This window comes from Streptomyces sp. NPDC037013 (genome assembly GCF_055607265.1).
This window is the reverse complement of sequence record NZ_JBVJRV010000011.1, coordinates 55,558-111,198: the sequence shown is the minus strand read 5'-3', so window position 1 is coordinate 111,198 and position 55,641 is coordinate 55,558. Positions and strand designations below refer to the sequence as shown.

At 70.7% G+C, this 55,641-nt stretch carries 56 protein-coding genes and 2 pseudogenes (2 of these 58 cut by a window edge); 26 read left to right on the top strand and 32 right to left on the bottom strand.

Features of this window, described 5'->3' with window-relative positions:
- Positions 1-176, top strand: the final stretch of a protein-coding gene (locus ACZ7DY_RS34800) for an NUDIX hydrolase (protein WP_471142998.1). The gene continues 364 nt to the left of window position 1, outside the view; only the last 176 of its 540 coding nucleotides appear in the window; its start codon lies beyond the left edge, outside the window; its stop codon occupies positions 174-176.
- 496 nt (positions 177-672) lie between these two features.
- On the opposite strand, the gene ACZ7DY_RS34795 is transcribed toward ACZ7DY_RS34800, so the two are convergent.
- Both ACZ7DY_RS34795 and ACZ7DY_RS34790 read right to left on the bottom strand, forming a co-directional pair.
- Complete coding sequence (locus ACZ7DY_RS34795) at positions 673-1,782, bottom strand: hypothetical protein (protein WP_471142791.1); 1,110 nt, start codon at positions 1,780-1,782, stop codon at positions 673-675.
- Between the two features lie 2 nt (positions 1,783-1,784).
- Complete coding sequence (locus ACZ7DY_RS34790; RefSeq protein ID WP_471142789.1) at positions 1,785-2,861, bottom strand: hypothetical protein; 1,077 nt, start codon at positions 2,859-2,861, stop codon at positions 1,785-1,787.
- Between the two features lie 268 nt (positions 2,862-3,129).
- On the opposite strand from ACZ7DY_RS34790, the gene ACZ7DY_RS34785 reads away from it, so the two are divergent.
- Positions 3,130-3,705: a dihydrofolate reductase family protein gene (locus ACZ7DY_RS34785; protein WP_471142787.1), complete on the top strand. Its 576-nt coding sequence runs from the start codon at positions 3,130-3,132 to the stop codon at positions 3,703-3,705.
- 165 nt (positions 3,706-3,870) lie between these two features.
- Positions 3,871-6,507 carry a rifamycin-inactivating phosphotransferase gene (rph, locus tag ACZ7DY_RS34780; protein ID WP_471142785.1) on the top strand — a complete coding sequence of 879 codons (2,637 nt, stop codon included), beginning with the start codon at positions 3,871-3,873 and terminating at the stop codon, positions 6,505-6,507.
- A 72-nt stretch (positions 6,508-6,579) separates the two neighbouring features.
- Here the strand turns inward: rph and ACZ7DY_RS34775 are convergent, their stop codons facing one another.
- The 4 genes from ACZ7DY_RS34775 to ACZ7DY_RS34760 form a co-directional block, all read right to left on the bottom strand.
- The gene (locus tag ACZ7DY_RS34775) at positions 6,580-7,503 is read right to left on the bottom strand and encodes an alpha/beta fold hydrolase (RefSeq protein ID WP_471142783.1); all 924 of its coding nucleotides are present in this window, start codon (positions 7,501-7,503) and stop codon (positions 6,580-6,582) included.
- A 161-nt stretch (positions 7,504-7,664) separates the two neighbouring features.
- A complete protein-coding gene (locus ACZ7DY_RS34770; RefSeq protein ID WP_471142781.1) occupies positions 7,665-8,084 on the bottom strand; it encodes a TOBE domain-containing protein in 420 nt (139 codons plus the stop codon).
- Positions 8,085-8,259: 175 nt separating this feature from the next.
- Positions 8,260-8,460: a hypothetical protein gene (locus ACZ7DY_RS34765; RefSeq protein ID WP_471142994.1), complete on the bottom strand. Its 201-nt coding sequence runs from the start codon at positions 8,458-8,460 to the stop codon at positions 8,260-8,262.
- A gap of 7 nt (positions 8,461-8,467) precedes the next feature.
- Entirely contained in the window at positions 8,468-8,698 is a 231-nt protein-coding gene (locus ACZ7DY_RS34760) for a hypothetical protein (RefSeq protein WP_471142778.1), read from the bottom strand.
- Positions 8,699-8,727: 29 nt separating this feature from the next.
- Between ACZ7DY_RS34760 and ACZ7DY_RS34755 the strand changes: the two genes are divergently transcribed.
- Together ACZ7DY_RS34755 and ACZ7DY_RS34750 are read left to right on the top strand one after the other, a co-directional pair.
- Positions 8,728-9,624 carry a sigma-70 family RNA polymerase sigma factor gene (locus ACZ7DY_RS34755; RefSeq protein WP_471142775.1) on the top strand — a complete coding sequence of 299 codons (897 nt, stop codon included), beginning with the start codon at positions 8,728-8,730 and terminating at the stop codon, positions 9,622-9,624.
- A gap of 232 nt (positions 9,625-9,856) precedes the next feature.
- Entirely contained in the window at positions 9,857-10,462 is a 606-nt protein-coding gene (locus ACZ7DY_RS34750) for a peptidase inhibitor family I36 protein (RefSeq protein WP_471142773.1), read from the top strand.
- Positions 10,463-10,663: 201 nt separating this feature from the next.
- Here ACZ7DY_RS34750 and ACZ7DY_RS34745 read toward each other — a convergent pair whose 3' ends face one another.
- Positions 10,664-11,356, bottom strand: a complete 693-nt coding sequence (locus ACZ7DY_RS34745) for a response regulator (protein WP_471142772.1) — start codon at positions 11,354-11,356, stop codon at positions 10,664-10,666.
- A pseudogene (locus ACZ7DY_RS34740) lies at positions 11,353-12,572 on the bottom strand (sensor histidine kinase). Before ACZ7DY_RS34740 ends, ACZ7DY_RS34745 begins: the two are co-directional and overlap by 4 nt.
- Positions 12,573-12,714: 142 nt before the next feature.
- Between ACZ7DY_RS34740 and ACZ7DY_RS34735 the strand changes: the two are divergent.
- Entirely contained in the window at positions 12,715-13,950 is a 1,236-nt protein-coding gene (locus ACZ7DY_RS34735; RefSeq protein ID WP_471142769.1) for a glycosyltransferase 87 family protein, read from the top strand.
- Positions 13,947-15,182 (top strand): glycosyltransferase family 4 protein, encoded by a 1,236-nt coding sequence (locus ACZ7DY_RS34730; RefSeq protein ID WP_471142767.1) that lies wholly within the window; start codon positions 13,947-13,949, stop codon positions 15,180-15,182. The genes ACZ7DY_RS34735 and ACZ7DY_RS34730 overlap by 4 nt, the downstream gene beginning before the upstream one ends.
- 219 nt (positions 15,183-15,401) lie before the next feature.
- Here ACZ7DY_RS34730 and ACZ7DY_RS34725 read toward each other — a convergent pair whose 3' ends face one another.
- Positions 15,402-16,361, bottom strand: coding sequence for an SDR family NAD(P)-dependent oxidoreductase (locus ACZ7DY_RS34725; protein WP_471142766.1), 960 nt, complete (start codon positions 16,359-16,361; stop codon positions 15,402-15,404).
- Between the two features lie 350 nt (positions 16,362-16,711).
- On the opposite strand from ACZ7DY_RS34725, the gene ACZ7DY_RS34720 reads away from it, so the two are divergent.
- From ACZ7DY_RS34720 to ACZ7DY_RS34710, 3 genes are all read left to right on the top strand, one after another.
- Positions 16,712-18,109: a Mucin-2 gene (locus ACZ7DY_RS34720; RefSeq protein ID WP_471142765.1), complete on the top strand. Its 1,398-nt coding sequence runs from the start codon at positions 16,712-16,714 to the stop codon at positions 18,107-18,109.
- A 187-nt stretch (positions 18,110-18,296) separates the two neighbouring features.
- Entirely contained in the window at positions 18,297-18,977 is a 681-nt protein-coding gene (locus tag ACZ7DY_RS34715; protein ID WP_471142763.1) for an ANTAR domain-containing protein, read from the top strand.
- A gap of 66 nt (positions 18,978-19,043) precedes the next feature.
- The gene (locus ACZ7DY_RS34710; RefSeq protein ID WP_471142761.1) at positions 19,044-19,802 is read left to right on the top strand and encodes an ANTAR domain-containing protein; all 759 of its coding nucleotides are present in this window, start codon (positions 19,044-19,046) and stop codon (positions 19,800-19,802) included.
- 408 nt (positions 19,803-20,210) lie between these two features.
- Here ACZ7DY_RS34710 and ACZ7DY_RS34705 read toward each other — a convergent pair.
- The 8 genes and pseudogenes from ACZ7DY_RS34705 to ACZ7DY_RS34670 all read right to left on the bottom strand — a co-directional run.
- Positions 20,211-20,487, bottom strand: a pseudogene (locus ACZ7DY_RS34705) (CNNM domain-containing protein); the annotation flags it as partial.
- 164 nt (positions 20,488-20,651) lie between these two features.
- Positions 20,652-21,011 (bottom strand): GNAT family N-acetyltransferase, encoded by a 360-nt coding sequence (locus tag ACZ7DY_RS34700; protein ID WP_471142759.1) that lies wholly within the window; start codon positions 21,009-21,011, stop codon positions 20,652-20,654.
- Complete coding sequence (locus ACZ7DY_RS34695; RefSeq protein ID WP_471142757.1) at positions 21,008-22,213, bottom strand: acyltransferase family protein; 1,206 nt, start codon at positions 22,211-22,213, stop codon at positions 21,008-21,010. The genes ACZ7DY_RS34700 and ACZ7DY_RS34695 overlap by 4 nt, the downstream gene beginning before the upstream one ends.
- A gap of 557 nt (positions 22,214-22,770) precedes the next feature.
- Positions 22,771-24,225 (bottom strand): argininosuccinate synthase, encoded by a 1,455-nt coding sequence (gene argG, locus ACZ7DY_RS34690; protein ID WP_471142754.1) that lies wholly within the window; start codon positions 24,223-24,225, stop codon positions 22,771-22,773.
- A gap of 391 nt (positions 24,226-24,616) precedes the next feature.
- Positions 24,617-25,381, bottom strand: a complete 765-nt coding sequence (locus tag ACZ7DY_RS34685) for a hypothetical protein (protein ID WP_471142752.1) — start codon at positions 25,379-25,381, stop codon at positions 24,617-24,619.
- 242 nt (positions 25,382-25,623) lie between these two features.
- Positions 25,624-25,983, bottom strand: a complete 360-nt coding sequence (locus ACZ7DY_RS34680; RefSeq protein WP_471142751.1) for a hypothetical protein — start codon at positions 25,981-25,983, stop codon at positions 25,624-25,626.
- 286 nt (positions 25,984-26,269) lie between these two features.
- Positions 26,270-26,869: a hypothetical protein gene (locus tag ACZ7DY_RS34675; protein ID WP_471142749.1), complete on the bottom strand. Its 600-nt coding sequence runs from the start codon at positions 26,867-26,869 to the stop codon at positions 26,270-26,272.
- A gap of 223 nt (positions 26,870-27,092) precedes the next feature.
- A complete protein-coding gene (locus ACZ7DY_RS34670) occupies positions 27,093-27,650 on the bottom strand; it encodes a DUF3291 domain-containing protein (RefSeq protein ID WP_471142746.1) in 558 nt (185 codons plus the stop codon).
- Positions 27,651-28,009: 359 nt separating this feature from the next.
- Between ACZ7DY_RS34670 and ACZ7DY_RS34665 the strand changes: the two genes are divergently transcribed.
- The 10 genes from ACZ7DY_RS34665 (at position 28,010) to ACZ7DY_RS34620 (ending at position 40,155) form a co-directional block, all read left to right on the top strand.
- Complete coding sequence (locus tag ACZ7DY_RS34665; protein WP_471142743.1) at positions 28,010-30,043, top strand: hypothetical protein; 2,034 nt, start codon at positions 28,010-28,012, stop codon at positions 30,041-30,043.
- A gap of 407 nt (positions 30,044-30,450) precedes the next feature.
- Positions 30,451-31,542 carry a cytochrome P450 gene (locus ACZ7DY_RS34660; RefSeq protein WP_471142740.1) on the top strand — a complete coding sequence of 364 codons (1,092 nt, stop codon included), beginning with the start codon at positions 30,451-30,453 and terminating at the stop codon, positions 31,540-31,542.
- Positions 31,543-31,655: 113 nt separating this feature from the next.
- A complete protein-coding gene (locus tag ACZ7DY_RS34655) occupies positions 31,656-31,964 on the top strand; it encodes an acyl carrier protein (RefSeq protein ID WP_471142738.1) in 309 nt (102 codons plus the stop codon).
- A gap of 58 nt (positions 31,965-32,022) precedes the next feature.
- The gene (locus tag ACZ7DY_RS34650; RefSeq protein ID WP_471142735.1) at positions 32,023-33,420 is read left to right on the top strand and encodes a wax ester/triacylglycerol synthase domain-containing protein; all 1,398 of its coding nucleotides are present in this window, start codon (positions 32,023-32,025) and stop codon (positions 33,418-33,420) included.
- Positions 33,421-33,517: 97 nt separating this feature from the next.
- Positions 33,518-34,798: a condensation domain-containing protein gene (locus ACZ7DY_RS34645; RefSeq protein WP_471142732.1), complete on the top strand. Its 1,281-nt coding sequence runs from the start codon at positions 33,518-33,520 to the stop codon at positions 34,796-34,798.
- 28 nt (positions 34,799-34,826) lie between these two features.
- On the top strand, positions 34,827-35,102 hold the full coding sequence (locus ACZ7DY_RS34640) for an acyl carrier protein (protein WP_471142730.1): 276 nt from the start codon (positions 34,827-34,829) through the stop codon (positions 35,100-35,102).
- On the top strand, positions 35,099-36,307 hold the full coding sequence (locus tag ACZ7DY_RS34635) for a beta-ketoacyl-[acyl-carrier-protein] synthase family protein (RefSeq protein ID WP_471142727.1): 1,209 nt from the start codon (positions 35,099-35,101) through the stop codon (positions 36,305-36,307). The genes ACZ7DY_RS34640 and ACZ7DY_RS34635 overlap by 4 nt, the downstream gene beginning before the upstream one ends.
- A 111-nt stretch (positions 36,308-36,418) precedes the next feature.
- Complete coding sequence (locus ACZ7DY_RS34630; RefSeq protein ID WP_471142725.1) at positions 36,419-37,618, top strand: wax ester/triacylglycerol synthase domain-containing protein; 1,200 nt, start codon at positions 36,419-36,421, stop codon at positions 37,616-37,618.
- A 155-nt stretch (positions 37,619-37,773) separates the two neighbouring features.
- Positions 37,774-39,153: a rhodanese-like domain-containing protein gene (locus ACZ7DY_RS34625; RefSeq protein WP_471142723.1), complete on the top strand. Its 1,380-nt coding sequence runs from the start codon at positions 37,774-37,776 to the stop codon at positions 39,151-39,153.
- A 246-nt stretch (positions 39,154-39,399) separates the two neighbouring features.
- Positions 39,400-40,155 carry a sulfite exporter TauE/SafE family protein gene (locus tag ACZ7DY_RS34620; protein WP_471142722.1) on the top strand — a complete coding sequence of 252 codons (756 nt, stop codon included), beginning with the start codon at positions 39,400-39,402 and terminating at the stop codon, positions 40,153-40,155.
- A 38-nt stretch (positions 40,156-40,193) separates the two neighbouring features.
- On the opposite strand, the gene ACZ7DY_RS34615 is transcribed toward ACZ7DY_RS34620, so the two are convergent.
- The gene (locus tag ACZ7DY_RS34615) at positions 40,194-40,475 is read right to left on the bottom strand and encodes a metal-sensitive transcriptional regulator (RefSeq protein ID WP_471142720.1); all 282 of its coding nucleotides are present in this window, start codon (positions 40,473-40,475) and stop codon (positions 40,194-40,196) included.
- A 77-nt stretch (positions 40,476-40,552) separates the two neighbouring features.
- On the opposite strand from ACZ7DY_RS34615, the gene ACZ7DY_RS34610 reads away from it, so the two are divergent.
- A complete protein-coding gene (locus ACZ7DY_RS34610; RefSeq protein ID WP_471142718.1) occupies positions 40,553-41,116 on the top strand; it encodes a rhodanese-like domain-containing protein in 564 nt (187 codons plus the stop codon).
- 94 nt (positions 41,117-41,210) lie between these two features.
- Here the strand turns inward: ACZ7DY_RS34610 and ACZ7DY_RS34605 are convergent, their stop codons facing one another.
- The 11 genes from ACZ7DY_RS34605 to ACZ7DY_RS34555 all read right to left on the bottom strand — a co-directional run bounded on the left by ACZ7DY_RS34605 (position 41,211) and on the right by ACZ7DY_RS34555 (position 49,660).
- A complete protein-coding gene (locus ACZ7DY_RS34605; RefSeq protein ID WP_471142716.1) occupies positions 41,211-42,266 on the bottom strand; it encodes a hypothetical protein in 1,056 nt (351 codons plus the stop codon).
- A 36-nt stretch (positions 42,267-42,302) separates the two neighbouring features.
- Positions 42,303-43,406: a hypothetical protein gene (locus tag ACZ7DY_RS34600; protein WP_471142713.1), complete on the bottom strand. Its 1,104-nt coding sequence runs from the start codon at positions 43,404-43,406 to the stop codon at positions 42,303-42,305.
- Between the two features lie 9 nt (positions 43,407-43,415).
- Complete coding sequence (locus ACZ7DY_RS34595) at positions 43,416-43,583, bottom strand: hypothetical protein (RefSeq protein ID WP_471142712.1); 168 nt, start codon at positions 43,581-43,583, stop codon at positions 43,416-43,418.
- Between the two features lie 102 nt (positions 43,584-43,685).
- Positions 43,686-43,961 carry a hypothetical protein gene (locus tag ACZ7DY_RS34590; protein ID WP_471142709.1) on the bottom strand — a complete coding sequence of 92 codons (276 nt, stop codon included), beginning with the start codon at positions 43,959-43,961 and terminating at the stop codon, positions 43,686-43,688.
- Between the two features lie 115 nt (positions 43,962-44,076).
- A complete protein-coding gene (locus tag ACZ7DY_RS34585; protein ID WP_471142706.1) occupies positions 44,077-45,039 on the bottom strand; it encodes a phosphotransferase family protein in 963 nt (320 codons plus the stop codon).
- A gap of 72 nt (positions 45,040-45,111) precedes the next feature.
- A complete protein-coding gene (locus tag ACZ7DY_RS34580; protein ID WP_471142703.1) occupies positions 45,112-45,579 on the bottom strand; it encodes a MarR family transcriptional regulator in 468 nt (155 codons plus the stop codon).
- Positions 45,580-45,700: 121 nt separating this feature from the next.
- A complete protein-coding gene (locus ACZ7DY_RS34575; protein ID WP_471142701.1) occupies positions 45,701-47,059 on the bottom strand; it encodes an MFS transporter in 1,359 nt (452 codons plus the stop codon).
- A 158-nt stretch (positions 47,060-47,217) separates the two neighbouring features.
- On the bottom strand, positions 47,218-47,577 hold the full coding sequence (locus ACZ7DY_RS34570) for an ArsR/SmtB family transcription factor (protein WP_471142699.1): 360 nt from the start codon (positions 47,575-47,577) through the stop codon (positions 47,218-47,220).
- 266 nt (positions 47,578-47,843) lie between these two features.
- The gene (locus ACZ7DY_RS34565) at positions 47,844-48,266 is read right to left on the bottom strand and encodes a diadenosine tetraphosphate hydrolase (RefSeq protein ID WP_471142697.1); all 423 of its coding nucleotides are present in this window, start codon (positions 48,264-48,266) and stop codon (positions 47,844-47,846) included.
- 205 nt (positions 48,267-48,471) lie between these two features.
- Positions 48,472-49,056: a TetR/AcrR family transcriptional regulator gene (locus ACZ7DY_RS34560; protein WP_471142696.1), complete on the bottom strand. Its 585-nt coding sequence runs from the start codon at positions 49,054-49,056 to the stop codon at positions 48,472-48,474.
- Between the two features lie 355 nt (positions 49,057-49,411).
- Complete coding sequence (locus tag ACZ7DY_RS34555) at positions 49,412-49,660, bottom strand: hypothetical protein (RefSeq protein ID WP_471142693.1); 249 nt, start codon at positions 49,658-49,660, stop codon at positions 49,412-49,414.
- A 108-nt stretch (positions 49,661-49,768) separates the two neighbouring features.
- Here ACZ7DY_RS34555 and ACZ7DY_RS34550 point away from each other — a divergent pair, with 108 nt between their 5' ends.
- The 3 genes from ACZ7DY_RS34550 to ACZ7DY_RS34540 all read left to right on the top strand — a co-directional run bounded on the left by ACZ7DY_RS34550 (position 49,769) and on the right by ACZ7DY_RS34540 (position 51,836).
- Positions 49,769-50,437 (top strand): SMI1/KNR4 family protein, encoded by a 669-nt coding sequence (locus tag ACZ7DY_RS34550; RefSeq protein ID WP_471142691.1) that lies wholly within the window; start codon positions 49,769-49,771, stop codon positions 50,435-50,437.
- Between the two features lie 102 nt (positions 50,438-50,539).
- A complete protein-coding gene (locus ACZ7DY_RS34545) occupies positions 50,540-51,241 on the top strand; it encodes a 2-phosphosulfolactate phosphatase (RefSeq protein ID WP_471142990.1) in 702 nt (233 codons plus the stop codon).
- Positions 51,242-51,338: 97 nt separating this feature from the next.
- The gene (locus tag ACZ7DY_RS34540) at positions 51,339-51,836 is read left to right on the top strand and encodes a hypothetical protein (protein ID WP_471142690.1); all 498 of its coding nucleotides are present in this window, start codon (positions 51,339-51,341) and stop codon (positions 51,834-51,836) included.
- Between the two features lie 62 nt (positions 51,837-51,898).
- Here the strand turns inward: ACZ7DY_RS34540 and ACZ7DY_RS34535 are convergent, their stop codons facing one another.
- The 3 genes from ACZ7DY_RS34535 to ACZ7DY_RS34525 all read right to left on the bottom strand — a co-directional run bounded on the left by ACZ7DY_RS34535 (position 51,899) and on the right by ACZ7DY_RS34525 (position 54,127).
- Positions 51,899-52,501, bottom strand: coding sequence for an SRPBCC family protein (locus ACZ7DY_RS34535; RefSeq protein ID WP_471142687.1), 603 nt, complete (start codon positions 52,499-52,501; stop codon positions 51,899-51,901).
- Between the two features lie 118 nt (positions 52,502-52,619).
- Entirely contained in the window at positions 52,620-53,678 is a 1,059-nt protein-coding gene (locus ACZ7DY_RS34530) for a YncE family protein (protein ID WP_471142684.1), read from the bottom strand.
- A gap of 89 nt (positions 53,679-53,767) precedes the next feature.
- On the bottom strand, positions 53,768-54,127 hold the full coding sequence (locus tag ACZ7DY_RS34525) for an excisionase (RefSeq protein WP_471142682.1): 360 nt from the start codon (positions 54,125-54,127) through the stop codon (positions 53,768-53,770).
- A gap of 68 nt (positions 54,128-54,195) precedes the next feature.
- Here ACZ7DY_RS34525 and ACZ7DY_RS34520 point away from each other — a divergent pair, with 68 nt between their 5' ends.
- A complete protein-coding gene (locus ACZ7DY_RS34520) occupies positions 54,196-55,239 on the top strand; it encodes a Clp protease N-terminal domain-containing protein (protein WP_471142680.1) in 1,044 nt (347 codons plus the stop codon).
- A 25-nt stretch (positions 55,240-55,264) separates the two neighbouring features.
- On the top strand, positions 55,265-55,641 hold the beginning of the coding sequence (locus tag ACZ7DY_RS34515; RefSeq protein WP_469255742.1) for an FAD-dependent oxidoreductase. The gene runs 739 nt beyond the window's last position; the window shows 377 of its 1,116 coding nt (coding positions 1-377); the start codon lies at positions 55,265-55,267; the stop codon falls past the right edge of the window.

Genomic DNA, 55,641 nt, shown 5'->3' with positions numbered 1-55,641 from the left:
CCGCAGACAAGATCCTGTGGTGGCGATGGTGGTCGCCAGCTGATCTGTCGGGTGACGGTGAGCCGTTGTGGCCGCCGCAGCTGCCCGAACTGCTCGCCGATGTGCGGAAAGCCGGTGCACCGGCGACTCCCGTCGACCTTGGTTTCGTCCGGAACGGGTTCGTCGGCGGGAGCTGATCCGGGAAACGGGTCTCAGGAGCTGTCCGGCGGCTGACCTCGGCTGTGTAGGCGCCCCAGTCTCCGGCGGCGGCTCGCTGCCATGTGACGGCGACGGTGATGTCGATGCCGAGGGGGCGGGCGAGGACCGCGGCAGGCAGTTCGGTGGCGAGCTGGAACAGGGCGGTTGAGCGGGTCTCGGCGAGCCGGAGCCGAGTTTGCGGAGTCGCTCGCCCATGGCCCAGACGTTGATCGGGCGGCCGGGCTGGCCGCCGGGGAAGAGCCAGGGTGAGGCTGTCCGGGCGAGGGCGGCATGGCTCCGGCGAACCCCAGGGGCCCGGGCAAGCACGACACCGCGCTGCCTGCCCCGCCCGAACCAGGCACCGCCGTCAGCTCGGACAAGCCGGTCGAGCCAGCCGGCCTCTTCGCCACCGGACGCCCCCGAGGCCCACGCAGGCAAGAGCCGTCTGGCCCACGAGAAGCGCTCGGAGTCCGGTCCAGGGCTTCGGGGCCCGACTCAGCCGTACCGCAGGATGCGTGGGGCGAACGTGCCCCCGGGGCCGTCCGCGCGGCCCACCGACCACACCGTCTCCGAGCCCGGTACCGGCGCGAGCCGCAGTACCGCGGAGTCGCCTTCCCCGGCCACCGCCGGCTCGCTGTACTCGGTGAACGACTGGCCGTTCCAGGAAAGGAAGTCCGGGCCGGGCACGAGGGGCGGATAGCTGCCAGGCGGGCCCCACTTCTGCGAGCGGGCCACCGAGACCCAGGCGAGTCCTCCCGTCGGGCCGGGCGTCAGCGAGGTGACGGAGCCGAAGTCGGTGGGCACGGTCACCTTGCTCCACGTCTCTCCGTCCCAGCGGACCAGGAGCGGCGGAATCGGCTTGCCCACCGGCCCGCCGACGAAGCCCGCCGTGCCGCCCGCCCACACCTCCGTCGGCGAGACGGCCAGCACACTGCCCACGGCCGACCGCGGGAAGCCGTCCACGATCGTCTGCGTCCACTCCTTGCCGTTCCAATGCGACACGACCGCACCGGAGTTGGTGTCACCCGCGGCCCAGACGTCGTCGGCCGCCTTGATGTGCAGGCCGTACACCGATCCCGGCGGCACCGGTACGTCCTCCCAGCCGCGGCCGTCCCTGCGCAGCAGCACCTGCGCGCCGTCCCGTGAACCGATCAGCCACGCCTCACCGGCGCCCGCGACGACTTTGGTCAGCAGGACACCGCGCGGCGACCGGCTCTCGGACCAGGCGCTGCCGTCGTGGCGCAGCAGGTGGGCGCCGCCCGCCGAGTCGCGGCCGACGGCCCAGACCGCGGTGGGCGAGGTCGCGGCGACGGACAGCAGGTCTCCCTGCCAGCGGATGCCCGGCAGACCCTGGCGCTGCCATGCGGTCCCGTCCCAGCGCAGCACCAGCGGGAAGCCCGGCGCCTCGCGGCCGACGGCGTCGCTGCCCACGGCCCAGGCCAGGTCCGGCCCGAAGGCCACGGCCTCGTTCAGACCGGCCTGGGGGCGCACCTCGGAGGGAACCGGCACGTGCTGCCAGGACCCGGCTTCGGCCGCCGCGGAGGTGACGACGGCCATGAGGGTCAGGGCGACGGCGAGGGCCGCGGCGAAAAGTCTGCGTGCCATGGTCAGCCTCCCAGCCGCTCGCTCATGAGGTTCGGTTTCGAGCCGTAGATCTCGACGGTCCCGAAGGACAGCAGTGAGGAGCCGGTCCTGGCCAGCGCACGCGGTTTGACGTCGATCGCGTTCGTGCGCTCCGGACCGTACGAGAAGGTGGTGCGTTTGCCGTCCACGCGCGCGTACTTCGACTGGAACGCGTGGTCGCTGCGCATCGGGAGCCACAGCGCGCCGTCGGGGCCGCGCACCATGCCCTCGGTGTAGGTGTCGCCCAGGGGCGGGTAAGTGGTGTGCCAGGTCTGTCCGTTCCAGGTCATGAGGTAGGTGCGGGCGGCGCCATTGGTGTACTGGCTGCCGCCGATGGTGGCCCGGCCGGACGGTTCGAGCAGGATCGTGTGCACGTTGCTGTTCGGCGGCAGCGGCACCTTCGCATCCCGCCACGCCGTGCCGTCCCAACGCAGGATGGCGGCACCGGTGTTGGTGTCCGCCCAGGCCCAGGCGTCGTCGGCGGAGCGCGCCGTGATCCCCATCAGATACAGCACGCCCTCCGGGGTGGTCTGCGCGGTCCAACGGGAACCGTCGTAGTGCAGCACCTTCAGCCCGGTGTCGTCCTCCCCGACCACCCAGGCGGCACCCGGTACGGCGGTGAAGTCCTGGTACGTCCACAGCGTCCGCGGCAGTGGAACGGTGCTCCAGCCGCCTGCCGACCGGCGCAGGATCTCCCCCTCCCCCGCGCGGTTGTGGAAGATCCACACTTCGTTGCCGACGAACTGCACCTTGCCGAGCCAGCCCGGTTCACCCGCGCCGGGGAACGTCGTGTCCCGGCTCCATGCCGTGCCGTCCCACCGGTACAGGATCGGCCGCATGGTGTCGACGGCGTTCTCGTAACCGGTGGCCCAGGCCTCGCCCGGACCGCGCGCCGCGAGATCGTGGACGGTCACCGGCGAGGCCGCGGCCGGCACCGGCAGCGCGGACCACTTCGGCGTCACGGCCACGGTCGTCCCGGCTGCGTTCGCGGCCGCCGTCGGTGACACCACCGCGACGCACGCGATCAGAAAGCAGATGATGGTCGCACGGAGACCGTTCACAGGACCTCCCCAGAATGCGAAGGCCGCTCAGCCTATTGCGTACACCCACCCATGAATAGACGTGAACAGACATGAACAGCCGACACTCGGCCGATCAAGTGTCCCTCCCTGATGTCTGACCGCCGGGCGATGAGTTTCGGATGCGTACCGGGTCTATGAATGTGCCAGGTCCGTGAATGTGCCTGGTCCGGGAATGTGCCGGGCCTTCGAATGCGAGGGCCCCAGTTCCGCATACGCCGTTCGATCAACCGCACTCAAGGAGAGCGACATGACCGCCACCTATACGTTCGACATTTTTTCCAGTCTTGACGGCTATGGCGCCGCGAGCGGGGGTTGGACCGGCTATTGGGGGAAGCAGGGCCCCGAGCTGCTCGACCATCGCCTCTCCTTGTACAGGGCGGATCAGCGCATGGTCTTCGGCGCCAACACGTACCGGCTGTTCGCACAGATGCTGGCCGAGAGCACCGAGGAGTCCGACGTGCGCGATCCCTGGGTCACGCGGATGAGGAACCTGCCCGCGACCGTGGTGTCGACGACGCTGGAGGGCCCGCTCGACTGGCCGGACGCGACCGTCGTCAGCGGAGACGCCGTCGATGTCGTCGCCAGGCTCAAGGAGGAGTCCGATGTGCCGTTGCGCTCGCACGGCAGCCTGGCGATGAACCGCGCGCTGATGGCCGCCGGCCTGGTCGACCGTTTGCAGGTGACGCTCTTCCCCGTCGTCACCGGTCAGACGGGCCTGGACCCCGTCTTCCGGGGCGCCGCCGACTTCGACCTGGAACTGCTCGAGCAGCGCACGCTCGACGGTCACATCCAGGAGCTCATCTACCGGCCCCGCCTCCACTGACCCGCGGAGACGCGGGCACGCCGACACAGCCTCCGGGGGTGGGCAAAAAACAAAGGCAAGGAGATTCGCTCTCCTTGCCACTCTCAAGTTATAGCGCGATGGGGGGCTTGCCGCAAGGCCCCGGTCACGGCGCACAATCATCGGCCGAAGCCACAACCTGCGGAAATGGAGCGCTACGTGCGGGTGAGCGAGCAGTACGTGTTGGACCTCCGGGACATCGACGAGACCCGGCTCCCGGTCGTGGGCGGTAAGGGTGCGCACCTGGGCAAGCTGTCCCGGATCGAAGGCGTCCGGGTGCCGGAGGGCTTCTGCGTGACCACGGACGCCTTCCGGCGGGTCATGGCGGAGGGGCCGGCGATCGACGGCCGGCTGGACGAGCGGCTCGACGAGCTGTCGCGCCTGAGCCCGGAGGACGCGGAGGGCCGGGAGGCGATCCGTACGCTCAGCGCGGAGATCCGCCGGACCATCGAAGAGATCCCCGTCCCGGACGACCTCGCGGCGGCGATCACCCACGCGCTCGCCCCGCTGGGCGAGCGGACCCCCTGCGCCGTCCGTTCCAGCGCGACGGCCGAGGACCTGCCGACAGCCTCCTTCGCCGGCCAGCAGGACACGTACCTGAACGTCATCGGGCCCGCGGCGATCCTCCGGCACATCAGCCGGTGCTGGGCCTCGCTGTTCACCGAGCGGGCCGTGACCTACCGGCAGCGGAACGGCATCGACCACCGGACGGTCCACATGGCCGTGGTCGTGCAGCGGATGGTGTTCTCCGACGCCGCCGGCATCCTGTTCACCGCCGACCCCGTCTCGGGCAACCGGCACGTCGCCACCGTGGACGCCGGCTTCGGTCTCGGCGAGGCTCTGGTCTCCGGCCTCGTGAACCCGGACGTCTTCAAGGTGCGGGACGGCGCGGTCGTCGCCAGGACCATCTCCGCGAAACAGCGTGCCGTGCGCGCCCTGCCGGACGGCGGCACGCGGGAGGTGACGATCGACCCGCGGCAGCAGGAGCAGCCGGCGCTGACCGACGCGCAGGTCCTGGAGCTCGTACGGCTCGGGCGTCGGATCGAGGCTCACTTCGGCCGCCCGCAGGACATCGAGTGGTGCCTGGCCGAGGACGGCTTCCAGATCGTCCAGAGCCGGCCGATCACCACGCTTTTCCCCGTACCCGACGCCGATGACCAGGAGAATCACGTCTACGTCTCCGTCGGCCACCAGCAGATGATGACCGACCCCATGAAGCCCCTGGGGCTCTCCATGTGGCAGCTGACGGCCATGGTCCCGATGCACGAGGCCGGCGGGAGGCTGTTCGTCGACGTCACCCGGCGTCTGGCCTCACCCACGAGCCGCGCGGGCCTCCTGGACGTCATCGGCAGAGGAGATCCGCTGACGGGTGACGCGCTGGAGACCGTCCTCGAACGCGGCGACTTCGTCCCCTCGCTCCCGGACGAGGCTCCCGCCGGACCACCGCCGGGTGGCGCGCCCGCCGCAACCGACGCGGACCCGGCCATCGTCGCCGAACTGATCGAGCGCAGCCGGGCGTCCGTCGCCGCACTGGAGCGTGACGTCCGGACCAAGACGGGACCGGCGCTCTTCGACTTCTTGCTGGAGGCCTTCGAGGAGCACAAGAGGGTCCTGTCCGACCCGGTGAACTTCCGGGCGATCATGGCGGGGATGGAGGCCACGTGGTGGCTCAACGACAAGCTGCAGGAGTGGCTGGGCGAGAAGAACGCCGCTGACACGCTCACACTGTCCGCCCCCGACAACATCACCTCCGAGATGGGCTTGGCGCTGCTCGACGTCGCCGACGTGATCCGCCCGTATCCGGAGGTCGTGGCGTTCCTCCAGGGCGTCCAAGACGATGGTTTTCTGGACGAGTTGGCGAAGTTCACGGGTGGAGGCGAGGCGCGTGACGCCATCGAGGCCTACCTCGACCGGTACGGCATGCGCTGCGCCGGCGAGATCGACATCACCAGGCCACGCTGGCGCGAGCGCCCCTCGACGCTCGTGCCCGCCATCCTCGACAACGTCAGGAACTTCGGCCCCGGCGCCGCGAAGCGCCGTTTCGAAGAGGGGCGACAGAAGGCCCTGGAGAAGGAGCGGGACGTGCTGTCCCGCTTGCGGGCCCTGCCGGACGGGGACCGGCGAGCCGACGAGACGAAGCAGATGATCGACCAGGTCAGAGCCTTCATCGGATACCGGGAGTACCCGAAGTACGGCATCATCAGTCGCTACTTCGTCTACAAGCAGGCCCTCATGGGAGAGGCCGCGCGTCTCGTGCAGGCCGGTGTGCTGTCGGACGCGGAGGACATCTTCTACCTGACCTTCCAGGAACTGCACGACGTCGTCCGCTCGCACCAGCTGGACAGCGGGCTGATCCGGCGGCGCGAGGAGGCGTTCCGGTCGTACCGAGCGCTCACACCGCCCCGGGTGCTCACCTCGGAGGGCGAGGCCATCACCGGGTCGTACCGGCGGGACGACGTCCCCGCCGGCGCGCTGACCGGCCTGCCGGTTTCCGCCGGGACCATCGAGGGGAGGGCCCGCGTGATCCTGGACATGGCGGACGCGGATCTCGAGGCGGGCGACATCCTGGTCACGACCTTCACGGACCCCAGCTGGTCGCCGCTGTTCGTGGGGATCGCGGGCCTGGTGACGGAGGTGGGCGGCCTGATGACCCATGGCGCGGTGATCGCCCGGGAGTACGGTTTGCCGGCCGTCGTGGGAGTCGAGCAGGCCACACGACTGATCAGGGACGGCCAACGCATCCGCGTGCACGGAACCGACGGGTACGTCGAGATCCTGTCCTGACCTCCCGTGCCCGTGTCCGTGCCCGTATCTGCCAGGTGGCCACGGCCGGGCGGCTTCCGTTGCCGTGAGGGGTCAGTCGGCCAGCCCGGTCATCCGCCCCGCGGGCGCCGTCCGTGCCGGGCGCTCCGCTGCGGTCCGCCAGAACTCGCGGAGCGCGGCGACGAGTTGCTCGGGGGCCTCTTCGGCGATGTGGTGGCCGGAGTCGATCGGGCCGCCGCTCAGTCCATCGCCCGCCCAGGGGCGCCACACCTCCAGGACATCGTCGTAGAGGTCGACCATGTCGTCACGGGTGGCCCACAAGACGTGCAGCGGGCACCGGATGCGCCGGCCGGATCGCCGGTCGGCGTCATCGTGCTCCCGGTCGATGCCGAGCCCGGCCCGGTAGTCCTCGCACATGGCGTGCACGGTGGCCGGGTCGTGGATGGCGCGCCGGTAGTCCTCGTACGCCTCTGCGCCCATCTGCTCGAGAGTGGCCTTGTACCAGGCATCCGGGTCGGCGCTGATGATGCGCTCGGCGGGTTTGTCGGTCTGACCGAGAAAGAACCAGTGCCACCAACTCGCTGCGAACCCCGCGTCGCACCGCCGCAGCGCCTCGCCGATGGGAACGGCGTCCAGCACGGCGAGGGACGAGACCGCCTCCGGGTGGTCCAGGGTGAGCCGGGTCGCCACGTAGGCCCCGCGGTCGTGGCCGACGACGGCGAACCTCTCGTGCCCCAGACGCCGCATCACGGCGAGGCAGTCCGCCGCCATGGCACGTTTGGAGTACGGGCGGTGCTCGCCGTCGGTCGGCGGCTTGGAGGACTGCCCGTAGCCCCGCAGGTCGGGGCAGACGACGGTGTGACCGGCGGCAACGAGGTGGGGCGCGACGCGGTGCCACGTGGCATGCGTGCGGGGGTGCCCGTGCAGGAGCAGCACCGCAGGGCCGCTGCCGCCGTGACGTACGCGGAGCCGGGCGCCGTCACCGTCGTATTCCTGCAGCTCAAAACCGTCGAACACGTGATCGCTCCCGTCGAGACTCCGCCGCACAGCCGTTCCCGTCGAACGTTCCCGATCACTTGCCCCGGACGGCCGACACCATCCGGTCTCCGGGACGGATACGGAGAGGGGTCAGGTGGGAGTGGGGGTCAGGCAGGAGAAGGGTCAGGTGGAGCCGGGCGTCAGTTGGTGGCGAGGCTGACCTCAGTCGACTTGATCAGCGCGACGACGGAGGAGCCGACGGCCAGATCCAGGTCGACGACGGCGTCCTTGGTGACGACCGACGTGAGGGCTCTGCCCTGTACGTCGATCGTGACGGAGGCCATGGCGCCGCCGACGGCGATGCCGGTGATCGTGCCCGCGAGCTGGTTGCGGATGGAGACGCCCTGGACGGGCCCGGTGGCGAGGGAGACCTCGGTGGACTTCACGAGGATCTTCACCTCGGAGCCGTCGGCGATGCCGAGTTCCTTGACGGACTCGGCGGTGATCGCGGCCGTGAGGTCCTGGCCGCCCGCGAGGCGGACCTTGACGGTCGCCATGGCCTCGCCGGTGGCGACGGACGTGACGGTGCCGGGGATCTGGTTGCGGATGCTCAGGCTCATGGGTGCTGCCTCACGGAGTCGGGGAAACAGGTCGAGAAACAGGTCAGGCAGGGAAACGGATACGGGACGCGGAGGGGTCCGCGTCCCGTCGCGTCCTGAAGCTAATACGTCACCGGGCGCGAGGCCGTGAGACACCCTGACGCTCGTGAGACACCCTGACGCTCCGGCGCGCCCTCTACCCGCGCTTGATCCACTGCCACTTCAGGACCAGTGCGACGAGAGGGACGACCAGCATGGCGAGCAGCCAGAGCCCGACGCTGGCGGGCGAGTAAATGTAGTACTGCCACTTCTCCGGCAGCACCGCGGGAGCCACGACCCCGACGACGAGGGCAGCCCACGTCACCACCAGGACAAAGACGAAGCGAGCCACGATCATCACGACGTCAGCTTGCCAGGCCTCCGTCGTCCGGGTGCGGGCAGGGCTCACCGGTCTTCCTCGCGTCGCTGCAGCGGGCTGCCGCCTCGCCCCAGAGCTCGTCGGTCACGCCCGGCGCGCCGTCCTGGAGCCGGGTGGCGGCCTCGGTGAGCGCGAGCGCCGGGCGCTCCCGGGCGGGACTGAAGACACACGGGCCCTCATCGGTTACCTGAGCCCCTCCGGGCACGTCATCACCCATGACGGAGCGGATCCGAGGAAGGTACCCACATGCACGACACCAGCACGACGGACCCGACGGCCCCGGCGGACCCGACGGCCGAGAGGTTCGAGGCCCAGCGCGACCGGCTGCTCGCGGTCGCCCACCGCATCCTCGGCTCGCGTGCCGACGCCGAGGACGTGGTCCAGGAGGCGTGGCTGCGGTTGTCCCGCCAGGACGCGGCAGCCATCGACAACCTCGCGGGGTGGCTGACCACGGTCGTGGGCCGGATCAGCCTCGACGTCCTGCGCTCGCGCCAGGTCCGCCCTGAGGCGTCCTACGACGACGGTCTGCCCGAAGTCCTGGTGACGCTCGACGACGGGCCCGCGCCGGAAGCGGACGCCGTGCTCGCCGACACCGTGGGACTCGCGCTCCTTGTCGTACTGGATTCACTCCGGCCGAACGAGCGGCTGGCGTTCGTGCTGCACGACCTCTTCGCGGTGCCGTTCGACCAGATCGGCCAGATCCTCGGCAAGTCCACCGCCGCCACCAAGATGCTCGCCAGCCGTGCCCGCAGAAAGGTACAGGGGGCCGAGCGGCGGACCGATGCCGGACAGGAACAGCGGAAGGTCGTCCAGGCGTTCCTGGCGGCGGCGCGCGACGGTGACTTCGAAGAGCTGCTGCGCGTCCTCGACCCCGACGTAAAACTGACCGTCGACACTCCCGACGGCATGGTCGTCGCCCTCGGCGCCACCAAAGTCGCCGCTGGCGCACGCCTGTCCGCGGCCGCGGCCGGCCAGGGGCGCGCGGTACTCGTCGACGGACGCCCCGGGATCATTTCCTGGCGTACGGACGGCACCCCGCTCTCGCTGCTCGCCTTCACCGTCGCCGAAGGCCGGATCACCGAGATCACGGCCGTGACCACCCCCGCCGAGCTCGCTCGGATGGACTTGCCGGAGCCGGGGTGAACCGACTGAACCAACGGGCGCACAGTGTCGGCGGCGGCTCTCCCGGCCAGGGAGGCCGTCGTCCGTTCGCCGTCATCCGTTCGCCGTCATCCGTGGCGCTTACCGCGAAGGTTTACCCCGGCTCAACTCCAGGGTGGACGCGGCGCATTGGCCCCGATGGCAACCTCCTGAGGGCGCCGCAAAAGGGCGGCGCCTTCAGCGCGGGGAACCGCGAAGAAACAGGGGGAAAGACATGGCAGTCACGAAGGGTCGCATCGCCATCGCGGCGGCAAGCGGCGCGCTCATGCTCGTCACGGGCGTGGGCGCCGCCCAGGCGGATTCCGGGGCCTCGGGCGCCACGCGCTTCGCCCAGCAGGCCGACTCGGCGCACCTGACCAGTGCGCAGACCACGGCGCTGCAGGCGGACGTCGACCGCTACGTGAAGAAGATGGGCGGGACCCAGGTCGCGCTCAACAAGATCGACCTCAAGGGCAAGGGCGAAGTCCTCGTCGCCCTGCCGGGCGAGGCCCACCCGCGCGACTTCGCCTCGGGCAACGGCCTGCGCCCCGCCGCCGACCCGTGCCTGGGTGTTCCGGGGGTGTCCGGGAACTTCTGCGCCTACCAGAGGGACAACTTCCAGGGGACCATCATAAAGATGCGCCAGTGCAACACGAAGTACTACGTGTCCACTTGGGGCAGCGGCGGGTCCTGGGTCAACGACCAGACCCGCGACCTGGAGAGCCGGCGGGCCCGGATGTACAGCCCCAACGGCACCCTGGTCTACAAGACACCGCGGGCGTACAGCTCGGACGCCCACGGTGACTGGAACCCCGTCCGCTACGTGATTCCCTGCGGCTAGGACCCGGGGCGCACAGGCAGGTGCGGTCGTCGCGGGACGAGCAGGTGTCGTCCCGCGGCGACCGCGCCGCCATGCCCGGTGCCGGTCACTTGGTGGCGGCCAGGGTCAGAGCGACAGCGCCTTGAGACGCCACTTCCAGTAGTGCTCGAACGGATAGAGCCACCGGAGGAGTCCCCCACCGCCAAGCGGAATCCCCCGCCGTCAGACGGCTCCGCTTCCCACCCGTACGAGCCCCCACTCGTACGCCACGATCACGGCCTGCGCCCGGTCCCGCAGCTCCAGCTTGGCGAACAATCGGTTGATGTGGGTCTTCACGGTGTGATCCGTGATGGTCAGCCGGGCCGCGATCTCCGCGTTGGACAGCCCCCGCGCGATCAGCGTGAGCACCTCCGCCTCGCGCGCCGTGAGCTCCCCCACGGAGTGAACCGGCAGCCGTGACGTGCGCGCATGCACGAACTCACCGATCACCCGCTTGGTGATCTCGGGCGAGAGCAGCGCGTTCCCGGCTGCCACCACCCGTACCGCGTGCAGCAGTTCGGGAAATGTGGCGTCCTTGAGCAGGAAGCCGCCCGCCCCGGCCGCGAGCGCGTCGTACACGTACTCGTCGAGGCCGAAGGTCGTGAGCATCAGCACCTTCGTGGCGCCGCCGGACGCGGCCAGGATCTCGCGGGCCGCCTCGATGCCGTTCTTGTGCGGCATCCGGATGTCGAGGAGCGCGAGATCGGGTCGGGTCTCGGCGGCGACGCGCACCGCCTGCACGCCGTCCTCCGCCTCGCCCACGACCTCGATGTCCTCCTGGGTGTTGAGGAGATTCACGAAGCCGGTGCGGACGACCGCCTGATCGTCGGCCACCAGTGCCCTGATCACACCCGATTCCTTCTCCGTGCCGATCATCCGGTCCCCCAGGGCAGCTCCGCCTCCACCAGGAAGCCTCCGTTCGGGCCCGCGCCCGCGCTGAGCCGACCGCCGACCAGGGCCGCCCGCTCCCGCATCCCGGTCAGGCCGTGGCCCGCGCCGGAGTTGGGGTCGGGGCCAAGAGCGGAGCCGGGGCCGGCGCCGGGACCGTCGTCGTGGATGCGCAGTGTGAGCCGTCGGTCCGCGCCGTAGTCGATCTCCACCAGCGTACGGGCCCCGGGTGCGTGTTTGCGCACGTTGGTCAGCGCCTCCTGGGCAATCCGGTAGGCGGACAGTTCCCACGCGGCGGGCAGCGGCACCCGCTCCCCCGTGACCTTCAGCTCGGCCGTGCCGCCCACCGCCCGGTGCTGCTCGACCAGTTCGGCGAGGTGGTCGAGGGTCGGCTGTGGGGCGGTGGGCGCCGTGTCGCCCTGACCCTGAGGGCTGCGTAGAACACCGAGGAGGCGGCGTAGTTCGGCCATCGAGGAACGGGGGTGCCGGCGATCTGCTGGAAACCCTCACTGGCCTCGGGCGTGAGTCCGGGGGTGGTGTACGTGGCGCTCTCGGCCTGCACCGCGATCATCGACACCGAGTGCGAGACGATGTCGTGGAGTTCGCGGGCGATGGCGGCGCGTTCTGCCTCGGCCGCCTGCTGCCGCTCCATGGCGATCAACTGGGCCTGCGCCAGGCTCCGTTCGTTGCGCGTCTCCTCCCGGGAACGTACCGCGTCGCCCATCATGACGGCCCCGAAGATGACCACGGTCAGCAGGAACGACTCCGTGAACAGGCTGAGGGAACCCTTCTCCCAGAGCGCGGGCACCGGCAGCTCCATCTTCGACCAGGTGTTGATGTGCACCAGGTTCACGCACAGTGCCCCGAGGGCACCGCCCGCGACGGTCAGCGCGGGGTGCAGGACCCGGTGCCGCCCCAGCGTGTAGCAGCCGATCAGCCCGCTCGCCATGATCGAGACGTAGAGGTTGACGTCCCCCGCGAACCCGAGCAGCCCCGCGGCGACCGTGAGCACCGCCACAGGTGGGAACGACCGCCGCCACATCAGGGAGGCGGAGGAGACCAGCACTCCGACGATGGTCGTCACGGATCCGGCAAAGGCGATCAGCTCCGCCACGGCCGCGACGGTCAGGGCACCACCGGTGACCCAGGGGTAGGCGGGCGCGGCGATCCAGGCGTGGAGCCGCTGTTGAAGGGACGTACGCATGCCTTCATGATCCGTGCTCGCGCACATGCGCGCGTCACCGCAGGGGTTGAGGCTGCGCGCGGATGTCATGCCACGGGTTGACTCCGAGGTGCGGAGCCTCGGTTGACGCCGTCCGACCTGCGGATTCATAGCGTCGACGGACATGAGGAAGAGACTTGCACGGTACGTGCTCGACGGGCGGCGTGAGTGGTACGTGCGGCACGAGTGGTACGTGTGGCGCGAGCGGTGCGTGTGGCTCGAGTGGTACGTGCGGCTCAAGCGGTACGTGCTCGATGAGCGGTACGTGTGGGCCGCCTGCGCGGTCGTCGCGCTGGGCCTCGCCCTGGCCTCCGATCTGGGGCCGCACCGGGTGTGGGGCGTGACGGCGGCCGGGGGGTACGCGGTCGCGGTGGTCCTGGCATGCGGTGCGCGTTCCCGTCCCGCCGCCCGGGTGGCCGCGGTGGCGGGGGCCGTCGTGGTGCCGCTCGGCGGACTCGTGGCAGCGGGGCTCGGGCAGCTGGAGGTCACGGTCGTCGAACGGTCGGGAGACCTGCTGCTCACCACCGGTAGTCCGTACGTCAGCGACCTAACGACCGTCGCCGACTTCAACCCCTACCTACCCGGCATGGCGCTGTTCGGCGTGCTGCCCGGGGATGCCCGCTGGTGGCTCGGCGGCGTCTTCGTGGCGGCACTCGCCGCGGCAGGCCTGTACCGGGCCAGGCTGCTGGCCTGCCCGTTGGTCGCGCTGCCGATGGCGGTGGGCGGGATCGACCTGCCGGTGGTGGGCCTGATGTGCCTCGGGGTCGTGCTCGCGGGGCGGGGGTGGGCGGGCCGAGCGGGATTGGTGCTCGGTGCGGCCGCCGCACTCAAGTGGACGGCCTGGCCCGCGCTTCCCGTGGCACTCGCGCTGATCTCCGTACGCCACGGCGGGCGGCCCGCACTGCGGTACGCGGCCGTGGCCCTCGCCACGGCGACGGCGGCGGTGGCGCCCTTCGCCCTCGCCGACCCCGCCGCCTTCTACCGGAGCGCCATCGCGTTTCCTCTCGGCCTGACGGACATCACGTCGCCGGCCGCGAGCCCGCTGCCCGGCCATCTGCTGGCGACGTACGTCCCCGGTGGCACGGTGATCGCGCTCGCGCTCCTCGCCGTGAGCGCGGCGCTGATCGCGGTGTCGCTGGTGGTGCGGCCGCCGGGGACGGATCGGGCGGCGGCCACCCGGCTCGCGCTCGGTCTGGGGCTGGCCATGGCCCTGATGCCGGCGACGCGCTTCGGCTATCTCGTCTATCCGCTGGTGCTCGGCATGCCCGCGTACCGGATGTCACGGCACGGCAGCACTGCGGTCACTGCGGTCTCCGTGGTCTCCGCGGTCGCCTCTGCCAGGAAGAAGGTCCTCGTATGACGAACGGCTCCCGCACTCGCACGCTGATCGTCACCAATGACTTCCCTCCCAGGCAGGGTGGCATCGAGACGTTCGTCCGCGAACTGGCCGACCGTTTCCCGCCCGACGAGGTGGTCGTCTTCACCTCGTCGCCCAGCAGGGCCACGGAAATGCGCTCGGGTTCGGGCCCGGGCTTGGACTCGGACACGGTCCCTGCCACAATCTCGACCCCCGCCATCGCGGAGCAAGCCTCCGACGAGTCCTTTCCGTACCCGGTGATCCGCCACCCGGTACGTACTCTCCTGCCCACCCCACGGGCCACCGCGCACGCCGCGGCTGTGGCCCGCCGGTACGGCTGTGACCGGGTGTGGTTCGGCGCGGCGGCACCGCTCGGCCTGATGGCGGGACGGCTTCGGGAGACGACGGAGATCCGTACCGCCGTCGCCACCACGCACGGCCACGAGGTGTGGTGGGCTCGCACCCCCGGCGCCCGCGGCCTGCTGCGCCGCATCGGCACGCAGGTCGACGTCCTGACCTGGCTGAGCCCGAGCACCCGCCGGCCGATCGAGGCGGCCCTCGCTCCGGGGACTCCTACCGCGCGTCTGGTCCCGGGCGTGGACACCACGGCCTTCCGTCCCTCCTTGGACGGCGGCCCGGTGCGGGCCCGCTACGGCTTGGGCCGCCGCCCGGTGATCCTCTGCGCGGCCCGGCTGGTGCCGCGCAAGGGTCAGGACACGCTGATCAGGGCGCTGCCGTGGATCCGCAGGGCGGTGCCGGACGCGATGCTCCTCTTGGTCGGCGACGGCCCGTACGCCGCAGGGCTGCGCCAACTCGCCCTGGCCGAGGGTGTCTTGGACGCGGTCGTCTTCGCGGGCGGCCACCCCCACCGCGCCCTCCCTTCTTTCTTCGCCGCCGCCGACGCCTTCGCCATGCCCTGCCGCACCCGCAGACGCGGCCTGGAGGTGGAGGGCCTGGGCATCGTCTATCTGGAGGCCGCCGCGTCAGGACTCCCCGTCCTGGCAGGTGACTCGGGCGGCGCCCCTGACGCGGTACGGGACGGAGAGACCGGCCATGTCATCGACGGCCACTCGGTCGCCGCGACGGCGGACCGCCTGACCAGACTCCTGCGCAACCCCGAACTCGCCCACCAGATGGGCGAGAAGGGCCGCCATTGGGTCCAGACGGAATGGACCTGGGACCGTTCCTACGCGACGCTGGCCGAGTTGCTCGGCTTGGGAGGAGCAGCAGCGTAAGTGGGTGAGTGAGTGAGCGCGAGTCGTACCGAAGCGACTTGCGCGCTTCTCGGCTTCACCGCTTCTCTGCTTGCCCGCTCCTCCGCTCCTCCGCTCACCTGCTTGCCTGCTGCTCTGCTCCTCTGCTTGCCCGCTTGTCTGACGAGTGGCACCCGCTCCCCGCCCTCGCTGATCGCGCGCGGCTGCCCCCCGAGCAAGCCGGCAGGTGGCGTTCCTCCCCTATGCCAGGCAGAAGCCGAGCTGCGGATCGATGTCGGTCAGCTCGCAGCTTGCGTCCCACAGGCGGGCCGCGACGGCCCGGTCGGCCATATGCGAGGGGACGGGTTCCCGCCGTGGCGCGCCGCGCAAGCCGAAGACCCTCGGCCCCCACAACTGCCCTCCCTCCACCTCCGGATCGAGGACGGCACGGACGATGGGCCGTGCCCCCGCCTCCTTGCCCTGCACCATGAGCCCTGCGGGCGCGGACCGCAGACGTTGCGCGGAGGTGGTCACATGTACCGGCGGGCGCGACGGGGTGAGCCCGTCCAGCGCGCCGCCGGGGTGCGCCACCACACTGAGTACCGTGCTGCCGGCGGCGCGCAGGCGGTGGTCGAGCTCGAAGCCGAAGCACATCTGCGCCAGCTTCGACCTGCCGTAGGTGCGCTTGGGCCGGTAGTCCTGCTTCGACTGCAGATCATCCGGGTCCAGGCGTTCGGACCGGGCGGCGAAGCTGCCCACCGTCACGACGCGGCCTTCCGGCGCCGCTGACAGGAGCGGGGCCAGCCACCGGGTGAGCGCGAAGTGGCCGAGGTGGTTGGTGCCGAACATCAGCTCGTGGCCGTCCCGGGTCTCCCGGCGCGGCGGATCGTCCAGGGCGACCCCGGCGTTGTGGACCACGGCGTCGAGATGCCCTAGGCCGAGCGTGTCCACGGAGGTCTTCAGGGACGACAGGTCGGCGAGGTCCAGTAGGAGGTGGCGTACGCGGGCAGCGGGAACACGCGCGCGGATGGAGGCCATGGCGGCGTCGGCTTTCGCGACGTCCCGGCTGCCCAGGACGACGCGGGCTCCGGTGGTGGCGAGTTGCTCCGCGACGAAGTAGCCGATCCCGGCATTGCCTCCGGTCACCAGAAATGTCTTTCCCTCGGCGGACGGCAGCTGGTGAACGTCCCACGGTCGGCGGTTCCGGGATGGGGGAAGCATGAGGACGGGCTCCTTGCACTCGGGGACGGTGTGCTCTCGGTGACGGTGTGCTCTCGGGGAGCACCATCGCGACCAGAGTCGCAACCTCCACCGATACGCCGCCTACAGATCGCGTCCGGCGCCGACAGACTCCCGACAGGCAGCCGGCCGGGAGGCGGGACCACGGCCCTCGCCCGTATTGCGCTCAACCCCGGGCGGCGCCTCTACGAGCAGCCCGTCGGCGCTTGTGGTCCCATACTGGTTGCCGGACCTCTGGGTCCGGTCCGCCGTAGCAACCAGCCCCCACGCGCCTTAGGTCCGGAATCGTTCCACAAGTCCTGATCACCGGCCGGAGGTCGAAGAGCCGAGACATGGTCGCCTTTTACTCCTCCGCGCTGGACGGGGTCGCCGCCAACCCGGCCCTTCCCACGTCCCTGCTGTTGCGGCTCATCGCCTTCGTCGGCGGGGGCCAAGGCCCGCCGTTCCAGGCCCTCCACAGGCCGGGGCTGCCCGAAGCGGCTGTGACAGCCATCGTCGCCCACCCGGTCATCGACACGCGTGTCCATCTCGCGACGAGTGGGCAGGCGGATCCGGAACAGCGGGCCCGGCTCGTCGACGATCCCTCCCCCATGGTGCGCGCCGCCGTCGCGTACGGACCGGAGGGGACGCACGATCACCGTACGGAGGTGCGTCCGCTGCCGGAGTACGCGTGCAGGCGTCTCCTGGAAGACCCCGAACCGTCCGTGCGTGACGCGCTGTTGCAATCGCCCCGCCTGGCACCGTCGTTCCTCGCCTCGCTGGCCGGGCATCCCGAGCCGGCCGCACGTCGCGTGGCCGCGCGCGTCTGGGACAGGCTCACGGACGCGGAACGCGGCACGCTCCTCCGCGACCCGGAGCCCGAGGTGCGGCGGTCGGCCGCCCTGCGCGCGTGCCCCCGCGACGCACGGCTCACGGCCGCACTCCTGAACGGTTCCCCCGACACCCTCCCCGAGGTGCTGCGACACGGGCTGCTCGACCGCGCCGACGCCGAGCGGTTCCTCGTCGAACGCGTTCACCTCGTCGAACTCGCCCGCAACCCGGCGCTGTCCGCCGACCTCGTGGACCGTCTCGCCGTAGACGCCGACGCCGACGTACGCCTCGCCGTCTCTCTGCGGCCCGAGCTGACCGAGGCCCGACGCTCCGCGATCGACTTCGCCGTTGACCCGTACGACCGGCGCGACGTGGACTGGGTGGCGGCCGGCCTCGCCGACCAGGACGTACTGCGGCGGGCCGCGACCTCCGCCCACCCCCTGCTGCGCCGCGCCGCCGCCCGCAGCCGCCACCTGCCCCCCGATCTCCTGGGAATGCTGGCCGAGGACACCGACGTCGTCGTACGCACCCACCTGGCGATCCACCACCCGGACACGCCCGAGGAGGTCCTGATGAGCGTGTACGCGCGGCTCGGCGGGACGTTCTCCGCATGGATGGCGACCGGCCACCCCCGGTTCCCGCGCGACGGGCTCGCCGCCCGCTTCGCGGACCACCCGGACGCCATCTACCGGCAGTTGGTGGTCCGCGACCCGGCCGCCCAGCCCGTACTGATCGAACGCCTGAGCCACGATCCGGACGTCTGGACGCGGCAGGCGGCGACCTGCGACCCCCGGCTGCCGCTCCCCCGGCTGCTGGAGGCTTTGGCTCTGCCCGAACTCGCGTCCAGCGCGGGCGCCAACCCCGCTCTCCCACCTGGTGAGATGGCCGCGGTCATGGACGAGGCCGGGGTGCCCGCCTGACGACCGGCACCCACCCGGGACGCGGGGTCTCTGCTCCTTGCCCGGCCCGGCGGTTTTCCCCCTTCCGTGGGGCATTGCGCGGAACCGCTGCCGTGCCCCGTACCGCGTTCTACGGTGGACCTGGCGGCCGGTGCCTGACACTGACGCGGCATGTCGGATCCGCCGGGGAGTGCCGGGGAGGTCGTGCGTGGACGGTGGCGCGAGCGTGGAGAAGTTGCTGAGCAGCCTGGATTCCTTGGTGGACGAGGAGCGGTACCAGGGCTGGGCGCGTTCGTGCGCTCGCGCCCTGGGTCTCGACGGTGTGGCCGTTTCCGTACAGGAGGAGCTGGTCTGGTTCAGCGATCAGACCAGTGCGCGTCTGGAAGACATGCAGTGTGTCCTCGGTCAGGGGCCCGGACTGCATCTGCTGGACATGGAAGGGATACGAGAGGTGCCCGACCTCGCCGATCTGTTGCTGCGGCGGTGGCCCCAGTTCGTACCCGAGGCGGAGGGCATGGGAGTCGCGGCGCTCTTCGTGTGGCCCGTGCGCATCGGGGCGGCGCTGATCGGAACGCTGACCGGTTACCGGCGCAGGGCAGGCCCTCTGACCGGTCGTCAGCTGGCGGAGGGCCGGCGCGTGGCCGACGCGCTGGCCGGACACATGCTGAAGCGCTGGCCGGACACCTCCGCCGTGCAGGCCGGACACGGCGGGGCGGGATCGGTGGACCTGCACCGGGCCGAGGTGCACCAGGCGACCGGGGCGCTGAGCGTGCGGCTCGGTGTCGCGCTGCCCGAGGCACTGGCCAGGCTCCGGGCCGAGGCCTTCTCCTCCGGCCAATCCCTGACCGACACCGCTCGCGCCCTCCTCGAGCGGGAACTGCCCACGTGAGGACGGAACGTCCCGGCCCCCCACGGCACCGGGCACGGCCCGAGCGGGAGCAAGAGGAGAAGGACCATGATCAGGGAACAGCTCATCGCACGCACCTTCGTGGAACTGGCCGACACCCTGGTGGAGGACTTCGACGTCATCGACTTCCTGCAGCAGATGACCATCCGCTGCAAGGAACTCCTCGACATCACCGATGCCGCGGTCTTTCTCGCCCACCCCGGCCCCCACCTGTACAGCCCCGCACCCTGCGATTGCACCCCCAGCCTGCAACGCCTGCTGCACACCGCCCAGACCCAGGGCCCGGCCACAGAGGCCCACCGCACCGGCCGACCAGTCGTCCCTCAGAACCCGGCCGACGCCGCGGCGCGCTGGCCACGGCTGACCGCGCACATGCACCCGGCCGGGTACGTCTTGGCCGGTGCCGTCCCGATGCGGCTGCGTCAGCAGAGCATCGGCAGCCTGCTGCTCCTCCACGCCACCGACGGGTCACTGAAGGCCGAGGATCTGCTCCTGGCCCAGGCTCTGGCCGACGCGGCCACCATCGGCCTGCTGCACGCCCGCACCATGAGCCACCAGGAGACGGTCAACACCCAACTGCACACCGCTCTACACAGCCGGATCGTCATCGAACAGGCGAAGGGCATCCTCGCGGCCCGCTGCGACGCCCCGCTCAACCAGGCGTTCGACGCGATGCGCCGACACGCGCGCCACCACCAGCTCCTGCTCGGCGCCGTCGCCCACGACATCATCAATGAGGGACTTCTCCCCACCGTGCCACCCACACCACCACGCCCTGAGCACACCGGGAAGGCGACTGAGGGCTAGCGACCAGGAAGAGCGACAGTCAGACCACCCGCGGGTGTCCCGGGTGGGTCAGCGGGCCAGCGGATCGACCAGGGTGACCGTGCCCGTGAGGTGACAGGTGTCGTCGGCAGGGGCGCGGGGGGCGTCGCGAGCGTGTACGGAGCCGAGGGCCAGCGGCCTGTCGAGGACGAGCAGGCGGCTGCGGTAGTGTGCGGCGACCGTGGTCGGGGGGCCGGCGGTGTCCGCGTCCCCGGGAACCGAGATGATCTGTTCGCCGGATGTCTGAAGGCCCCCATCGGCGCAAGTGGTTTGGTGCGGGAGTTCGTGATCAGGTCCGATTCGGTCCCGCTGATCAGGCCGGGCGCTCAAACTCCGCGACAAGACGGGTGAGTAGTTGTCCCCCGGTCATCGACCGGCGCGAGCTCGTCGCTCCCCGGGGACCATCTGCACGACCGTGGCCAGGACGAAGGCGAGTACTACGGCGATCCCGCCGGCGGCACTCTCGGGAGCACCGATTACGGGCAGTACGGGCCGCAGCAGCGCGGACACCGACGGCGCGGCGATGGAGCCGGAGGATCAGACCGGTCACCGTGATGCCGAGGTGCGCGCCGGACAGCATGCAGGACAGCCGTGCGAGGACCTTCAGGGCGCAGGCCGCACTTCTGTCGCCCGCCGGCTTCGCGTCCCGCAGCGCGCCGCGCCCGGCTGGTCGGCACTCGTGTGAGGTCTGGCGGGGTGGTCTAGGGGGCTGCTGTCCCAGGTGCCCCTGCCACCCGGCCCGCGACCCACCGGGCGCGCCCCCACGCTGGCCCCCGCACCGGCGGAGGTCGCCGCCTCACGGGTGCGGGCCCCCATCGCACGCGTAACAGGTCACGGCGCCATGTGCGGGCATCGGACCCCGGTCGCCGGAAACGCCGTTTCCGTTTCTTCGGCCATCGTGGCGAAGAAGCGCTTGCCGTCGGCGGACTGCCGTGATGTCGACCAGGAGTAGCCCGCGCACGGCGTCAGAGCGGTGTGCAGGGCGTGACGCCCCAGGCCCTGGCCCTGCCAATGCGTGGCGACGGCGATGTTGCCGATGTAGCCGAGCCGGCACGGGTGGCAGACCTGGAATTCGAGACAGCCCACCGGCCGGTCGCAGGGGTCCAGCATGGTGAGGGCCTGGCGGCCCGCGGGCAGCGTCTCCGGGACGCGCGCGAAATGGACGGCGGGCGGCCGGGCCGGGCGGCTCACTCGGCTCTTCCGCCGTGTCCGCGGGCCTTGGCGAGGGCGGTCGCGTCCCGCCGGAACGCCCATTCCATCTTCGGCTCCATCGCGAAGCGGAAGACGCGCTGCACGGGTGGCGTGCAGAGCAGTGTGATCACTGTGCCGGCGACGAGGGTCACGGTGATCTCGCCGAGCGGCCGGTGGAGCCAGTCGGCTGCGTACCAGTCCCAGAAGCGGGAGCCCTTGGCGAGAAACCCGTGCAGGAGATAGCCGTAGAGCGTCCCCGCGCCCAACGCCGTGCACCAGAGCCTGCGCCCCGGCACCCAGGCGAAGAAGCAGGCGACGAGCACGAGTGAGCAGCCGAAGAGCGCGAGCGTCATGACGGCGCCGGACCAGCCGGGCGCCGCCAGTTCCTGGGCGCTGTCGCGGCGGTAGAACCAGGCCGCGCTCATCCGGGGCGCGGCCCAGTAGGCGAAGGCGAGCGCGACGGCGAAGACCGGCAGGGCCAGGAGGCGCGCCTCTTTGCGGCGCACCAGGCGGAAGTGTTCCGGCTTCAGGACGAGACCGAGGACGAAGAAGGGCAGGAACTGCAGGACGCGTTGCAGATCGAGATCGTCGCCGATGTCCGGGGAGACGGACGCGAGGGCGGCGATGGCGAGCGCGAGGGGCAGCGGCCGGCGCACGACCTTCCAGAGCGGGGTGGTGAGCCGCCAGATGAACAGGGCGGCGAGGAACCAGGTCAGGTACCAGGGGTCGAGCAGGCTGATCGGATGGTCCGGGTCGCCGCCCGCCCACCTCTTGAAGAAGGTGTACGCGACTTCGAAGATCACGTACGGTACGGCGACTCCGGTGACCAGGCGCCTGATCCGGTTCGGGCTCGCGTCGAAGCTGCGCGAGAAGTACCCGGAGATGACGATGAACGCCGGCATGTGGAAGGCGTAGACGATCATGTACAGCGCGGCGGCGGCCCGGCTGTCGTCGCGCAGCGGCTCCCACGCGTGCCCCATGGCGACGAGGACGATCGCCATGTACTTGGCGTTGTCGAAGAAGGCGTCGCGCCGCTTGGCCGGCTGAGGCGCTGCGGCTATGGCTGCGGTCGTGCCGGCGCCGGGATCCGTCCGACGGTGGGCCGCGGGGGCGGTGGGGGCCGTCGGGTCGGGAGCAATGACGGGGCGCTGCGGCGGGAGCGGCATCGCATGACGGCCCGCGGGCCGGGACGTCTCCTTCAAGATGCCTCCCACAGTGGACCTGGGCCTGCGCTCGGTGCCGCCCTGAGGCCCGCCGTACAGCGCTGTACCCGAGACGCACGCGCGTGTTGCCCCACGAGACACGCGTGTTACTCCGCTAGACGCGCGGGTCGCGTCGGTGCCCTGCACCCCCCGCGCCCTCGGCACCCTAGCCACACTTCTACAGCTGCGTAAAACCCCGCTGTTCGGGGGCTCACATCCGTGAAACGGATGCCGGAAGGGGCCTGCATGGGGCGCCGGGACCTTCAATGGCGGCTGCGGGTGGCCTTCTGCGCAGGTCGCGGGCCCAAGGCGGCCCGGGGTGGGGGCGGGCCCACGGCGGGTCGCTGGCTACGGACCTCCCGGGAGGGGCGATGACGCCGTCAACGACACCACTTCCAAGTCCGCTCGTACGGGTGGTGTGGGGCCGGCCCGGCCCCGCCCGCCCGGTCCCGCAATGCCGAGAGGCCGGTGCGCGGCCCCGCTCGGGGGCGTCACACCGGCCTCATGCCGTGCGCACGGTGCCGCGGAGGGCAGTCGCCCCCGGCACACGTGGAGGGTCAGTCCGTGCCGAACTCCATCGCGGCCCGGTCGAGCATCTCGTCGTCCGCGGAGACCTCGCCACGGGAGGCGATGGCCTGGGCACCGCCCTCGGGCATCTCCGGCATGGAGCCGATGAGGCCGGTCGCGGCGGCCTGGGCGGCGCCGATGGAGGTGTCGGCCGTGCCGATCAGGCCGAGCCCCGCGTACTGCTCCAGCTTGGCGCGCGAGTCGGCGATGTCGAGGTTGCGCATGGTGAGCTGGCCGATCCGGTCGACCGGGCCAAAGGCCGAGTCCTCGGTGCGCTCCATGGACAGCTTGTCCGGGTGGTAGCTGAAGGCCGGGCCGGTGGTGTCGAGGATCGAGTAGTCCTCGCCGCGCCGCAGCCGCAGGGTGACCTCGCCGGTGACGGCCGCGCCCACCCAGCGCTGCAGCGACTCGCGCACCATCAGGGCCTGCGGGTCCAGCCAGCGGCCCTCGTACATCAGCCGGCCGAGGCGCCGGCCCTCGTTGTGGTACTGGGCGAGGGTGTCCTCGTTGTGGATCGCGTTCACGAGGCGCTCGTACGCGGCGTGCAGGAGGGCCATGCCCGGCGCCTCGTAGATGCCGCGGCTCTTGGCCTCGATGATGCGGTTCTCGATCTGGTCCGACATGCCCATGCCGTGGCGGCCGCCGATGGCGTTGGCCTCCATCACCAGGTCGACCGCGGAGGCGAACTCCTTGCCGTTGATCGTCACCGGACGGCCCTGGTCGAAGCCGATCGTCACGTCCTCGGCGGCGATCTCGACCTCGGGGTCCCAGAACCGCACGCCCATGATGGGCTCGACGGTCTCCACGCCGGTGTCCAGGTGCTCCAGCGTCTTCGCCTCGTGGGTGGCGCCCCAGATGTTGGCGTCGGTGGAGTACGCCTTCTCCGTACTGTCCCGGTAGGGCAGCTCGTGGGCGAGCAGCCACTCCGACATCTCCTTGCGGCCGCCGAGCTCGGAGACGAAGTCCGCGTCCAGCCAGGGCTTGTAGATCCGCAGGTTCGGGTTGGCCAGCAGGCCGTACCGGTAGAACCGCTCGATGTCATTGCCCTTGAAGGTCGAGCCGTCGCCCCAGATCTGGACGTCGTCCTCGAGCATCGCCCGGACCAGGAGCGTGCCGGTGACGGCACGGCCGAGCGGCGTGGTGTTGAAGTAGGCACGCCCGCCCGAGCGGATGTGGAACGCACCGCAGGTGAGCGCGGCCAGGCCCTCCTCCACGAGCGCCGCACGGCAGTCGACCAGGCGCGCGATCTCGGCGCCGTAGGTCTTGGCGCGGCCGGGCACCGAGGCGATGTCGGGCTCGTCGTACTGCCCGATGTCGGCGGTGTAGGTGCAGGGGACGGCGCCCTTGTCGCGCATCCACGCGACCGCGACGGAGGTGTCGAGACCGCCGGAGAAGGCGATGCCGACGCGCTCGCCGGCGGGAAGGGAGGTGAGGACCTTAGACATGGGAAGAGTATGCATCATCGCGCATGGTCATGCAAAGCATGGGTGGGGGCGAGACACGCGGAGGCGGGAGGGCGAGGTGGGGTGGCGGGATGCGAGGTCAGTGCGCGCCGCAGAGGACGCGCCTCGCTTCTGCCACCGCGCGCCCCGGCTCCTGAAGCACGTGAGAGACGGCCGGTGGCCGCATTCCGGAAGGCGCGGGCGGGGATTTGCCGCCCGCCGACCGGAAGCGTGCGAGGCTGCCGTACCGACGAGCGAGCGCGGCGTCCACGCCGTCGGCGCGGATCCCGACCGTGGACGCCGGCCTCGGCCCGGGACCGATGGTCGGCCGGCCAAGCAACAGTCGATTGGCCGGCCGGCCCGCTGAGCACGGCGTGAGATTTAGGACGGGCTCTTACCGCACCACGACGTTGTCCGCGGCCGAAGTCGACGGCCCGGTGGTGGTGTTGCCGAAATACGCCCAGCGCCACGCGCCCGTCTTGGACGCCTTTACGGTCGTCCTGAGAGCACCCGATCCGTTGGCGTGCACCTTCTTCACCGTGGTGTAGGAGGTGGAGCCACTGGGCTTGAACTGCAGGCTCACCAGGCGGCTTCCGTAGGAGGCGTACTTCTTCGTCTCCCAGTTGGCCCGCTTCACCTTGCCGGTCACGGTGATGGTCTTGCCCTTGGACACCGGCTCGGGCGCGGCGTTCACACTCAGGCGCGAGTTGCGCTTGACGTAGGCGGTCAGGCCCTTGTCGTCCGTGTCACCGCCGCCGCCCTTGAAGGAGACCTCGGCCGCGACCTTCCAGGCTCCGGCCTCGCTGTTGCGCATGTCCCACACACTGGGGTCGAAGTACATCGTCTCGTTGAAGTCACAGACGCCCGAGCCTGCCTCGTGGCAGTCGCTCGTTTCGATGGCGTGCCACAGCCGGTCACCCGTATTGCCGCGGTACAGGAAGACCGCCGGCCACTTCCACTTGTGGGTGGTCGCCATCCGGAAGGAGGTGGGCACCGCCACTTCCTCGGACACGCCGATCACGATCGCCTTGCCGCCGTTCACCTGGACGCGGGTGAAGGAAACCCCGCCCTCGGCCGCCCCGGCCGGCGCCGCGGCCACGCCCATGAACACAGCCGCCGCGCCTCCGGCCACGACAGCTCTCCAGACCTTCTTTCCCACCTGATCCCCGATCCATCTCTGTATCTCTGTACCGAAAGGCCGCCGGAGACCCTCCTCCGGCGGCCTTTCAGACAGGCGGGATCCATACGGAGTTGTGCACCCGCGGATCACGATCCGGCCTCAGAGGATCTTCACCTAGTGCACTTACGGGCGATGTTGGTCCAACCGCCGAAGCCGCTGATGCCGCCGCCCCGTCCGGCGCAAGGGCAGCCCCACGCCAGCGTCAGCGCCAGCCCACGGGTTCAGGTCGTCCCGTCGAACGGAGTGATGCGGCGGTACGCAGCCCGGGCGTACCAGACCCGGGCCGTCGCCGTGCCGACGAGGGCGGCGGCCAGCAGACACGCCACCCAGCCGGGGTCCCGGTGTCCGGCCCAGGAGAGCTCCCCGGTGGGGTGAGCAGCGGCGACGTTCAGGAGGGCCCAGCAGAGCACGGCCGTCCCCGGCGCCGCGACGAACCGCCCGAGCATGCCGAGCAGCGCGGCCAGGACGGAGAGCGCCGCGAGGGCGAGCCCGGTGCGGTCGAGCGCGCCGAGCAGATCGAAGGTGATCACCAGCACCAGGGAGCCCGAGCAGGCCGTCGTCCAGACGAACGGCGTGGCCATGGGCTCCGGAACAGCCCTTGCGCCCCTGGCGACGTACCGCCACTCCACCACCGTCGGTCCCTCCCCACCACCGGGGGCCGGTACGACTCCGGCCCCCGGCCTCACCCCGGCCGAATCCTCGTGCAACACGACCAGCGCACCGCCGGGCAGGCACGGGCGCGGTCTTGCGGGCTGATTGTCCCACCCCCTGAGGGGGATGCCGAGATCGGTCCCGGGCGCGGTTTCCCCGGTCATCGGCCAGCAGCCAGCAGCCAGTAGTCAGCAGCCGACCGCCAGCCGTCAGCCGTCAGTAGAGCTTGTTGACGGCCGTCGCGGTCGTGGTCTTGAAGTCGGCGACCTGGGCGTCGGCGAAGCCGCCCATCTGCCCCCACCGCACGAGGGTCACGGTCCGGCCGTCACGGCCCACCGAGAACATGTTGATGTCCGAGGCACCCCAGGTGGCGGTGGTGTGGACGCCGTAGACGTAGGCGCCCTCCTCGACGTTCACCTTGCCGTAGTACTTCTGCTTGGCGGTAATGTCCGGGTACTGCTTCATGACCTTCTTCGCGCAGCCGTCGAGGTCCTTGCGCAGCAGGGCGGCGAAGTCCTTGGCGCGCTGTACGTCGCGCTCGACGACGGTCACCTGCAGCGCGGTGGTGTCCAGGTCGGTGCGGTATTCGCGGTGTACGGAGGTCGACGGCAGCGCCTCGCCCACGCACATCGGCAGCGCGGCGGGCTGCCCGGCCGTGACCGGCCCGGCGGTCCACTCCGACGAGGCGTGCGGCGGCAGTTCGGACGGCTCGAGGAAGTAGGGCGCATCGGCTGCGGCCGCCGGGACCGTACCGGCCGCGACACCGGCCGCCGCCAGCGCGGCGCCCACGACGAGCAGTCCCTTGTTCACGCGCATGCTCTTCTTCACTGTTTCCCCCAGCTCACTTGGTCGGCCCGCTTGTTCGGGCAGGCGGTCTGCACCGCCCTTCGATCCCACGCCACTTACGACCCGCGACCCCGCGTACTCGTTGCCCTCTCGTACGTCACAGCTCTGTCTTCCGTGTCACCGAATAGCAACAGCGCCCAGCAGCAAGCGGGTTACGCGGGGCACGACCACTCGTTCAGGCTTCGCTTCCGCGTCACCGCACCTGGTCGCTCTTCGGTCCCATGTCCTTGATTCTGGTCGGGGTTCCGTCCGGGGCGAACGAGCGATGGAAGGTGAAAGCGTGCGGTGCGGAGCCGTGGTCGTGGAGGTGCTCCAGCTTGGAGACCCCGTCCTGCCAGGTGGGTATCGGGCCCTTGGAAACCCACCAGAACACGTGACTCGGGTGTCCGGTCCTCTCGAACCAGTCGTAACGCCTGTTCAACGCCTCGCGGTGCAGCCCGGTGTAGATGGCGTCGAAGGCGGAGTCCAGGTCGGTCCAGAGTGAGAGCGTGGCGGCCAAGGCGGTGGTTTCCACCGTGTGGCCCTTGCCGTACCAGGTCGGTACGGCGAACTTGCCCCAGGCACCCCAGTCCAGGTCGAAGTGCGAGCCACGGCTGCCCTCTCTCACTTCAGCGTGACCGAGATATCCGGGGTGCCGGCTGATCGTCCGGTAGACGGGCTCAGCGCTGTCGTGGAACTCGCGCGTGAGGGGCGCCGGATCGGCGAGAGGTGACTTCAGGACGCCGAATGTGTACAGGGCAAGATGGGGCATGCGTCTCTCCGTGGTCGAGGGGTGCCTGATGGGGACCCGGTTCGGTGGTTCGGTGGCTCGCTCACGCATGGGGGCGCGGATGCCGATTCGCGGAGCGTGAGGCGTTGGCGTTAGGCCATAGGCGTTAGGCGTGGGCGATCACCGACGGCCAGGTGAAGGTAAACGTTCCGGCGGCCCATGTCGAAGTTGCGATTTACCGGCCCAAGTGGCCTCCCACATAGGGCGCATAGGCCCTTGTGCGGGCTGGGCCGATGACAAACACCCCGGGCCCCCGCCCCCAGCTGTGACCATCCCACGATTCACTCGTTTGACCGTGGTCAGGACGGACCGCAGTCAGTCTTCGGAAGGCCCCTTCTTCGATGAGCACACGGCATACGACGAGCCCATCGCAGCGGCGCCGGGCCTCAGGATCCGAGCCGGTGGCCCTCGACCACGCCGAGGCCATCATCGTCGAGCAGTACACCCGCCTCGTACGCCTCGCCTACCTCACCCTCCCCAGCACCCATGGCCGGCACCGCCGCGTCCTCATCGCGCACGCCCTGGTCCAGCGTGCACTGCCCGGTTTCCGGGCCCGGCTCGCAGGGCCGAGGGTCCCGTCGCCGAGGTCGGGGAACGGCTCGTCGCGGCGCGGGACGCGGCGGCCGAGCGCCTCCTGGTCCGGTACGGGCACGGCGTGGGTGACGGCACGCGTGCTGAGCGCGGCCCTGGCGCAGGAGCGCCGGCCGCGCGGGTGGCCGAAGCACCTGCCGCCGCCCCGCACGCTGCGTCCGACCCTGCCGGTCGTCTGGGGCCTGCGCCTGTTCCCGCGCGCGGGCGGCACCGAGGAGATCGCGCTCGCGCAGCTCCTCTCAGAGGTGTCCGCGCCCGCTCGCGCGGCGTTCGTCCTGAGCAGGCTCGACGGGGTGCCGCGCGCGAATGTCGCGGAACTGCTGACCGCCACCGGCGTGGCCGACCCAGCGGAAGCGCTGGATGCCGCCGGGCGCGTCGATGAGACGGTGGGCGAGACGGCGGCGGGGACGCTTCTGCGGTCGCAGGAGTTCGACGCCTGTTCGGTCCAGACCCGGCCCACCGATCTGCTGCGTCGCCGACGCCGGTTCCGTCTCGCGGGATGTGCCGCGGGGATCGCCGCCATCAGCTGTGTGGCGCTGGCGTCGCTCGGTACGGCGGACCGGGAGGAGCCGCACCGGCCCACGGGCGGGCGCCCCGCATTCGGCGCCGACGAACTGCTCCGCACCGCGCCGGGCGCCTGGGCCGACACCTCACGCGTGGACTTCACCGCATGGCCGGCCCGCGGTTCCCGCGTGGACGACCGCGCCCTGCTCGACCGGGCCCTCGCCACCTGGACGGATCCGCCGCGCGGCACCCGCATCAGCGCCGCCCCGGCAACCGCCACCGAACCCCCGCCCACGGGCACGCAGTTGTTGTACGCCGGGGTCGTGGGCCGGGAGCGTGTGGTGCTGTTCCACGACGGCCGCCGGGTGGTCCGTTACGGTGAGCCGGTCTCCGGGTCGGCGCCCGCGTCGCTGAGTTTCTCCCGTGCCGATGACTCCGACGTGACCACGGCGGCAGCACTCGCCGTCGTCCGCGCGGACGGCAAGGTCCGCTACCTCACGGCTCCGTGGATCGCGGAGGCCCACACCCGTGACCTGCTGCGACCGAACTCGCCCGCGCGCCCGCTTCACGTATCCCGCGAGGGCCTCACCGACCCGGTCGACGAGCCGTCGGCAGCGGGCACCTGCGACGCCCTGCCGGCGCTGCAACTCCGCTCATCCAACAAGATCGTGGAGAAACACGCGTTCCTCGTCACCGACCTGGGCGGCCTCACCCCGGCGCACCTCAGCTACACCCCGCTCCCCGGGGCCGGCGCGCCGGCCCGCCAACCGCGCGAGGCCACCAGCACGGCTGCGCTGCTGAGTTGGGCCCGCGGCGCGTGCCGCCTCCCCGAACTGCGCGGCGACGGCGTGCGGTCCGTCAACCAGTGGGACTTCGCCGAGCAGGACCTGCCCGAGAGCGACAGCCGTGCCGTGTGGTCCTGCACGCGCGCCTCGACCTGGCGGGGCCCCGGCAGCGTACTGCTCCAATTCCATACGTCCACGGGTTCGACGACCGCGCCGGCGAAGGTCGTCGGCCGGGCCCGATCCACCGCCGCCTGCAGCCGTTTCGGCCAGCACGTCGTGGCCTCGACCCACTGGACGGCGCCGTCCGGCCACCGATTCCTCCTGGCGGCGGGCAGCCGCGAGGTCACGCGCATCTCCGTCACCGGCGACGTCAAGGCCAAAAACCGCGGCCACTCCCTGGCAGTACGTGCCCCACGGGATGCCCGCGTGACGGTACGGGCACATGTCGCGGACGGCGGCGAACTGAGGGAGGTGGGCCGGGAAGACGTCCGCTAGATGGGGTCAAAGCAGAGGCGTGGCCCAGAACAACAGGGGCAGCGTTTGAAAGCTGACAAAAGAAAATCGCACTAATTTATGTACGGCACGTCCGGAAGCACACAATCCCGTACCCAGCGAGCACTAACACCTGTACACACAACGGCGGTTGCACACCCAAAGGTTGTTATTGTCGCCGCTAGCCGGTATACAGCTCCAGGCGGATTCCCGCGGCCCGCTGCCGATTTTCGTACCGGGGGACAAACGCGCCGCGGCGTACCCTGCGAACCGCGGGCAGCGGACGTTTCTGATCGAGTTGGAAGGCCATGGAATCGGTGGAATCGGCGTCCGCGTCCCCGCGTATCGAGGTGAATCAGCTGGGGCCCTTGCCGGCGTTCCTGACAGAATCCCCGGGAGCCGTTGCTCGTGTGACGGCGCCGACCGGCGACAAGGTGTGGCTCGTACGTGACCACGCCCTCGGGCGCCTCGTGCTGGCGGACGACAGATTCAGCCGGGTCGCTGCCGCCGGGGCCACGGCGCCGAAGCTGGTCGACGTCCAGCCCGCGCCGCAGTCGATGGTGAGCATGGACGGCGCCGACCATGCGCGGCTGCGGCGCGTGGTGGCGGGTGCGTTCACCGGCCGCCGGACAGCGCTCATGGGCCCGTCCATCGAGCGGTTGGCCGACGAGACCATCGGCCGGCTGATCGCTGCCGGGCCACCCGCGGACCTCAGCGAAGGTCTGGCCCTGCCGCTGGCACGCGGCGTGCTGTGCTCGCTGCTCGGCATCCCCGCGCAGGACAGCGACTGCTTCCGCGACCACGTGGAAGTGGTGTTCGACTGCACGCACGGCACACGCCAGGAAAAGGCACGACACCGCGTCCGGCTGGTGAGCTATATGGCGGGTCTGATCGAGCGCCGACGCCAGGAACCGGCCGACGACCTCCTCACCGCGATGATCCAGGCACACGAAGAGGACAGGCTGTCGTCGGCCGAACTGACCACCATGGGCCTGACGTTGTTGACGGCCGGATATGAGACGACCGCCGGTCAGATCGCTCTGGCGGCGCTCGCCCTGGTGTCCGACCCGCTCGCGTACGGGCAGTTGCGCCGACGGCCCGAGCTGCTGCCCGCGGCGGCGGAGGAACTACTGCGGCTCACGCCCTCCACCCCGGTGAGTCTGACCCGGGTGGCAACGCAACCAGTGCGGCTGGGCGGAGTCACGGTCGCCGCCGGTGAGGCCGTCGTGGTGTCGTTGCTGCACGGCAACCGGGACGAGAGCGTTTTCACCGAACCGTGGGGCGGCATGTCGCAGAGTCGTTCCGCCACCCACCTGACGTTCGGTCACGGCGCGCACCGGTGTCCCGGCGCGCCGCTCGCCAGGCTCCAGCTGCAGATCGTCCTGGCGCAACTCCTGCGGCGCTTCCCGTCCTTGCGTCTGGCCGACGGGCCGCCACAGGCCGTCGCCTGGAAGGAGGGCCTGTTCACCCGCGGGCTCATACGGCTGCTTGTGGAGTGGTGAAGGGCGGGAGCCCAGGGGGCTGGCCCACGCACTGTGCCGCGGCGGGGGCCTCTTAGGAGTGAAAGGCCCCCTGTTGGCGCAGTGCACGGTTTTCCCCCGGGCAGAATCGGAAGTTGCGCACCGAGAGCAGCAGTCCGTTCGAACGACGTCGCGAGGAGTTTGTAGTGGACACGGGATACGGCATCGTCGTGGAAATCCTGATCGGCGAATTCGGGTGCCCTGAGGGTGATTTGAAGCCCGAGGCCACGATGGAGGACGTGGACCTGGATTCCTTGGCGCAGGTCGAGTTCGCCGTCGCCCTGGAGAAGCGGACCGGCCTGCCCTTCAGTCACGATCACATCACCTTGGACACGACGCTGAGTCAGGTTGCCGCCGCCATCAACAGCGCGTGCGCCGCTGGTGCGGAGGTGACGGCACCATGACATCGAGCAGTGGTCAAGAAGCCCCGAGCGGCCCGGAGATGGAAACGCGGTTCACACGATGAGCAAGGGTGTGTTTCTGTCGCCCCTCGATGAACTCCTCGCCGGAATCGGCGCGCGTCCCGCACCCCCCATCGGAATGGCCCTGCTGTTCACCGGAGTACCTCCCTCTCTTGCGGAGCTGCGCACTCGCGTGGCCGACCGGTGGGACGGCATTCCGCAGCTGCGCCGTGTCCTGCTGCCGCCCGGGCAGCCCTCCTGGCTGCGCCGCCACCGCTGGCACCACAGTGAGGACGTCGACCTTGGCACTCATGTCGCCGAGGTCCGCGCGGAAGTACCCAGTGACGGCATGGGACAGGAGCCGTTCACGGGACTGCTCGCCCGTCTGATCACCCAGCCGGTGCCCGGCGGGCGGCCCTCCTGGCGGCTGCTGCTGGTCCGCCCCGGTCAAAAGGGGTCGCAGGAGCGCTTCGCCCTCATCCTCACCGCCCACCACGCCCTCATGGACGGACGGTCCCTGGAACGCATGCTGAGCAGGCTCTTGGACGGCGGCAGTGAACGCGGCGGCACCGCGCACCGCGGTGTGCGGGCCGCACCGATGTCTCGGGATGCCGGCCGGTCGCTCGACACCCTGCGGTGCGGGCGTGCCCTGCCACGTCTTCGCGGACCGGCCCGCTCGGAGAGGGACTTCGCCTGGAGTGGCCTGGACACCGATACCGTACGAGCGGCTCGCCGGGCCCTGCCGGGGATGGGCGCGACCTTCAACGAACTGCTGCTCGCGGCGTCCGCGGGCGCCCTGCGTGCCGTGCACGGTCCCCCGGAGCGCTGGCCCGGCTCGGCTCGCCCGCTCTATGGCATGTTCTCCGTCGACCTGCGCACACCAGAACAGAGCGAAGAGCTCGGCAACCTCCTCTCCGTGGCGCGACTTCCCCTGCCCGTGGCGGTCGACGACCCCCGAGAACGGCTGCGAGCCTGCCGTGAGCTGCTGGCCGGACTCGGTCCCCTGCAACGGGCGCATGCCACGCTCGACCTGGTCAACACCGCCTCCCGCATCGGGCCCTGGGCGCTGCGCCTGGTCAGCATTCCCGCCGCTCTGCCGAGCTGGGCCCCCGTGGCCTGCACCGTCATCACCTGGCCGCGCGGGCCGTGGTCCCTGGACGGTGCGGCGCTGGAGCGGGTGATTCCGCTGGCGCCGTTGCAGACCCGCGGAACGGTCCGCCTGACGCTCACGGACTACGCGCGCGCCTTCACCCTGACCGTGACGGGCCACACCCCTGAGGGCCACGCCCGTGACCTGGCCGACGCGTTGGGGCGAGAACTGGCACTGCTCGCGCAGGGCGTGCCCGCGTTCAGCGGCCGGTTTGATGACCGGCCCCTCTCCGGTCTCGTACACCGGGCCGGTGGCGGTGCCATGGACGTGCCTGATCGACGTGGAAAGCCACGACGTGGAAGGCCATGAGCTTCTCCTCTGCACCTCCCGGCGTCGGGGCGGTTCACCGATGGAAGGCAGACAGACCGAAGACGGACAGACGGAAGACAGATAGGCGGTGCACCTCATGAGGCTGTCCCTCGCCGACGAGATGCTCCTGCGCAACGGCTGCTCCGGTGTCACGGGACTGGCGGCGGTCTTCACCGGGGAACCGCCTTCGATGGAGGAGGTCCGGCAGCGGGTCGCCGAACGCTGGACGGGCCTGTCCCGGTTGAACCAGGTGCTCCACTTCTCGCCCGGCGCCGACGAGGACGGGCGCCGCGCGCACTGGGCCGTCCCGGGACCGTTCCGCCCTGATGAGCACGTTCTCGACGCGGACTGTGCGGTGCACGAGCTGTGGGCCCATCTGGTCGACCGCCCGCCGCCCGACGGGGTGCCGCTCTGGCGGCTGTACCTCGTCAGGGGCGGAACAGAAGGTGGCTTCGCGCTGGCGCTGGTGGCACAGCATGTGCTGATGGACGGGCACTCCCTCACCGTTGCGCTGCGCGTACTGATGGACGGCGCCGACCCTGCGCGGAAGGCCGGCCTCGTACCCCGGCCTCGCACCCCCCTGGCCGCGGTGGCCCGGGAGCTCAAGGCGCTGGCCTCACCCGGGCAGATCCTCCCCCTGCCCTCACCTGACCGGGCGGAGCCCTCTGTCGCCGTCCGCCTGCTGCCGGTCAGCACGCTGCGCGCCGCGGGCCGACACCCCGAGGGCACGCGCGGCGCCACCCCGAACGAGCTGCTGACCAGCGCGGTGGCCGGAGCGCTGCGCACCCATTTCGGCCCCTTGACGGACTGGCCGTCCACGCGGCCGGTGTACGCGTGCGTGCCGTGCGACCTGCGTAGGCGGGAGAACCAGGACGAGTTGGGCAACGTCGTCACCGCCATTCGGGTCGCGCTGCCCCTCGGCCTCACCGACCCGGTGGCCCGCCTGCGGGTCTGCCAGGGGGCGCTCCAGGCGGTGCCCGAACGAGCCGGCGTGCACGCCGGCGTGCTGCTCCCCCTGGCGGAGCGCGTCCGGCGGATGGCGCCGTGGGCGGGCGCGCGGCTGACCGGCAGAGGAGGCCGGCCGTCCTACATGGCGACGGTGACGACCACCGCGAAGTGGCGCACCCGCTCGACCACCTTCCAAGGCCGGGAGCTGGGGCACATGGTGGGCCTGCCCCCGTTGTCCCGGCCGGGCGGTGCCAGCTTTCTGCTGATGCAGACGCCGGGCGCGTGCGCGCTGACCGCGGTGTGCCACCTGCTTCCCGGCAGCGCCGACCGGCTCGCCGACGCCGTCGCCCAGGAGATCGACACCTTGGCGGGGATGACAGAGCCGGGCGAGCACGCCGGTCACGCCGGTCCACACCGACCAGGCCCCTGATGACAGCACCAGAACAAAGGAAGACACCGTGGAGACAGCAGAGTTGGACCACTGGGATGAGCTGCGCGCCTTGTGCGCGAACTGCCTGTCCGTGCCGGCGCGGGACGTCGTGCCGCAAGCCCGGCTCGTGGCCGACCTCGGAGCCGACAGTTTGGACATCACCGAACTCCGGGCTGCCGTGGAGGACCACTTCAACGTGTCGCTCAGAGACGTCGATCCCGCCTCGGTACGTACGGTGGGCGACCTGGCCGAGCTCACCGAGCGGCTGCGCACCACCCGTGCCCCGGGAGTGGTCACCGGATGACTCAGCAGAGCGCCGTCGCGGTCACGGGCCTCGGTGTCCGCTGCGCGGCAGGAGCGAGTGTCGGCGCGCTGTGGGAGAACCTGCTCGCCTCCCGCTGCCCGGCCCAGATGCACGCCTTCGATGCCGAAGGCACCGTCGTACGCCCCGCGTGCCCGATGCCCGGGTTCACGCCGGAGGGCTACCTCACCTACAAAGAAGTGCGGCGAACGGACCGGTCCGTGCAGATGGCGGTGTGCGCCGCCGCGGACGCCGTCGCGGATGCCGGAGGCCTCCATGCCCCCGCAGGCCGCAGGGCGGTCGTCACCGGTACCGCCTATGGCGGAGTGATCGCCCAGGAGGCCGGGATCGGAGGGCCCGACGTACCGTACGTGCCCCGGATGATGGCCAACGCCGGCGCCCACTGGATCAGTGCCAAGCATGACGCCACCGGCCCCACACTGACTCTCTCCACGGCCTGTGCCTCCGGCGGCCATGCGGTGGGCGAGGCGATGCAGATGATCCGGGCCGGGCGCGCCGACGTCGTCATCGCGGGCGGCCACGAAAGCCCGATGACCGCGACGACCGCGCTCGCCTTCGGACGGTCCGGTGCCATGATCACCGAATGCGATGACCCTGCCCGCGCGTTGCGGCCCTTCGACACCGACCGGCAGGGTTTTCTGCTCGCCGAGGCCGCGGCCTTCCTGGTGCTGGAGCGGCTGGATGACGCCCGCGACCGCGGCGCCCGCATCTACGCCACCCTCACCGGATACGGCAGCACCTCCGACGCCCATCACCTCACGGCACCGCACCCCGAAGGCACCGGCGCGCGAGCGTGCATGGAACGGGCGCTCGCCGACGCCGACACCCCCGCCGACGCCGTCACGCACATCAATGCGCACGGCACCGGCACCGCGTTGAACGACGTGGCCGAAGCACGCGCCCTCAGCGGCCTGTTCGGCCCCGCCGCCGTCCCGGTGACCGCCAGCAAGTCGGTCACCGGGCACTCCCTCGGGGCGGCGGGAGCCCTGGAAGCCGTGATCACCTGCCTGTCACTGCACGAGGAGATCGTGCCGCCGACCGCGAACACCGTGCGCCTCGATCCGCAGTGCGACGTGGACCTCGTGACCGACCGGCCACGCAAGCTGCCCGCCGGACCGGCCCTCAGCACCAGCTTCGCCTTCGGAGGCCACAACGCCTGCCTCGTCTTCGACGCCCCCCGGAAGTGACCCGCCGACCGCACCGGAAACACCGACCGTACCCATCACGAGCACACGAGGATCCGCATGCGGCTGTCAGGGAAAGAGGCAAGCTTCCTGCGCCCCGGGCTGCCCGGAACCATGGGCACTGCCACGCTGTACGCGGGCGAGCCGTTCGACCTGACCGAACTCCGCTGCCGTGTCGGTGAGCGGTGGGGTGGGCTGGAGCGGATGCACCAGATCCTGCAGCCGCCTTCCCGGCTGCCGGCGCTGTCCGGCCACCGCTGGGCGTTCGCGGGGCCGTTCGATCCGGCCGCACACGTCACCGCCTGCGCACAGGAACTGCCCTCGCTCCTGGCCGCGGCGGCCGTGCGGCGGCTGCCTGCCGACCGGCCCCCCTGGCAGCTGCTGGTGCCCGAACCCGCACCGACCGGCGAGCAATCCCTGGTGCTGCTGGCCCACCACGCGCTTCTCGACGGCGGTTCCCTCGCCATCCTCCTTCGCCTCCTCATGGACGAGGCCGACATCCGCGTCCGTGCACCGAAATCCGCCCCGGTGCTGCCGCGGCCCCGCGTCCCGGTCGCCGACCTCCTCGGGGAGTGGCATGCCAGCAGCGGCCGGGGACAGCCCCTGCCGCCGGCACCCGGCGAATGCCGCCCCTCCACCACCGTCGCCCGGCTCGACCCCGGCGTGATGCGCTCGGCACGGCGGCAGCCTGCGACCGGGCGGGGCTCGACGTTGAACGAGCTCCTCCTCAGCGCCCTGGCCGGGGCCTTGCCCACCTGCTACGACACCCTTGCGACCCGGTCCCGCGACGCCGCGCCCCTATACGCGAGAGTGCCCGTGGACCTGCGCGGCCCGTCCGAGGCGCAGACGCTCGGCAACCTCACCACCGCCATCCGCGTCCCGCTGCCCGTGGAGACCGTTTCCCCGGCCGACCGCCTGCTGACCTGCCAGGACCTGCTCTCGACCGCGAACCGGCGATGCCAGGCCCACCGCGCGGCCCTGCCCGTCCTCGAAGGCATCTGCCGCACGGCACCCTGGCTGACCACAACGCTCACCAGGCGCATGATCCAGCCCGATGTGAGCACAGCGGTGTGCACGGCGTTCAAGTGGCGAGGCGGCCCGAGCCACCTCCACGGCCGCCGCCTGACCGGCATCACGGCCCTGCCTCCTCTCCCCCCACCCGGCACCGTCAACCTCGACCTCGTCCAGACCGCGGAGACCTACACGCTCACCGTCGTCAGCCACCTCCGCCCCGGCGACTCCCGACTGATCGCCGACACCGTGGCAGGGGAACTGGCAACGCTGGCTGCGATGAGCACTTCTCACGTCGACTGAACGGCTGCTTCCTCTGTACGCCGCCGGGTACCCGAGCCGGTCGAGGTGGCACCGGGGCGGGGTGTCCTCCACTTACGGAATACCCCCCTGGGTATCACTGTTAGAGTGAACACCCGATACCCCCCGGGGTAATGCGTTCGAGAGGAGTCGTAGTCGTGTTCTTCGTCGACACCCTGGAAATCGAGGGCCTGGGCAACCGCAGCTACCTGGCCGGCGGGCCCAGTGCCGCGGTGGTCATCGACCCGCCGCGTGACATCGATCAGGTCATCGCCGCGGCCGCACGGCGCGGGGTGCGGATCGCGTACGTCGCCGAGACCCACGTGCACAACGACTACATCACCGGCGGTCTGGAGCTGGCCCGCGTGACCGGCGCCCACTACCTCGTACCGGCTGAAGCATCGGTCTCCTACGCCCGCACTCCGGTCGCCGACGGCGACACCTTCCCGGTGGACGAGGGCCTGGTACTGCGCGCCGTGGCCACACCCGGTCACACCCCGCATCACACCTCCTACGCCCTGACCGAGGACGGGCGCGGGGTGGCGGCGTTCACCGGCGGGTCGCTGCTGATAGGCACCGTGGGCCGTCCGGACCTGGTCGAACCACGGCTCACCGAGGAGTTGGCCCGCGCCCAGCACGCCTCCGCACACCGCCTGGCCGACGAACTGGACGATGAGGTGCCGATATTGCCCACGCACGGGTTCGGCAGCTTCTGCTCCTCCTCACAGGCCGAGGGGGACGCGACCACGATCGGCAAGGAACGCAGGACCAACGACGCGCTGACCCTGGACGTGGACACCTTCGTCGCGCGGATGCTCGCCGGACTGGAGGACGTGCCCGCGTACTACGCGCACATGGGCCCGGCCAACGCTGCCGGTCCCGCGCCGCTCGACCTGACCCCGCCGCGGCGTGCGGACGGCGAGGAGATCGCTTCCCGGCTGGCCGCGGGTGAGTGGGTGGTGGACCTGCGCAGTCGTACCGCGTTCGCCGAGGGACACGTGGCCGGGTCATACAACTTCGAGGGCGAGGGCAAGCTCGCCACGTACCTGGCCTGGCTGATCCCGTGGGGCAAGCCCGTCACCCTGCTCGCCGACACCCCTGAGCAGGTCGCCGACGCGCAGCGTGAGCTGGCCCGGGTGGGCATCGACCGACCGGCGGCCGCCGCCACCGGCGACCCGGCCGGCTGGGTCCGGGCCGGCGAGCAACTCGCCTCCTTCCCCCGTGCCCGCTTCGCCGACCTCGCGCAGGTGCGCGAGCGCGGTGAGGACGTGGTCGTACTCGACGTCCGCAGGCACTCCGAGCGCGCGGGCGGCCACATCGACGGGTCGGTCCACATCCCGATCCACGAGTTGCACGGCCGCATCAATGAGGTGCCGGGCGGGACGGTTTGGGTCCACTGCGCCGGCGGGATGCGCGCGGCGATCGCCGCGTCGCTGCTGGACGCCGCAGGCCGTGACGTGGTCGCTGTCGACGACGGCTTCGACGCGGCGAGGGAGGCGGGACCGGCTCTGGTCCCCGGCCCGGCAGTGCCGGCTTGACCTTGGCCGGTCCGGCCTCGCTGGCTTGACCCTGGCCCGGCCGGCCATGGCTTGGCCCTGGCCTGGCCTCGCCTGGCCTGGTAACACCGGCTGACCCGCACCCTCCGCACCACCCGTACGAAGGTGATCCACGATGTTCTCGTTTCTTCGGCGCGGCCCCGGCCGCCTCACCCCCGCCCAGGCCCAGGCCCTCCCGTGTGAGGGCCTGTCGGTCACCGGCGGTCGGGGCGGCGCCGGTGTCATAGTGTGAGCGCGCTGGTCCTGGCCCTGGTCGCCGGGGCGGTGGTCGGGCTCGCTCTCGGCGCGCTCGGCGGAGGCGGCAGTGTCCTGGCCGTCCCGGCGCTGATCTATCTGCTCGGCTTCACCCCGGCCGCCGCCACCACCGCCAGCCTGATCATCGTCACCGCCACCTCGCTCACCGCCCTGTACGCCCACGCCCGCGCCGGCAACGTCCGCTGGAAGGCCGGTGCCCTGTTCGCCGTGGCCGGACTCCTGCCCGCCGCCGCGGCCGGGGCCGCCGCATCCCGCCTGCCGCAACCGCTGCTGACCGCCGCGTTCGCCGCCATCGCGGCTCTCGCCGCCGTGAAGATGCTGCGGCCCGGGCGCCCGCAGAGCGACGGCGATCGCACCACGACGGTGCGGCCGACGAAGGCGGCAGGGACCGGAGCCGGCCTGGGGGCGCTGACCGGGCTGCTCGGCGTCGGCGGAGGCTTCCTCGCCGTACCCGCCCTGGTCGGTGTGCTCGCCTTCGAGATGCAGGCCGCCGTGGGCACCAGCCTGCTGGTCATATCCGCGAACTCTCTCGCCGCCCTGGCCACCCGAGGGGCCACCACCGCCGGCATCGACTGGGCGCTCGTCGGCCCCTTCACCGGCGCCGCGATCCTCGGCGCCTGGGACGGCAAACGCCTGGCCACCAAGGTCACCGGCACCCGTCTGCAACGCACCTTCGCCATCGTCCTGCTGGCCGTGGCCGCCTTCATGCTGATCGACGCCCTCGCCTGACCCCGGCCTGCCGGGGGGCCAGGCGGCCGAACCCCGGTTCAGGCCAGAGAAAGGAACAACTTTTCCAGACGGACACGCATCTGCTCCCGGTCACCGGAAGCGGCCATGTCCGCATCGGTCAGGCAGTGCTGCAGACCGGTCGCGATGATCGCAAAACCCGCCTTGTCCAACGCCCGGGAGGCCGCCGCGAGCTGCGTGACCACGTCCTCGCAATCCCGCCCCTCCTCGATCATCTTGATCACACCGGCGATCTGGCCCTGCGCCCGACGCAGCCGGTTGACCACCGCCTTCAGTTCCTCAGCCGCCATCGCCAGTTCCACGATCCACACTCCTTCGAGATACCCCCGCGGGTATCCTATCGAAGGGGTAACCCCAACCGAGCGAAGGAAAATCCCTCGTGACACCCCCCACTCTCACCCCCGACCAGGCCAACGCCCGCCTCAACGAGCTGACCGTGATCGACGTCCGCACCCCGGGCGAGTACGCCTCCGGCCACCTGCCCGGCGCCCACAACATTCCCCTCGACCACCTCGAGACGGCCCTGCCCGCCTTGCAGACCGCCGCCGGCCGCAGTGCCCTCCTCATCGTGTGCGCCACGGGCGCCCGCTCCGCCACCGCCTGCCGGCGCCTCGCCGATCAGGGCATCACCGCAGCGACCCTGAGCGGCGGCATGACCGCCTGGACCCGGCTCGGCCACGACACCGACCAGTCCGCAGGCCTGCGCGCCCCCTGGGCCATGGACCGCCAGGTCCGCCTCGCCGCCGGAACCCTCGTCCTGACCGGCCTCATCGCCGGACAACGCTGGAACGCGGCGCGTTGGCTTTCCGCGGGTGTCGCCGGCGGCCTGGTCTTCTCCGCCCTCACCGACACCTGCGGCATGGCCAAGATCCTCGCCAGACTCCCCCACAACCAGCCCAAGACCCAAGACCTGGACGTCACTCTGGCAGCCCTGAGCGGCTGACTTCCCCAGCACACCGGTGAGCCGCCACGCCACACACGCGCGGCACGGCGTGCCCGAGGGAGGATGGTCCGAAAGAGAGCTCCTCGCCCCCTCTCTAGTCTCCTCCGCCTCCATCGCCGCCCCCGTCCCCGCCATCCCCGCCGCCGTCTCCCCCGTCGCCGCCGTCAGAGCCCCAGCCGTCTCCACCACCCGGCTCGTTGTCGTCGCTGCCGCTGCCCAGGTTGCTGAACCAGGGACGGTCCCAGGCGTCGTCGGTGGCGATCGGTTCGCCGGTGTTGTTGTGCGGGCGTCGGAGTCGGAAGCGGGCCGTGCCCGTGTTGTCGCCCAGGCCGAAGGTGACCGCGAAGGCCTGGGCCATGACTGCGTCGAGGGGGTCCGAGCTCTCGTAGTGCACGGCCGCGAGGGGCAGCAGCACCGTGCCGGGTTCGAGGTCGGGGCGGCGAGGTGGTTGCTGTATCAGAGCGACCCGCCGCTCGTCGCGCAACAGCCAGGAACTCTTGGAGTCCGCCCGCCGCAGCTCCCAGATGCCCTGGGGCAGCCGCGCCCGCGCGTAACTCTTGGCCTTGCGCAGTTTCTTCCGCAGGACCAGAACCGCGGATACGTCGCCGACGTTCATACGCAGCCCCTGCGCCTGGTCGACGTTGCTGCTCAGCAAGCCGCGCGGCGCCCGTATCCGTACGCGGGGGACGCCCGGCCCCCACACGTCCACGCGCACCAGTCGGCGGTCCACCGCCACGCACATCTGGCCGGCGGGGCCGTGCGCGTACCGGCGGGCCATCCACAGCGGTACGTCCTCCGCCCGCGCCTGCTCCGCCAAGGCGTTCAACTGCTCCGGGCCGCCGCAGTTTTGTACCGCCAACGATCCGAGTTGCCGGGCGAATTCGGCCGCCTGGCGTACTTTCACGGGGACGGCCGTGCCGGTGACGCGGGTGACCGGGACGAGGCCGCCGTCGGCGGGCAACTGGTCCAGCGGACGTTCCGAGCCGCCGCCACCGAGCCAGTTGCCGCGCTGGAACGCCTCCGCCATGGCCGGCAGATTCAGCTCGCTCAGCGGCGTGACCTTGCCACCACGACGCAGGGCTTCCTCCGTCAGTTCAACGGTCCGCGCCAGCGGATTCCACGACTGTTCCTTGTAGAGCGCCTGACTCATGCCATCCCCCGTGTCCGTGCAGTACGGCGACCGAGCTTATCGAGCCTCGGGAGGTCTCGTCTCAGGCCGGCCCGGGGCGAACTTTCCCCGCACCCCTTCCGCCGGGGCGATGTTCCAGGAGCCGCTGGACTGGACGTACAGAAGACCGGCCCTCTTCGGGAGGGGGACGGCCGGTGCCGTGCACGGTCCGGGTCCGCTCCCCCGGTACAGAAGCTCTCCGAGCCGGTACTTCGGGCGCAGCACGTGGAGCGAGAACTCGGCCCCCTCGCACTGGGTGATCCGCAGGGGCGCCCGGCCCCCGGGATGCCGCAGGACATAGGAACCGGTCGATTCCAACTCGCCCTCCAGGGACGGGATGCCCTCCGGCGGATGCAACCAGATCCGCCACTTCCCCTTGGTGTGCATGTCGAGGCGTACCGCATCCCGGCCGTCGGCCTGGAGCGGGACGATGGCCCGCGTCAGCGGGGAGCCGTGCGTGAGGATGTTCCTGGGCCGGCCGTCGGCGTCGGCAGGGTTGGTCAACTCGACCCAGGAGTCCGCGGATTTCTCCAAGTGGACCACCAGCAAGGCCGGCCCTTTGGGATCAGTGCGGGTCAACTGGACCCCCTTGCTGCCGCGGCCCTCCCAGCGCTGCCGCGCACCCGTGTGCTCGGGTGCCATCGCGTAGGCATCGGGCGACACGAGCGGTGAGAGGGACGGACCCGTGGAGGCGGGGCGACGCTCCGCGCGCCTCGTCGCGCCGGGGTGGGAGGTGGCGGTCTCGGTTCCCGCCCCCGTCCCCGTCCCCGTCCCCGTCGCGGTCGATATCAGCTCGGGCCCCGCCACCGGCCTCATCCCTGATCGCGATCCCGTGTTGATCGGTGGCATCCCCTCCGCAAGGCGTGCGGCATCGGCCGCGCACACGGCGATCAGGCGGGCGGCACCCTCGGCGGGCGCCCAGTGGACCTCTTCGGTCGACTGTCCGTGGCGGGGGTCGAAGAAGCACAGGGGACGTCGGTGCGGTCGAGGCCGCCCGGCGACCACGGCGTCCACGCAGGCGAGCGCGTGCCGCCCCTCGTCCAGCGCGCGCAGCACGTCGGAGGCGTCCCGGAGGTTCCGGTCGCCCACGAAATCCTGCTTGGCCCGCTCGTACGCGTCCAAGGCCCGTTGCTAATCGGCGAGGAGGTCGGGGTCGTCCTGGTGTTGCCCCGGCAAGAAGGAATGCCCGGCGAGCATCTCCCCGAACGCCGTGATCTGTGCCTCGACCGTGCCGAGCTCAGCCTCCCGCCTGCGTCCCCGCAAGAGACCGGTGATCGCCCCCACTATCCCGTCAGCCACGCAGGTGATCGTAGCCGTCGGCCGGATCGGGCCCGACATGACTTCTTCGGCTGCCGGGTGGTACGCGAAGCACGCAGACGACCCTCAGGGCCGAATACGGTGTCAGAAAGGAACGGCCAAGCCCGCTTCCCGCAGTCCGATCAAAGCCTTGCCCATGCACTCCGCGGCCGAGACTCCATCGGTCCTCATCCCGCCGTCCAGGGGCCCACCGGAGGCTGCGAACGTCCACGCCGGCCGACCGTCACGCATGCGCTCCGCATCGACCCGTATCAGGGCACCCACACCCTGCTCGCCGAGCCACTCCAGGACGAGCAGCGTCACGTCCTCGACACCGCTGTCCAGGTCCGCTTTGAGCTGCCGTCCCACTCTGTTGGTCATGGTCGCAAACCTACTAAAAGGTCCAGACCGCCCTGACCTTCGCCTTCGGTCATACGAGGACACGTCGCGGGGCCGACCGGGCCGTACACGACCCGGAAGCGTACGAACGCCCCCCTCACCCGCTGAACACACCATTGCGGCACAGCTGTTGTGCGCACCACCGGAAGTGGCCCTCGCTGTCGTCCACGCCGAAAAGGTCATAGGTCGTGAGGGCGTATGCGGCCTGGTACGTGGTGAGGGTCTTGGGCGCGTGGCCGAGTTCGTGGGCGAAGAGGTCGGTGAGTTCCGCCATGTGCTTCTTGGCGTGTGGTCCGTACATGTCCCAGACGGCGGCGGTGACGGCGGCCTCGAAGGCCGGATCACCGGCGGTCGTGTAGAAGCCGAAGTCGAGAACTGCGACGGGGCGGCCCGCCGTGTCGACGTGGATGTTGGGCGGGATGAGGTCGCCGTGGATCGCCGTCACCGGGGCGTCGGGGAGCGAGAGCAAGGCGTTCCGCGTGCGTTCGACTCCCGCCTCAAAGTCCGGCACGTGCCTGGCCAGGGCTGTCCCGTGGCGAGCTGTGGCACGGGTGACAAGAGCCGCGAGTGCGTCGCTGAAGCAGGCGTGCCCCCGCCAGAGGGGGCGGTCGTCGCCCTGGACGGTCAGGCGGCGCATGGCGTCGGTGCCTGGCACTGATGCCAGGCCGCGCAGAACGTCCAGAACCGCGTCACTGTGCCGCGTGGACAGCTCGCGTTCGTACGCCACGTGCGCGGAATCGGCTCGCAACGGGCTTCCGGGCAACTCACGCTCGTACGTCACGAGGACACCCTCGTGCTCCTCGGCACCCAGGACCTCCGGGGTGGCGAACGGCAGCGCGTGCCGCGCGATGTCCGCGTACACCTGGCGCATGACATCGAAGTCGGCCGGCGGCCGGCCACTCCACACCTTGGCGACCCGGCCGCCACCCAGCCCGTACACGACCCCCTCGACACCGGCGCCGATACGGCGGACCACGCCCGTGCGGCCGCGTTCGGGGAAGTACGCGAGCCATGGGTCGTGGTGAGGGACTTCCGCGCCCGCCGGCGGGGTGTTCTCCATTCACGTATTAGACCAGCGGTCACGCTCGCATGTGTTGACGTTTTCCGCCTGGTTCATCCGGTTCGCCGTTCGTCAGGCAACAGTTCCGCCCGCGTTGCGGATGAGCCGTTGGAGCACCTTCACCGTAGTGACGTAGTCGGCGACGTCGATGCCCTCGTGGAGGGCGGCGCGGATCGCCGGGGCGTTGGCGGCCAGGTCGACACGAGCCCGTTCCCCGGCTTCGGTGAGCCACCACCGGTCCTCGGTATCGCGGGTCAGCCAGCCGCGTTCCAGGAGCCGCTCGGCCTCCGCCGCCAGGTCGTCATCGGGGCGGAGATAAGAGGCCATGGCGTTCTGCAGCTCGGGCAGGGTCATCCCCTGCCCGTCGGGTGAGATGTCATTCGCCGAGAGGTTGCGCAGCAGCCAGAACTGGGGCTGGGTGTACCCCTTTTCGGCCTGTTGCGCCCGGGTGTACGCGATGAGAGCCTCGTAGGCCACACCGGTCCAGTACGCGGCGGGCTGTCCGGCCAGTTCGGCGTCGGTGGCCTGCAAAGTCTTCATGAGTCGAACGTACGACCTCAAGTGCGGTTGAGGGCAATGGTGTTCCGTCGGGCAGCCGCCCTCTCCCCTCGGCTCGCCCCGCCCTGGTGGGGACCAGCTGACGATCCTCTCAGCGCAGGTCCTAGTGCGCGGCCGCCGCGTCACTCCGAGTCGGCCAGCGTGGGTGGCGGGCGTCGATGACGTAGTCGTGTGCGTGCCGCCAGCCGTGTGGGTCCGCGTGGGCGTCGGCGAGGTGTGGGTCGCCGACGTTCAGGGTCGTGTGGAGGTGGGTGAGGCGGGACGGGTCGCGGGCGGGCCACAGTCGTGCGGCCACCACCGTGGCGGCGAGGGCGACTCCGGCGAGCGTCGCCGCGGCCGTGGCCATCCCGGCGAAAGAGGCCAGCCGCCCGGCGAGGGGGTAGGTCAGCAGCCAGCAGCTGTGGGTGAGGGCAAAGCGGGCGGCGAAGGCTGCGGGCAGGTCGGCGGGCGCGGCCGACCTGCGGACCAGTCGACCGGCGGGGGTCAGGACCATGGACGTTCCCACACCGAGGAGAGCCCAGGCCGGCAGCAGCCAGGCCCACGACAGGCCGTCGTACGCGAGTCCGGAGGTGAGCGCGGCCAGGACGCCACCGAGGACGAACCCGGCGGGCAGCATCACCGAGCGGTCGCCGAAGCGTTCCACGGCACGCGGCAGGAGCAGGGCGGCCGCCACGGAGCCCGCCCCGAACGCCCCCAGGGCCAGCGACACATCACCCGGGGCGCGATGCAGGTGTTCGCGGACGAGCACCACGGTGTTGACGATGACCATGGAGCCGGCCGCGGCCACGGCGAGGTCGAGCGCGAGCAGGGCGCGCAGTCTCGGCGTGGCCCAGTACAGGCGGATGCCGAACGTCGTCGCCGCGTGGCCGCCCCCTGTGCGCTCGACCGGGCGCGGTGTCGGCAGCACGACCGACGTGACCAGTGCGGCGGAGGCGAGGAAGCCGAGCGCGGTGCCGACGAAGAGCCAGTTGTAGGTGACCAGGGTGAGCGTGACGGCTGCGAGCATCGGGCTGAGCAGGCTCTCCAGTTCGTAGGCGAGCCGGGAGAGGGAGAGGGCGCGGAGGTAGTCGCGTTCGGCGGGGAGGATCTCGGGGACGGTGGCCTGGAAGGTGGGCGTGAAGGCGGCGGACGCGGCCTGGAGCAGGAAGATCAAGACGTACACCTGCCATACGTGCTGCACGAACGGCAGGGCGAGCGCGATCCCGGCCCGGGTCATGTCCATCGTCACCATCAAGGCCCGGCGCGGCACCCGTTCGGCCAGGGCGCCGATCACGGGGGCGATGCCGACGCAGGCCACCATTTTGATCGCGAGCGCGGTACCGAGTACGGCGGAGGCGTCCGCACCCGCGAGGTCGTAGGCCAGCAGGCTCAGGGCGACCGTCGCCAGGCCCGTGCCGAGCAGGGCCACGACCTGAGCGGTGAACAGGCGGCGGTAGGTGCGGTTCTGGAGCACTGAGCGCATGGCGGCGTCCCCTGGGCCGGCGGCGGCGATCCGACCCTTTCCACGGTAGACGACATGTGCATGATTGCGCACACGTCGTCAGCGGAAAGTACGTTACGGGTGCAGTACGGGATGTCGTCGTGCTCTCCGGACCGACCCGCACACGCTCATCCGAACTCTCAGGGGTGCCAGGGCTCCCCGGTGACCTGGTGGTCCGCGTGGCTCAGCGCCTCGGTGACCAGCCGGCGCAGATGACCGTCACGCAGCGAATACACCATGCGCCGCCCGTCCTTGCGGGCTTGCACGAGGCCGGCGAGCCGCAGCTTCGCCAGGTGCTGGCTGACGGCGGGCCGTGCGGCCGCACTGGCACCGGCCAGCTCGGTCACGTCCGCCTCCCCCTTGGCAAGCACCCACAGCAGGTGCAGACGGGTCGGGTCGGCGAGCAGCGCGAACACCGTCGTGGCCGTCTCCAACTGCTCCCTGCTCGGGCTGCGTTGGTGCCCATGGTGTGCAGCTGAGGGTGGTTCGCGCTCCGGCATGGTGTCATCGTAGGACCGTATACGTCCTGTGCGTCGTGTGCGCCTGAGGGCTCGAGGCGCCTCCGCTCAGGTCTTGCTCTGCGGCGCTCCCCCGCTTACGCCTCCGCTCCACCCGTGCCCGTGACCATGCCCATCCCGAAACCGGCCGCCATGGCAGTGCGGGAGCCTGGCTCGGAGGGCGGGGGCGTAGCGGTCTGCCCGGCGCGTACCAGGTACCGCCCCACTCGCTCAGCTGTCCCCGGTTCTTTCAGCTGTCCGCGTTTCTCTCAGCCGTCCCCGGTGCCGGTGAGCCGGTCGAGCTCCTTGGATATCTCCGCCCGTAGTCCGTCGTGCCGGGCGTCCAGAGCGTGCCGCTTGTCCGTCCAATTCTCGCGGGGATAGAGCCAGACCGGCATCCGCACCAGGTCTGCCGGCTCCCACTGGAAGCGCGGCCACACGTGTGCGTGCAGGAAGCCGTCGGTGTTGCCGAGGATCTCCAGGTTCACTCTTCGGAACTCCGGATCGAGGCGTCGGCAGGCCTGTTCGACGGCTTCGCCGAGCGCGTCCATGTCGGACAGATACGCACGCCGTTTCGCCCTCGGGAGATCGGACAGCCGCTCCACCTGCGGATCGTCGACGAGGAGTACCGAGTAGCCCGGCAGGAACTGCACGTCGCCGATGGCCGCGAATCCCGCCGTCAACCGCCGCATCACGGTGGGGTTCTCACCGGCCAGAGCGCTCCCGATCCGATCCGAGCGCCAGTCGCGGCCGCCTCCTCGCCCGTCGTGGCCGTCGGACGCGTCGGGCCCGGCGGACCCGCCGGTCTCAACGTGCCTGTCATGCCGATCACTTGTCATGAGGTGCCAGATCCGTCCGCTCGTCGATCACTGGGAGTCGATCTTCCCGCATACTCGATCAACGATGCTGTTCGATCAATGCGCGCGCCATCCTCCGGGCCCGGAGAGCCGCGTCCGCATCCCCTTCCGCCGCCGAGATGATCGACCCCTTCATCAGGATGTGCCAGGACCGGGAGAACGAGTCCGCCTCACGCAGACCGGCCTCTTCGGCCATGCCGCGGACGAGGGAGCGGATGTTCTGCAAGTAGGTGATGCTCGCGCGGCCGAGGGGGTGTTCGGCACGCATCTCCAGCAGGACGTTGATGAAGGTGCAGGCGTCGAAGTCCTCGCTGCGGAACCAGTCGTCGAAGACGTCGAAGATCGCCAGGAGCCGTTCTTCCGGCGTGCCGCCCCGGCTCCGCGCCCCCGCCACCACGAGACCCAGCGTCCACTGCCTCTCCCGGCGGGCCAGGAAGGCGAGCACGAGTGCGTCCTTCGACGGAAAGTGCCGGTAGAGAGTGGCCTTGGCGACTCCAGAACGCGCGACGACCTCGTCGATGCCGACATCGCGGATGCCGCGTCGCGAGAAAAGCTCGTACGCGGTGCTCAATATCCGTTCACGAGGCGCCAGTCGGCGCACCTCAGTCGGCGGGACGTCGTCCATCACGTCCAGAATAGCCCTGGACAGAGTCGCCGCCCGCTGCCATCGTCTAAGCAACGGCTCACGAGACAGACTGGTCTTTCTGTCCCTGCCGAACGGCGACTTTCGTGCCCCAAACACCACCCAGGATCCCGGTGTACGCATCATCCGGCTGGGCAGCCGACGCGGGAGGTCGGCCGCCCGCCCGCCACCGGGAGCCGCCCGACGGGTGGGGCCACAAGCTCCCTGGCGCGCCCCTCCCACCAGGTGAGCTGCCCCACCCGTCGGACGTGCCTTGGCCGTTCAGGGCGACAGCGTGATCGGTTGTCACTCCCCCTGCCGGAGCTGACAGGGCGACGGTCACGCCCTCGGCTGCGGTTCACAGGACCTCTCCCCTACGGCCGCCCGGGAGCAGGACGCGGAACATTTCGGTGAAGACGGCGGCCTTGTCGGTGAACAGGTTGATCACGCAGTTGTCGGGGGCGTAGAGGGTGGCGTCGGTCTCGGACAGGGACGGGGAAGTGGACGGGTACGGGCCGAAACACCCGGTGCCGCCTTTGGCTCCCTGGACTGCGGCGGCCGCGTAACGCCTACGCACGGTCTCGCAGAGGTCGACGTTCTGGCTCATGGTGCTCGGGATTCGGTCACGAAGGCCGCCGGTGGCGTATCCCCCCATCTGGCCATCCCGTCCGCAAGGGCGGGCGCCAGGGATCGCGGGGAGAGGGAGGCGGCAGCCGTGTCGGCCAAGGTCCGGCTCGTCGGACGCCTGGGGCAGGATGTCGTCATGGCACCGCAGATCTTGCCCCCATCGGAGTCCTGGCGTGTGATCGCCGACTGGCTGGCGACGCACGCCGCGGCGGATCTCCCACAGCTCAACCCACCGGCGACAGCGGACGAGATCCGACGGGCGGAAGGGATTCTCGGCGCTCCGTTCCCCGCCGACCTGGTCGAGTCCCTGCAGTGCCACAACGGCGTGAGCACCTGGACGACCATCCTGCCGGAGCAGTCCCCTCTCTCGGTGAGCGGCATCGTGGACCGGTGGCAGACCTGTATGGACGTCGCGGCGGAGAACGACGGCCTGACCTCTCGCCCCTGGGATGACGAGCCCTGGTGGCACCCGCTCTGGATTCCCTGGGCCGAGAGCGCCGACGGCGCCGCCCAGGTGATCGACCGACGTCCCGGTCCGGACGAGGGGCGGCTCGGCTGGGCGGGCCACGGCGGTGGCGGCGACTTCACCGATTCCTGGCCCGATCTAGCGAGCCTTCTGCACGCGGTCGCGCAGGCCCTTCATGAGGGTGGAGACGTTGGCGGGCTGCGCCCCTACCTGACCACGCAGGGCGGTCTGTGGTGGGACGAAGAGGGCTGTGACGAGTTGAACGGTCAACCGCTGAGGCGCTGGCCCTAGCCCCTGCGTCAGGGAGACGCTCGCGGCGGCGGCCGGGACGGTGTGAAGTGGCGCCGGTCACCTTCCGCCCGCTTCGGGTCTGGCATGGCTGATCATGACCGGATGGACGCTCGTTTCCTCGGCATCGCCGAGCTGGTCGAAGTGCCGCGCGTGGCGGTCGTGGTCGACGTCATGCGCGCTTTCACGGTGGCTGCCTGGGCCTTCGCCCAAGGGGCCGAGGAGATCGTCCTCGCCGAGTCACTGGACGATGCCCTGGCTCTCAAGGCCCGCCATCCGGACTGGGTGACCCTCAAAGACGGTCCGCCTGCGCCGGGTTTCGACGCCGTCAACTCCCCTGGTCTGCTGCGGTCCGTCGACCTTCGTGGACGGACCGTCGTACAGAAGACGACTGCGGGGACGGTCGGCGCCCTTGCGGTGAAGGAGGCGTCTCTGGTGCTGTGCGCCGGCTTCGTCGTGGCGGAGGCGACGGCCCGGCTCTTGCGGGAACGCGGCTGTGACCGTGTCACGTTCATGGTCACCGGCGAGGACGGGCGGGCCGACGAAGATCTGGCGTGTGCGCAGTACATCGCGGCCAGGGCCGCCGGTGCCGAGCCGGCCGCGGCCGAGTTCCTCCGCCGCGCCGCCGCGTCACGCGCAGCCACGGAGCTGGCGGAGGGGATACGGCAAGGAGTCCATCCGGACGACGTCGCGCTCTGCCTTGAGCTGGACCGGTTCCCCTTTGCGATGGTGGCGACTCTGGAGGACTCTCTGATGATCCTCCGGCCGTGCGCAGTACCGCCGCTGACCACCGAAGCCGCGCATTGATCGCTCGCCAAGAGCCGTCCCGCAACGGCCAGGAAGCCCCCGGGGTCCTGCACCCTGTGGTCGGCGGCAGGGCCCCGGGGGGCAGTTGAATGCCCTGGTGACGGACTGGACGCAGGCGGTTGATGTTCACGGGGCGGTTGGGCGCGTGCCGCTGCTCCTGGATCAGGTAGAGCGAGGCGAAGCTCCGCAGGCGTGGGACGAGTTGTGGGGCCGTCTCTGCCCTTGCAGGGCAGTACCACTCAGGTGCTGGAGTGCATCCCTGGGCGACTTCGCCGACGACTTCTATACGGTGTCCTGTCCGCACTGCGAAGCGGAGATGATCATCGCGGTCGGCGACCACGGTTGCCATTCGGCCGTCCGAGACTGGGATCGGGGCGACATCAAGCAGCGGCCCCTGCGGCCGGCAGCGGCCGAGGAACTTCGCGGTCCCGGTCGTTGGATGCACGCCAAAGCCGTCCGGGACGGACAGCGGCAGCTCGCCAAGGGGATCAGGTACCTATTCGGCCATGCCGAGTGCCCCATGTGCGCCAGCGTCTTCAACATCGCGGAAGCGCACACCGCTGCAAATCTCCCTCCCGCTTTTGAAGTGGATTGAGATTGGACCGCTAGGGCGCGCGGGGCCGGGCCGCAAAAGCCGACCGTGGAGCCTGCCTTCCGTCAGCGGCCGGACGCGGCTTCCAGTTCCCTCTTCAGGTTGTTCAAGGTGCGGTCGATGTTCCTCACTTGGAACGTCGCGAAGGCGTGGCCGCCCGTGGCGATACGGTCGAAGGCGCCGGCCAACCAATCCGGCCAGGCGCGACGATCGTCCGTCCATGTCTCGGTCACCCGCGTCGCCGCCCCCGATGCCCCTGACATCCCCGTCCGCCCGGGTGCCACGTTTCCCGCATTCGTCCCGTCGAGCCCCTTGCGCTGTTCCCGCTCTTCGAGCCCTCCGCATTCCTTGAACCGGTACTCCCAGGTGGCGATGGGAGCCTTCAGGCGCGGGTGCTTCAGGCCGATCGCGTGTACGCGGAAGGCGAAGTGCCTGCCCGGGACCGCCGCGGTCACCGTGCAGCGGGTGGTCCAGCGGAAAGCGCCGCGTTTGTTGTGCCCCTCGAACACCAGGCCCACCTGGGCCGGTTCGTCCGCGCCCGGCACCGTCGCACCGAGGTTCTCGGGGCTCCAGCGCCCCATCCGGGCAGGGCGGCTGACTTGCTCGTACACCGCCGATGGCGGCGCCTGGACCACGATGCTGCGGGAGACTGTGAGCGTGCGGGGCATGCGGGACTCCGATCCTCGACCCCCGACCCTACTCACGAGTAGCCCGGACGGGAAGTGTCTGATCGTCGAGGAGTGGTGGGCGGCCGCGGGCGCCCCGGTCTCGCTCGGCTTCCTTCTTTCAGCGCGCTGCGGGCAGCAGCGCGGCCGAGTCCGGTTCGGATCTGGTGCCGAAGCCGCCGGTGACGCTGAGCCTCTCCAGGTCGACGACGGCTATACGGTCCGTACCGAGCAACGACACGTAAGCGGTTGGCTGGTGGGGGTGGAAAGCCACCGCGGCCGGAGTGCCGTCGAGCTTGAGCGAGCGAATCGGGCGCAGGTCGGTGCCGCACACGGTGAGCGTGCCGCCGACGATGTCGGTCACCAACAGCCGTTCGTCATCGACCGTGTACACGCGCAGGGGATCTCCGGCAACCTTCCGGCTCCGGCGCACCTTGAGGGTGTGCGCGCCCAGGGCGACCAGCGTCGCGCTCTTGCGAGCCGCTACGAACAGCGTCTTCTCGTCCCGGCTCAGGCAACTGCTCTCGGGCAGCCGACCAGGTGTGCACAGGAGCGGCGGTACGGAGGCGTCGTGGGGTCGCACCAAGCTCACCGTGTGCGACAACAGGCCGGTGACGTAGGCCCGTTCGCCGTCCCGGGTGAGCGAGAACAGGTGGGTCTTCACCCCGTGGGTGGGCACCGCGCCGGTCGGCGCCGTGTCGGTGGCCGGCGCGTCGAACCCGAGCAGGACCGCCTTCTCCTCACTCAGCGCGTACAACCGGTCGTGGCTGTCGATTCCCATGCCGTGAATGCGGTTGAACGGGCGCGTGTCGATGGTGCGCGCCAAGGATCTCTCGGCCAGGTCGATGACGAAGACCGCGGCCCCGCCCTCGCCGATGCCCGAGGACATGCGCACTCCGTAGTGCCCGACGTAGGCGAATCGCCCACGTGAGTCGACGACCATCTCGTGCGGGTACTCGGGCAGGTGGACGGTCTGCCTGCGCTCCCCCGAGGCGAGGTCATAGAAACTGACCGAGTGGCCGCTCTTCTCCACGACCACCAGTTCGTCCCGCGCGTCGGTCCTCGCCGCCCGCGACGCGCCAGCCTGGGCGGACGCCGCGGATGCCGGTGTCGGTGCGGACAGGCCACCCGCCCAACTCCCTGCCCCCGCCGCCTTGATCACCGTTCGTCGTGTCACCACAGGGCCCACCCCAATCCTCCGACCCCGTACGCCGCACTCGGTAACCCGTAACCCGTAACCCGTAACCCGTAATCGCATGTTCGCCTCAGCTACTTCTTCTCCAGTGCGGCCAGCCGCAGTTCGAGCTGGTCGACCCGGTGTCGCAGCAGGGTCACCTGGGCCTCCAGGCTGACTTCCCGTTCCGCCCTGCGCTGAATGCGCGGGGACGCGGCGGCGCGTTCGATCACCGCTTCCAACTGGACCAGCCTCTGGGGGCCGTTGGGGCCGTCCACCAGGCGGGACCGGATCTCGCCGTTGCGGTACCAGGACCGCAGGGCGGAGCGGGAAACGCCGGTCTCCGATTCCGCCCTGGCGAGTGTGACCCAGGGTGTCTCCTCCAGCTGCTCGAACAGCTCCAACTCCCGCTGCCAGCGCGCGAGTCGGGCCTCCCAGTCCGACAGTGTCTCCATCACACCCTCCCTTCGGCACGGTGACCCTATCTATAGCAGCGCATTGACATGGTTGGGACCATGGAGCCATGACTTTCGAAAGGTTTTCGGTGAAAGCCCGCAAGGTGGTCGTGACGGCTCAGGAGGAGGCGAGGCTGCTCAAACACCAGTGCATCGGCACGGAGCACATCCTGTTGGGGCTGCTCGAAGTGGCAGACAGCACGGCGGCGAAAGTCCTGCACCAGCTCGGGTACGACAAGGTGACGGCGCAGGCCGATGTCGCCGCGGTGGTCGAGCCCGGCGCTCAAGAGCTGAGCGGCCACATCCCGTTCGCGCCGAGCGCGAAGAAGACGCTGGAACTCGCCCTGCGTGAGGCGCAGCAGCTGCGCCACACCGACATCGGTACGGAGCACATCCTGCTCGCCCTGATCAGGGAGGGCGAAGGCGTCGGTGCCCAGGTGCTCGCCGCTCGGTTCGATCCGATCAGCAAGGTCCGCGTCGCCGTGCTGGCGGCGCTGGACGGGTCACAGGATGTCGCCGACGTGCCGTGGCCGGCCGGGACGTCCGCCGCCGAGGACGCCTTGGCCACCGCCGGCGCGCTGGCCGGTGGCGCACCGGTCGGCAGCCATCATCTGCTCGAGGCGATGCTGCGGGCGGAGAACAGCATGGCGGCCAAGGTGCTGCGGGAACTCGGCGTGGATCCGGACGCGGTCGCCGCCAAGATCGACGCACTGGATCCTGAGACGACCACGGACGCGAACCCGGAGGAGTCAGCCGCCCGCAAGATGGAACTCCGCTTGGTCGACGACGAAGTACACCTCATCCTGCGGGACCCGTCGACGGTGGCGGCCGCGCAGAAGGTCGTCCAGTCGACCGGCGGCCCGGTCCGGGGCATCGGGCCGGTCGCCGGAATGTTCGTCCCCCTCTTGCGTGCCACCAACCAGCTGCTGCAGCAGCTCCAGCAAGTCCTGGAACCGGAAGCGGAACAGGAATCGGCACAGGAATCCGAAGGCGAGGGTGGGGCCGGGGGTGCGGCCAAGGAGGGTCGGACCGGAAAGGGTGGGCCTGGCGCGCGCGACGTGACCAAGGCCGTGCGTACGGTGCTCGCCCCCCGGCTCCGGTTCCGTCGGTGAACCGGCGACAGACGCGGAGGCAGTCATGACCATCACCATCATCGGAGCCGGCCTCGGCGGCCTGGCCCTCGCCCGGGTGCTGCACATGAACGGCATCGACGCGGTCGTGTACGAACGTGACGCGTCGCCCGACGCGCGCGGCCAGGGCGGCATGCTCGATCTGCACTCCGGGACCGGGCAGCGAGCGATGCGTGAGGCGGGGCTGATCGAGCAGTTCCACTCGATGGCCCGCCGCGAGGGACAGGACCTGCGTCTCCTCCTGCCGGACGGCACCCTGCTGCTCCAGGAGGACACGCCCGACGACGCCCCGCTCGATCGGCCCGAGGTCGACCGTGCCGATCTCCGCAACCTGCTGCTGGGCTCTCTGCCCGAACACACGGTGCGCTGGGGGCGCGCGTTGCG

Excerpts from the sequence above, each read along its gene's own strand:
- ACZ7DY_RS34525 (WP_471142682.1), bottom strand. The coding sequence starts at position 54,127 with ATGGAGACACTGTCGGACTGGGAGGCCCGACTCGCGCGCTGGCAGCGG.
- ACZ7DY_RS34710 (WP_471142761.1), top strand. The coding sequence starts at position 19,044 with ATGATCAGGGAACAGCTCATCGCACGCACCTTCGTGGAACTGGCCGAC.
- ACZ7DY_RS34750 (WP_471142773.1), top strand. The coding sequence starts at position 9,857 with ATGGCAGTCACGAAGGGTCGCATCGCCATCGCGGCGGCAAGCGGCGCG.
- ACZ7DY_RS34630 (WP_471142725.1), top strand. The coding sequence starts at position 36,419 with ATGGGCACTGCCACGCTGTACGCGGGCGAGCCGTTCGACCTGACCGAA.
- ACZ7DY_RS34650 (WP_471142735.1), top strand. The coding sequence starts at position 32,023 with ATGAGCAAGGGTGTGTTTCTGTCGCCCCTCGATGAACTCCTCGCCGGA.
- ACZ7DY_RS34545 (WP_471142990.1), top strand. The coding sequence starts at position 50,540 with ATGGACGCTCGTTTCCTCGGCATCGCCGAGCTGGTCGAAGTGCCGCGC.
- ACZ7DY_RS34735 (WP_471142769.1), top strand. The coding sequence starts at position 12,715 with ATGAGGAAGAGACTTGCACGGTACGTGCTCGACGGGCGGCGTGAGTGG.
- ACZ7DY_RS34730 (WP_471142767.1), top strand. The coding sequence starts at position 13,947 with ATGACGAACGGCTCCCGCACTCGCACGCTGATCGTCACCAATGACTTC.
- ACZ7DY_RS34635 (WP_471142727.1), top strand. The coding sequence starts at position 35,099 with ATGACTCAGCAGAGCGCCGTCGCGGTCACGGGCCTCGGTGTCCGCTGC.
- ACZ7DY_RS34755 (WP_471142775.1), top strand. The coding sequence starts at position 8,728 with ATGCACGACACCAGCACGACGGACCCGACGGCCCCGGCGGACCCGACG.
- ACZ7DY_RS34570 (WP_471142699.1), bottom strand. The coding sequence starts at position 47,577 with ATGCCGGAGCGCGAACCACCCTCAGCTGCACACCATGGGCACCAACGC.
- ACZ7DY_RS34675 (WP_471142749.1), bottom strand. The coding sequence starts at position 26,869 with ATGCGCGTGAACAAGGGACTGCTCGTCGTGGGCGCCGCGCTGGCGGCG.
- ACZ7DY_RS34535 (WP_471142687.1), bottom strand. The coding sequence starts at position 52,501 with ATGCCCCGCACGCTCACAGTCTCCCGCAGCATCGTGGTCCAGGCGCCG.
- ACZ7DY_RS34605 (WP_471142716.1), bottom strand. The coding sequence starts at position 42,266 with ATGAGTCAGGCGCTCTACAAGGAACAGTCGTGGAATCCGCTGGCGCGG.
- argG (WP_471142754.1), bottom strand. The coding sequence starts at position 24,225 with ATGTCTAAGGTCCTCACCTCCCTTCCCGCCGGCGAGCGCGTCGGCATC.
- ACZ7DY_RS34765 (WP_471142994.1), bottom strand. The coding sequence starts at position 8,460 with ATGATCGTGGCTCGCTTCGTCTTTGTCCTGGTGGTGACGTGGGCTGCC.
- ACZ7DY_RS34795 (WP_471142791.1), bottom strand. The coding sequence starts at position 1,782 with ATGGCACGCAGACTTTTCGCCGCGGCCCTCGCCGTCGCCCTGACCCTC.
- ACZ7DY_RS34745 (WP_471142772.1), bottom strand. The coding sequence starts at position 11,356 with ATGATCGGCACGGAGAAGGAATCGGGTGTGATCAGGGCACTGGTGGCC.
- ACZ7DY_RS34665 (WP_471142743.1), top strand. The coding sequence starts at position 28,010 with ATGAGCACACGGCATACGACGAGCCCATCGCAGCGGCGCCGGGCCTCA.
- ACZ7DY_RS34585 (WP_471142706.1), bottom strand. The coding sequence starts at position 45,039 with ATGGAGAACACCCCGCCGGCGGGCGCGGAAGTCCCTCACCACGACCCA.
- ACZ7DY_RS34770 (WP_471142781.1), bottom strand. The coding sequence starts at position 8,084 with ATGAGCCTGAGCATCCGCAACCAGATCCCCGGCACCGTCACGTCCGTC.
- ACZ7DY_RS34590 (WP_471142709.1), bottom strand. The coding sequence starts at position 43,961 with ATGACCAACAGAGTGGGACGGCAGCTCAAAGCGGACCTGGACAGCGGT.
- ACZ7DY_RS34645 (WP_471142732.1), top strand. The coding sequence starts at position 33,518 with ATGAGGCTGTCCCTCGCCGACGAGATGCTCCTGCGCAACGGCTGCTCC.
- ACZ7DY_RS34680 (WP_471142751.1), bottom strand. The coding sequence starts at position 25,983 with ATGGCCACGCCGTTCGTCTGGACGACGGCCTGCTCGGGCTCCCTGGTG.
- ACZ7DY_RS34580 (WP_471142703.1), bottom strand. The coding sequence starts at position 45,579 with ATGAAGACTTTGCAGGCCACCGACGCCGAACTGGCCGGACAGCCCGCC.
- ACZ7DY_RS34520 (WP_471142680.1), top strand. The coding sequence starts at position 54,196 with ATGACTTTCGAAAGGTTTTCGGTGAAAGCCCGCAAGGTGGTCGTGACG.
- ACZ7DY_RS34575 (WP_471142701.1), bottom strand. The coding sequence starts at position 47,059 with ATGCGCTCAGTGCTCCAGAACCGCACCTACCGCCGCCTGTTCACCGCT.
- ACZ7DY_RS34555 (WP_471142693.1), bottom strand. The coding sequence starts at position 49,660 with ATGAGCCAGAACGTCGACCTCTGCGAGACCGTGCGTAGGCGTTACGCG.
- ACZ7DY_RS34760 (WP_471142778.1), bottom strand. The coding sequence starts at position 8,698 with ATGGGTGATGACGTGCCCGGAGGGGCTCAGGTAACCGATGAGGGCCCG.
- ACZ7DY_RS34785 (WP_471142787.1), top strand. The coding sequence starts at position 3,130 with ATGACCGCCACCTATACGTTCGACATTTTTTCCAGTCTTGACGGCTAT.
- ACZ7DY_RS34720 (WP_471142765.1), top strand. The coding sequence starts at position 16,712 with ATGGTCGCCTTTTACTCCTCCGCGCTGGACGGGGTCGCCGCCAACCCG.
- ACZ7DY_RS34560 (WP_471142696.1), bottom strand. The coding sequence starts at position 49,056 with ATGGACGACGTCCCGCCGACTGAGGTGCGCCGACTGGCGCCTCGTGAA.
- ACZ7DY_RS34565 (WP_471142697.1), bottom strand. The coding sequence starts at position 48,266 with ATGCGGCGGTTGACGGCGGGATTCGCGGCCATCGGCGACGTGCAGTTC.
- ACZ7DY_RS34670 (WP_471142746.1), bottom strand. The coding sequence starts at position 27,650 with ATGCCCCATCTTGCCCTGTACACATTCGGCGTCCTGAAGTCACCTCTC.
- ACZ7DY_RS34725 (WP_471142766.1), bottom strand. The coding sequence starts at position 16,361 with ATGCTTCCCCCATCCCGGAACCGCCGACCGTGGGACGTTCACCAGCTG.
- rph (WP_471142785.1), top strand. The coding sequence starts at position 3,871 with ATGGAGCGCTACGTGCGGGTGAGCGAGCAGTACGTGTTGGACCTCCGG.